General features: G+C 71.6%; 43 protein-coding genes and 4 tRNA genes. 14 read left to right on the top strand and 33 right to left on the bottom strand.

All coding sequences use genetic code 11. From position 1 onward, the window contains the following. Nucleotides 1-125 precede the first annotated feature (125 nt). The 6 genes from ACWGI6_RS03045 to ACWGI6_RS03020 form a co-directional block, all read right to left on the bottom strand. The gene (locus tag ACWGI6_RS03045; RefSeq protein ID WP_453265862.1) at nucleotides 126-992 is read right to left on the bottom strand and encodes a hypothetical protein; all 867 of its coding nucleotides are present in this window, start codon (nucleotides 990-992) and stop codon (nucleotides 126-128) included. 150 nt (nucleotides 993-1,142) lie between these two features. Continuing rightward, nucleotides 1,143-1,859, bottom strand: coding sequence for a 50S ribosomal protein L1 (gene rplA / locus ACWGI6_RS03040; RefSeq protein ID WP_030074759.1), 717 nt, complete (start codon nucleotides 1,857-1,859; stop codon nucleotides 1,143-1,145). Between the two features lie 82 nt (nucleotides 1,860-1,941). Next, complete coding sequence (gene rplK, locus ACWGI6_RS03035) at nucleotides 1,942-2,376, bottom strand: 50S ribosomal protein L11 (RefSeq protein ID WP_384388414.1); 435 nt, start codon at nucleotides 2,374-2,376, stop codon at nucleotides 1,942-1,944. 168 nt (nucleotides 2,377-2,544) lie between these two features. After that, nucleotides 2,545-3,411: a transcription termination/antitermination protein NusG gene (gene nusG / locus ACWGI6_RS03030; RefSeq protein WP_453265861.1), complete on the bottom strand. Its 867-nt coding sequence runs from the start codon at nucleotides 3,409-3,411 to the stop codon at nucleotides 2,545-2,547. Nucleotides 3,412-3,484: 73 nt separating this feature from the next. Continuing rightward, entirely contained in the window at nucleotides 3,485-3,781 is a 297-nt protein-coding gene (gene secE / locus ACWGI6_RS03025; RefSeq protein WP_128507231.1) for a preprotein translocase subunit SecE, read from the bottom strand. Nucleotides 3,782-3,888: 107 nt separating this feature from the next. After that, nucleotides 3,889-3,961: transfer RNA gene (locus tag ACWGI6_RS03020), tRNA-Trp, on the bottom strand. A 183-nt stretch (nucleotides 3,962-4,144) separates the two neighbouring features. Between ACWGI6_RS03020 and ACWGI6_RS03015 the strand changes: the two genes are divergently transcribed. Both ACWGI6_RS03015 and ACWGI6_RS03010 read left to right on the top strand, forming a co-directional pair. Next, the gene (locus ACWGI6_RS03015; protein ID WP_453265860.1) at nucleotides 4,145-5,380 is read left to right on the top strand and encodes a pyridoxal phosphate-dependent aminotransferase; all 1,236 of its coding nucleotides are present in this window, start codon (nucleotides 4,145-4,147) and stop codon (nucleotides 5,378-5,380) included. A gap of 140 nt (nucleotides 5,381-5,520) precedes the next feature. Beyond that, nucleotides 5,521-6,564 (top strand): adenosine deaminase, encoded by a 1,044-nt coding sequence (locus ACWGI6_RS03010; protein ID WP_453265859.1) that lies wholly within the window; start codon nucleotides 5,521-5,523, stop codon nucleotides 6,562-6,564. 5 nt (nucleotides 6,565-6,569) lie between these two features. Here the strand turns inward: ACWGI6_RS03010 and ACWGI6_RS03005 are convergent, their stop codons facing one another. The 6 genes from ACWGI6_RS03005 to ACWGI6_RS02980 form a co-directional block, all read right to left on the bottom strand. Continuing rightward, nucleotides 6,570-7,625 carry a UDP-N-acetylmuramate dehydrogenase gene (locus ACWGI6_RS03005; RefSeq protein WP_453265858.1) on the bottom strand — a complete coding sequence of 352 codons (1,056 nt, stop codon included), beginning with the start codon at nucleotides 7,623-7,625 and terminating at the stop codon, nucleotides 6,570-6,572. Between the two features lie 61 nt (nucleotides 7,626-7,686). Then, the gene (locus tag ACWGI6_RS03000; RefSeq protein WP_453265857.1) at nucleotides 7,687-8,121 is read right to left on the bottom strand and encodes a MaoC family dehydratase; all 435 of its coding nucleotides are present in this window, start codon (nucleotides 8,119-8,121) and stop codon (nucleotides 7,687-7,689) included. A 1-nt stretch (nucleotide 8,122) separates the two neighbouring features. After that, nucleotides 8,123-8,575 carry an FAS1-like dehydratase domain-containing protein gene (locus ACWGI6_RS02995; RefSeq protein ID WP_453265856.1) on the bottom strand — a complete coding sequence of 151 codons (453 nt, stop codon included), beginning with the start codon at nucleotides 8,573-8,575 and terminating at the stop codon, nucleotides 8,123-8,125. A gap of 84 nt (nucleotides 8,576-8,659) precedes the next feature. Further along, the gene (gene rpmG, locus ACWGI6_RS02990; RefSeq protein WP_030986111.1) at nucleotides 8,660-8,824 is read right to left on the bottom strand and encodes a 50S ribosomal protein L33; all 165 of its coding nucleotides are present in this window, start codon (nucleotides 8,822-8,824) and stop codon (nucleotides 8,660-8,662) included. An 89-nt stretch (nucleotides 8,825-8,913) separates the two neighbouring features. Further along, nucleotides 8,914-8,986 (bottom strand) — tRNA-Met (locus ACWGI6_RS02985). Between the two features lie 47 nt (nucleotides 8,987-9,033). Next, nucleotides 9,034-9,106, bottom strand: a tRNA-Thr gene (locus ACWGI6_RS02980). A 182-nt stretch (nucleotides 9,107-9,288) separates the two neighbouring features. Between ACWGI6_RS02980 and ACWGI6_RS02975 the strand changes: the two genes are divergently transcribed. Continuing rightward, nucleotides 9,289-10,551, top strand: a complete 1,263-nt coding sequence (locus ACWGI6_RS02975) for an amidohydrolase family protein (RefSeq protein WP_453265855.1) — start codon at nucleotides 9,289-9,291, stop codon at nucleotides 10,549-10,551. A gap of 76 nt (nucleotides 10,552-10,627) precedes the next feature. After that, nucleotides 10,628-11,299, top strand: coding sequence for an NAD(P)H-binding protein (locus ACWGI6_RS02970; RefSeq protein ID WP_453265854.1), 672 nt, complete (start codon nucleotides 10,628-10,630; stop codon nucleotides 11,297-11,299). Nucleotides 11,300-11,548: 249 nt separating this feature from the next. On the opposite strand, the gene ACWGI6_RS02965 is transcribed toward ACWGI6_RS02970, so the two are convergent. Further along, a tRNA-Tyr gene (locus tag ACWGI6_RS02965) sits at nucleotides 11,549-11,630 on the bottom strand. A gap of 189 nt (nucleotides 11,631-11,819) precedes the next feature. Between ACWGI6_RS02965 and ACWGI6_RS02960 the strand changes: the two genes are divergently transcribed. Continuing rightward, nucleotides 11,820-12,308, top strand: a complete 489-nt coding sequence (locus ACWGI6_RS02960) for a YajQ family cyclic di-GMP-binding protein (protein ID WP_127151683.1) — start codon at nucleotides 11,820-11,822, stop codon at nucleotides 12,306-12,308. A gap of 258 nt (nucleotides 12,309-12,566) precedes the next feature. On the opposite strand, the gene ACWGI6_RS02955 is transcribed toward ACWGI6_RS02960, so the two are convergent. The 14 genes from ACWGI6_RS02955 to ACWGI6_RS02890 all read right to left on the bottom strand — a co-directional run bounded on the left by ACWGI6_RS02955 (nucleotide 12,567) and on the right by ACWGI6_RS02890 (nucleotide 27,825). After that, nucleotides 12,567-12,959 carry a YccF domain-containing protein gene (locus ACWGI6_RS02955; protein ID WP_453265853.1) on the bottom strand — a complete coding sequence of 131 codons (393 nt, stop codon included), beginning with the start codon at nucleotides 12,957-12,959 and terminating at the stop codon, nucleotides 12,567-12,569. A 123-nt stretch (nucleotides 12,960-13,082) separates the two neighbouring features. Continuing rightward, on the bottom strand, nucleotides 13,083-13,943 hold the full coding sequence (gene htpX / locus ACWGI6_RS02950; RefSeq protein ID WP_453265852.1) for a zinc metalloprotease HtpX: 861 nt from the start codon (nucleotides 13,941-13,943) through the stop codon (nucleotides 13,083-13,085). Nucleotides 13,944-14,232: 289 nt separating this feature from the next. Continuing rightward, entirely contained in the window at nucleotides 14,233-15,777 is a 1,545-nt protein-coding gene (locus ACWGI6_RS02945; RefSeq protein ID WP_453265851.1) for an NADH-quinone oxidoreductase subunit N, read from the bottom strand. Next, nucleotides 15,777-17,420 carry a complex I subunit 4 family protein gene (locus tag ACWGI6_RS02940; protein WP_453265850.1) on the bottom strand — a complete coding sequence of 548 codons (1,644 nt, stop codon included), beginning with the start codon at nucleotides 17,418-17,420 and terminating at the stop codon, nucleotides 15,777-15,779. The genes ACWGI6_RS02945 and ACWGI6_RS02940 overlap by 1 nt, the downstream gene beginning before the upstream one ends. 99 nt (nucleotides 17,421-17,519) lie before the next feature. Then, entirely contained in the window at nucleotides 17,520-19,517 is a 1,998-nt protein-coding gene (locus tag ACWGI6_RS02935) for an NADH-quinone oxidoreductase subunit 5 family protein (RefSeq protein WP_453265849.1), read from the bottom strand. Continuing rightward, the gene (nuoK, locus tag ACWGI6_RS02930; RefSeq protein WP_393906406.1) at nucleotides 19,514-19,876 is read right to left on the bottom strand and encodes an NADH-quinone oxidoreductase subunit NuoK; all 363 of its coding nucleotides are present in this window, start codon (nucleotides 19,874-19,876) and stop codon (nucleotides 19,514-19,516) included. The genes ACWGI6_RS02935 and nuoK overlap by 4 nt, the downstream gene beginning before the upstream one ends. After that, nucleotides 19,876-20,493 carry an NADH-quinone oxidoreductase subunit J family protein gene (locus tag ACWGI6_RS02925; RefSeq protein WP_453265848.1) on the bottom strand — a complete coding sequence of 206 codons (618 nt, stop codon included), beginning with the start codon at nucleotides 20,491-20,493 and terminating at the stop codon, nucleotides 19,876-19,878. Before ACWGI6_RS02925 ends, nuoK begins: the two co-directional genes overlap by 1 nt. After that, complete coding sequence (locus tag ACWGI6_RS02920) at nucleotides 20,490-21,092, bottom strand: NuoI/complex I 23 kDa subunit family protein (RefSeq protein WP_453265847.1); 603 nt, start codon at nucleotides 21,090-21,092, stop codon at nucleotides 20,490-20,492. Before ACWGI6_RS02920 ends, ACWGI6_RS02925 begins: the two co-directional genes overlap by 4 nt. After that, complete coding sequence (locus tag ACWGI6_RS02915; RefSeq protein WP_393906409.1) at nucleotides 21,089-22,057, bottom strand: complex I subunit 1/NuoH family protein; 969 nt, start codon at nucleotides 22,055-22,057, stop codon at nucleotides 21,089-21,091. Before ACWGI6_RS02915 ends, ACWGI6_RS02920 begins: the two co-directional genes overlap by 4 nt. Then, nucleotides 22,054-23,556 carry an NADH-quinone oxidoreductase subunit C gene (locus tag ACWGI6_RS02910; protein ID WP_453265846.1) on the bottom strand — a complete coding sequence of 501 codons (1,503 nt, stop codon included), beginning with the start codon at nucleotides 23,554-23,556 and terminating at the stop codon, nucleotides 22,054-22,056. Before ACWGI6_RS02910 ends, ACWGI6_RS02915 begins: the two co-directional genes overlap by 4 nt. Next, complete coding sequence (locus ACWGI6_RS02905) at nucleotides 23,553-24,215, bottom strand: NADH-quinone oxidoreductase subunit B (RefSeq protein WP_453265845.1); 663 nt, start codon at nucleotides 24,213-24,215, stop codon at nucleotides 23,553-23,555. Before ACWGI6_RS02905 ends, ACWGI6_RS02910 begins: the two co-directional genes overlap by 4 nt. Beyond that, a complete protein-coding gene (locus ACWGI6_RS02900) occupies nucleotides 24,206-24,607 on the bottom strand; it encodes an NADH-quinone oxidoreductase subunit A (protein WP_393906412.1) in 402 nt (133 codons plus the stop codon). Before ACWGI6_RS02900 ends, ACWGI6_RS02905 begins: the two co-directional genes overlap by 10 nt. Nucleotides 24,608-24,847: 240 nt before the next feature. Beyond that, complete coding sequence (locus ACWGI6_RS02895) at nucleotides 24,848-26,623, bottom strand: hypothetical protein (protein WP_453265844.1); 1,776 nt, start codon at nucleotides 26,621-26,623, stop codon at nucleotides 24,848-24,850. Between the two features lie 119 nt (nucleotides 26,624-26,742). Further along, on the bottom strand, nucleotides 26,743-27,825 hold the full coding sequence (locus tag ACWGI6_RS02890) for a secretion protein snm4 (protein WP_453265843.1): 1,083 nt from the start codon (nucleotides 27,823-27,825) through the stop codon (nucleotides 26,743-26,745). Nucleotides 27,826-28,240: 415 nt separating this feature from the next. Here ACWGI6_RS02890 and ACWGI6_RS02885 point away from each other — a divergent pair, with 415 nt between their 5' ends. From ACWGI6_RS02885 to rarD, 7 genes are all read left to right on the top strand, one after another. Further along, nucleotides 28,241-29,548, top strand: coding sequence for a sensor histidine kinase (locus ACWGI6_RS02885; RefSeq protein ID WP_453265842.1), 1,308 nt, complete (start codon nucleotides 28,241-28,243; stop codon nucleotides 29,546-29,548). A 222-nt stretch (nucleotides 29,549-29,770) separates the two neighbouring features. After that, the gene (locus tag ACWGI6_RS02880) at nucleotides 29,771-31,084 is read left to right on the top strand and encodes a sensor histidine kinase (protein ID WP_453265841.1); all 1,314 of its coding nucleotides are present in this window, start codon (nucleotides 29,771-29,773) and stop codon (nucleotides 31,082-31,084) included. Between the two features lie 255 nt (nucleotides 31,085-31,339). Beyond that, the gene (locus ACWGI6_RS02875; protein WP_393906526.1) at nucleotides 31,340-31,999 is read left to right on the top strand and encodes a LuxR C-terminal-related transcriptional regulator; all 660 of its coding nucleotides are present in this window, start codon (nucleotides 31,340-31,342) and stop codon (nucleotides 31,997-31,999) included. 297 nt (nucleotides 32,000-32,296) lie between these two features. Beyond that, a complete protein-coding gene (locus ACWGI6_RS02870) occupies nucleotides 32,297-34,249 on the top strand; it encodes a 2-oxoacid:acceptor oxidoreductase subunit alpha (RefSeq protein WP_453265840.1) in 1,953 nt (650 codons plus the stop codon). Continuing rightward, nucleotides 34,242-35,336: a 2-oxoacid:ferredoxin oxidoreductase subunit beta gene (locus ACWGI6_RS02865; RefSeq protein WP_453265839.1), complete on the top strand. Its 1,095-nt coding sequence runs from the start codon at nucleotides 34,242-34,244 to the stop codon at nucleotides 35,334-35,336. Before ACWGI6_RS02870 ends, ACWGI6_RS02865 begins: the two co-directional genes overlap by 8 nt. A 318-nt stretch (nucleotides 35,337-35,654) precedes the next feature. Then, a complete protein-coding gene (locus ACWGI6_RS02860) occupies nucleotides 35,655-36,521 on the top strand; it encodes an SDR family oxidoreductase (protein ID WP_453265838.1) in 867 nt (288 codons plus the stop codon). A gap of 192 nt (nucleotides 36,522-36,713) precedes the next feature. Next, complete coding sequence (gene rarD / locus ACWGI6_RS02855) at nucleotides 36,714-37,745, top strand: EamA family transporter RarD (RefSeq protein ID WP_453265837.1); 1,032 nt, start codon at nucleotides 36,714-36,716, stop codon at nucleotides 37,743-37,745. Here rarD and ACWGI6_RS02850 read toward each other — a convergent pair. The 6 genes from ACWGI6_RS02850 to ACWGI6_RS02825 all read right to left on the bottom strand — a co-directional run bounded on the left by ACWGI6_RS02850 (nucleotide 37,735) and on the right by ACWGI6_RS02825 (nucleotide 45,263). Next, nucleotides 37,735-38,607: an ABC transporter permease gene (locus ACWGI6_RS02850; RefSeq protein WP_453265836.1), complete on the bottom strand. Its 873-nt coding sequence runs from the start codon at nucleotides 38,605-38,607 to the stop codon at nucleotides 37,735-37,737. The genes rarD and ACWGI6_RS02850 overlap by 11 nt on opposite strands. Next, nucleotides 38,594-39,652, bottom strand: a complete 1,059-nt coding sequence (locus ACWGI6_RS02845; protein WP_453265835.1) for an ATP-binding cassette domain-containing protein — start codon at nucleotides 39,650-39,652, stop codon at nucleotides 38,594-38,596. The genes ACWGI6_RS02850 and ACWGI6_RS02845 overlap by 14 nt, the downstream gene beginning before the upstream one ends. A 94-nt stretch (nucleotides 39,653-39,746) precedes the next feature. Then, nucleotides 39,747-41,030 (bottom strand): LolA family protein, encoded by a 1,284-nt coding sequence (locus ACWGI6_RS02840; protein ID WP_453265834.1) that lies wholly within the window; start codon nucleotides 41,028-41,030, stop codon nucleotides 39,747-39,749. A 271-nt stretch (nucleotides 41,031-41,301) separates the two neighbouring features. After that, on the bottom strand, nucleotides 41,302-42,315 hold the full coding sequence (locus ACWGI6_RS02835; protein ID WP_453265833.1) for a polyprenyl synthetase family protein: 1,014 nt from the start codon (nucleotides 42,313-42,315) through the stop codon (nucleotides 41,302-41,304). Between the two features lie 468 nt (nucleotides 42,316-42,783). Further along, a complete protein-coding gene (locus ACWGI6_RS02830; RefSeq protein ID WP_453265832.1) occupies nucleotides 42,784-43,986 on the bottom strand; it encodes an FAD-dependent oxidoreductase in 1,203 nt (400 codons plus the stop codon). Beyond that, a complete protein-coding gene (locus ACWGI6_RS02825; RefSeq protein ID WP_453265831.1) occupies nucleotides 43,983-45,263 on the bottom strand; it encodes a carboxylate--amine ligase in 1,281 nt (426 codons plus the stop codon). The genes ACWGI6_RS02830 and ACWGI6_RS02825 overlap by 4 nt, the downstream gene beginning before the upstream one ends. Nucleotides 45,264-45,547: 284 nt before the next feature. On the opposite strand from ACWGI6_RS02825, the gene fahA reads away from it, so the two are divergent. Together fahA and ACWGI6_RS02815 are read left to right on the top strand one after the other, a co-directional pair. Continuing rightward, nucleotides 45,548-46,750 (top strand): fumarylacetoacetase, encoded by a 1,203-nt coding sequence (gene fahA, locus ACWGI6_RS02820; protein ID WP_453265830.1) that lies wholly within the window; start codon nucleotides 45,548-45,550, stop codon nucleotides 46,748-46,750. Continuing rightward, the gene (locus ACWGI6_RS02815; RefSeq protein WP_453265829.1) at nucleotides 46,747-47,400 is read left to right on the top strand and encodes a GOLPH3/VPS74 family protein; all 654 of its coding nucleotides are present in this window, start codon (nucleotides 46,747-46,749) and stop codon (nucleotides 47,398-47,400) included. Before fahA ends, ACWGI6_RS02815 begins: the two co-directional genes overlap by 4 nt. Nucleotides 47,401-47,571: the final 171 nt, after the last annotated feature.

The raw sequence follows: 47,571 nt of genomic DNA, 5'->3' as shown, positions 1-47,571 counted from the left end.
ACCAAACACCTGGTTTTTGGGCATTACGAAAATAAACGGGGCCTGGTGGACGTCACCGAATAGGGGGGGGGGGGGGCCGACCCCCACCCCCCCCGCCCACGCCGTCATCTGTGCGCGGCTACCGGTCAGGCGCCGGGCGCGGTCGCCGTCTGGCCCGCCGGCGGCGGGGCCACGTCGACCTTGGTGCCGTAGTCCGTGTAGAGCGCGGTGGAGTCGCTGGGCTGCTTGCCGCCGAGCTTCTCCCTCTTCTTGACCAGCAGGTTGTTCGAGTCGATCCAGACGTCGAGCTGCTCGCTCTTCGCGCCGCCCTTCGCGAACTGCTTGCGGATCATGTCGCGGAGGTCCTTGCCGAGCTTGCCGCTCAGCTGGTCCAGCGTGATGGTGCCGGTGTAGTGCGTCGCCTGGACGCCGTTGACGTTCTCCTTGCCGACGGCCTTGGCCGAGCCGGAGGCGGCCAGCAGCTCGATCGGCTGGCTCGGGTTGGCGTTCTGCAGCGCTTCCTGGAACAGGGTGCCCGAGCCACCCAGCTTCTTCGAGAGGAGGGAGTACGAGTACTTCGTCCAGGGCTTGCCGCCGCCACCCGGCATGGCGGCGCCCATGTTCATGTACACGGCGTCCGCGGTGTAGATGGCCTTGATCGGCTTACCGGGGCTCCCCCCGGCGTCCATGGTGTTCGCCACGTTCATCCGCATGCCCTGCGTCCAGTCCAGCCCGCCCTTGGTGGACTGCTTCACCTGCTTGCCGGCGAGGGCCGTGGTCGTGGAGCCGTCGATCTTCGCGGTCTTCTTGCCCTCGGTCGCCTGCTGGGCCGCCTTCAGCGCGTCCGCCGGGTTCTGCGCCGGGTCCTGCTTCCCGCCCGCATCGCTGCTCCCGCCGCTGCTGCTGCTCCCGCCGCCGGACGCCTTGCCGCCGTCGTTGTTGTTGCAGGCGCTCAGACCGCCCACCAGAATCACGGCACCCGCCACGGCGGCGGCTATACGCGTGCTACGCACTTGAGGCTCCCCCTTAAATCATTTCTACGGACCTCGGGGGCGACTGTAGTGCAGACCACTGACCGCACATGTGTCAGGCCCCGTCCCTCCACAGGGGAGAAACGGGGCCTGACGCATGAATCACGCGCTACGAGGCGTCGATCAGGGAGATCAGACGGCCTCGTCCTCGACGAGGAGGTTGCGGGTGCGGTTGGCGTCCAGCGGGATGCCGGGGCCCATCGTGGTGGTGATGGTCGCCTTCTTGATGTAGCGGCCCTTGGCGGCGGACGGCTTGAGGCGGTTGATCTCCTCGAGCGCCGCGGCGTAGTTCTCCACCAGCTTGGTCTCGTCGAAGGAGACCTTGCCGATGATGAAGTGGAGGTTCGCGTGCTTGTCCACGCGGAACTCGATCTTGCCGCCCTTGATGTCGGTGACAGCCTTGGCGACATCCGGGGTGACGGTGCCGGTCTTCGGGTTCGGCATCAGACCACGCGGACCGAGCACGCGGCCGAGGCGGCCGACCTTGCCCATGAGGTCCGGGGTGGCGACGACGGCGTCGAAGTCCAGACGGCCCTTGGAGACCTCGTCGATCAGTTCGTCCGAGCCGACGATGTCGGCGCCGGCGGCTTCCGCGGCCGCAGCACGGTCACCGGTCGCGAAGACCAGGACCCGGGCGGTCTTACCGGTGCCGTGCGGGAGGTTCACGGTGCCACGGACCATCTGGTCGGCCTTGCGCGGGTCGACACCCAGACGCATGGCGACCTCGACGGTCGCGTCGAACTTGACGGACGTGGTGTCCTTGGCGAGACGGACGGCCTCGAGCGGGGCGTACACGCGCTCCCGGTCGATCTTCGCGTCCGCGGTGCGAAGAGTCTTGCTGCGCTTCACTTCTGCTCCTGATGCAGTGGGTGGAGTCGTGGTGCGGACCAGCGCCTGGTCCTGCCACGGGTGGTGCCAGAGGGGCTGAGGATCAGCCCTCGACCGTGATGCCCATGGAACGGGCGGTGCCGGCGATGATCTTCTCGGCGGCGTCCAGGTCGTTGGCGTTCAGGTCGGGCATCTTGGTGGTGGCGATGTCGCGGACCTGGTCGCGGCTGATCTTGGCGACCTTGGTCTTGTGCGGCTCGCCGGAGCCCTTGTCCACGCCCGCGGCCTTCAGGATGAGCTTCGCGGCCGGCGGGGTCTTGGTGATGAAGGTGAAGGAACGGTCCTCGTAGACCGTGATCTCCACCGGCACGACCATGCCACGCTGCGACTCGGTCGCGGCGTTGTAGGCCTTGCAGAACTCCATGATGTTGACGCCGTGCTGACCCAGCGCGGGGCCGACCGGCGGAGCCGGGTTTGCGGCGCCGGCGCTGATCTGGAGCTTGATAAGCCCCGTGACCTTCTTCTTCTTGGGAGGCATGCTCTCTCCGGGTCCTAGTGAGAGGTTTTTCGCCGAGCCATCCGGTCATCCGGATGGAGGCATACCGCACCACGATAACGGGTATCGTCGCGCGGCCAAAAACCGAGCAGGTCAGACCGGCTGTGAGCCCGTCTGACCTGGTCGGTTTGGCTGGTGGTCCGGAAGAACCTAGTTCTTCTGGATCTGGTCGAAGCTGAGCTCGACCGGGGTCTCGCGGCCGAAGATCTCGACGAGGCCCTTGACCTTCTTCGAGTCGGCGTTGATCTCGTTGATCGTCGCCTGCAGCGTCGCGAACGGACCGTCGGTGACGGTGACGGAGTCGCCCACCTCGAAGTCCAGCACCTGGACCTCGACCTTGCGGGACGGCGCCGGCTTGCCCTCGGCCGCGGCGGCCTCCTTGGCGGCCTTCTCCTCGGCCTCCGGGGCGAGCATCTTGACGATCTCGTCCAGCGTCAGCGGGTAGGGGTCGTAGGCGTTGCCGACGAAGCCGGTGACACCGGGGGTGTTGCGGACGACGCCCCAGGACTCGTTCGTCAGATCCATGCGCACGAGCACATAGCCCGGGAGCTTGTTCTGGCGGATGGTCTTGCGCTCGCCGTTCTTGATCTGCGCGACCTCTTCCTGCGGCACCTCGGCCTGGAAGATGAAGTCCTCGACGTTCAGCGAGACGGCGCGCTGCTCAAGGTTGGTCTTCACGCGGTTCTCGTAGCCCGCGTAGGTGTGGATGACGTACCACTCGCCGGGGAGGCCGCGGAGTTCGTCGCGGAGGGCGGTCACCGGGTCGACCGGCTCCGGCTCCTCGTCCTCGGCGACCTCGGCCGTGGCCTCGGCATCCTCTTCGACGTGCACCGCGGCCGTCTCGGCGGGCTCGCCGGCGGCAGCGTCCTCGGCGTCGAGCTCGTCGACCTCGTCGACGGCCTCGACGATCTCAAGCGCGGTGTCGTCGCCCTCGACCTCGGCCGAGGCCGCCGCGTCAACGTCGGCCGCTGCCGTCTCGGCGGAGTCGGCGGCGTCGTTCAGGTTCGGGTCAGACACGGTGGCTGCTTCTTCCTGGCTTCAAGGGGTTGAACATGCGAAAGGGGCGCCCGCTGAGGCGCCCTCCGCGGGATCAGCCGAAGACGTACCCGACGACTCGGTTGATTCCCAAGTCAATCACGGTTACGAGACCGATGATGATGACAACAAAGACGATCACCACGCTGGTGTACGTCGACAACTGGCTACGCGAGGGCCATACGACCTTGCGGAGTTCCGCCACAACCTGGCGGTAGAAGAGCGCGAGCCGGGCGAAGGGGCCCTTCTTGCCGCGCTTGCCGCCGCGGCGGGGCTTCTTCTGGGATTCCGCGGTCTCGTCCTCGGAACGACCGCGCTCAGGCATGTCGATGGAGCCCAGGGCGTCCGTCACTCGTCCTCACCTGAATCCGGGTCGTGGCCGTGCCGCGCCCGGTTGAGCCGCACGGCGGTGCATTTCATACGTACGCGTGCACGCACTGCGGTGGAGAGTGCGTGTAGCAGGGCCGGAGGGACTTGAACCCCCAACCGCTGGTTTTGGAGACCAGTGCTCTACCAATTGAGCTACGACCCTTTGTGGTTCCCCCAACCTACCGCATGCGGTCGACTGCACTAAGTGCGTGCGCCGCGGCGACCTGTTGGGAGCCAACGGTCAGCGAGTGTACGTGGTTCGGAGCCGGGCGTCGAACAGGATCCTCCCGGGTGGTGCCCGCAAACCCGTGTGCCGGGCTCGTCAGAGGTCTGCAACGATGCATATATGAGCGCTGCAACCCCTTCCGCATCGTCCCCCACCGACCGCCGGGTCTCGGCCCGGGTCGGTTCGATCTCCGAGTCAGCGACCCTCGCCGTGGACGCCAAGGCGAAGGCCCTCAAGGCCGCCGGGCGCCCGGTGATCGGCTTCGGCGCCGGTGAGCCCGACTTCCCCACGCCCGACTACATCGTCGAGGCGGCGATCGAGGCCTGCCGCAACCCGAAGTACCACCGCTACACCCCGGCCGGCGGCCTCCCCGAGCTGAAGACCGCGATCGCCGCGAAGACGCTGCGCGACTCCGGCTACGAGATCGAGGCCGCGAACGTCCTGGTGACGAACGGCGGCAAGCAGGCCATCTACGAGGCGTTCGCGGCGATCCTCGACCCGGGTGACGAGGTCATCGTCCCGGCCCCGTACTGGACCACCTACCCCGAGTCGATCCGGCTCGCGGGCGGTGTGCCGGTCGATGTGGTCGCCGACGAGACCACCGGCTACCGCGTGAACGTCGAGCAGCTGGAGGCGGCCCGTACGGACCGCACCAAGGTGCTGCTCTTCGTGTCGCCGTCGAACCCGACCGGTGCGGTCTACACCCGCGAGCAGGTCGAGGCGGTCGGCCGCTGGGCCGCCGAGCACGGCCTGTGGGTGCTGACCGACGAGATCTACGAGCACCTGGTCTACGGCGATGCCGAGTTCTCGTCGCTGCCGGTGGTCGTGCCCGAGCTGCGCGACAAGTGCATCGTCGTCAACGGCGTGGCGAAGACGTACGCGATGACCGGCTGGCGGGTGGGCTGGGCGATCGGCCCCAAGGACGTCATCAAGGCCGCCGCGAACCTCCAGTCGCACGCCACGTCCAACGTGTCCAACGTCTCGCAGGCCGCGGCCATCGCGGCGGTCTCCGGCGATCTGACGGCCGTCGAGGAGATGAAGGTCGCCTTCGACCGGCGCCGCAAGACGATCGTGCGGATGCTCAACGAGATCGACGGCGTGCTGTGCCCGGAGCCGGAGGGCGCGTTCTACGCGTACCCGTCGGTCAAGGAGATCCTCGGCAAGGAGATCCGCGGCAAGCGCCCGCAGAGCAGCGTCGAGCTGGCCGAGCTGATCCTGGAGGAGGCGGAGGTCGCCGTCGTCCCGGGTGAGGCCTTCGGCACCCCCGGCTACCTGCGGCTTTCGTACGCGCTGGGCGATGAGGACCTGGTCGAGGGCGTGTCGCGCATCCAGAAGCTGCTGGCCGAGGCCAAGTGATCGATGCCACCTGCGGAGCGCCGTAGGTGGTCGCGCAGCGGGCGTCCGGAGCCTTCCGGGCGCCCGCTCGCGCGTTCCCCCGGACACCCCTTCGGGAAAGGGCCTACCCGCGTGCCGCCCGGATGCGGCAAGATCTTGGGATGGAGAGTGTTCGTGCCAGCGGCGGAGCCGCTATTCGAGACCTGCGCCGTTTGCCGAAGGCCCATCTGCACCTGCACTTCACCGGGTCGATGCGGTCCGCGACACTGCTGGAACTGGCCGAGAAGTACGGCGTCCATCTGCCGGAGGCCCTGCGGGGCGGGGAGCCGCCCAAGCTGCGGGCCACGGACGAGCGCGGCTGGTTCCGCTTCCAGCGGCTGTACGACATCGCGCGGTCGTGTCTGCGGGAGCCCGAGGACATCCGGCGGCTGGTCCGCGAGGCCGCCGAGGAGGACGTCCGCGACGGGTCGCGCTGGCTGGAGATCCAGGTCGACCCGACCTCGTACGCACCGCGGCTGGGCGGGCTGATCCCGGCCCTGGAGATCATCCTGGACGCGGTGCACGGCGCCTCCCGTGACACCGGGCTCGGCATCCGCGTCGTGGTCGCCGCGAACCGCATGAAGCACCCCCTGGACGCCCGCACACTGGCGCGTCTCGCGGTGCGCTACGCCGACCAGGGGGTGATCGGTTTCGGACTGTCCAACGACGAACGCCGGGGTTTCGCCCGGGACTTCGACCGCGCCTTCGCCATCGCCCGGGAGGGCGGTCTGCTGGCGGCACCGCACGGCGGTGAGCTGTCGGGGCCGGCGAGCGTCCGGGACTGCCTGGACGATCTGCACGCCGGCCGGGTGGGGCACGGCGTACGGGCCGCGGAGGATCCCGTGCTGCTGCGCCGGCTGGCCTCGCGCGGGGTGACCTGCGAGGTGTGCCCGGCGTCGAACGTGGCGCTGGGGGTCTACGAGAAGCCGGAGGACGTGCCGCTGCGGACGCTCTTCGACGCGGGGGTGCCGATGGCGCTGGGCGCGGACGATCCGCTGCTGTTCGGCGCGCGGCTGGCCGCGCAGTACGAGATCGCCCGCACCGCACACGGCTTCACGGACGCCGAACTGGCCGAACTGGCCCGGCAGTCGATCCGCGGCTCACGCGCCCCGCAGGACGAGCAGCAGCGGCTGCTGGCGGAGATCGACGCCTGGCTGGCCGCGTAGCGCCCCTAGAGGCTGACGCCGACCGTGACCGGCTCGTTGACGAGCGTGACGCCGAAGGCCGCATGGACGCCGTCGCGGACCTCGCGGGCCAGTGCGAGCAGGTCCTCGGTGGTGGCCCTGCCGCGGTTGGTGAGCGCGAGGGTGTGCTTGGTCGAGATGCGGGCCGGGCCGCTGCCGTAGCCCTTGGTGAAGCCGGCGCGGTCGATGAGCCAGGCCGCGGAGGTCTTCACCAGGCCCTCGCCGGCCGGGAAGGCGGGCGGGGCGACATCGGGTCCGAGGCGGTCCTGGACGCGCTGGACGAAGACGGCGTGCTCGGCCTCGGTGAGGATCGGGTTGGTGAAGAAGGAGCCGGCCGACCAGGTGTCGTGGTCCTCGGCGTCCAGCACCATGCCCTTGCCGGCGCGCAGCGCCAGAACGGTCTCCCGGGCGACGGCGGCCGGGACCCGGTCTCCGGCACCGACGCCGAGGGCGCGGGCGGTCTCGGCGTACTTCAGGGGCGCGGAGAGGCCTCCCGCGTCCTCCAGGGCGAAGCGCACCCGCAGCACCACGAACCGGTCCGGGTGCTGCTTGAAGCGGCTGTGACGGTACGAGAAGCCGCACTCCTCGTTGGGGATCGTGACGGTCTCGCCGGTGCGGCGGTCGTAGGCGACGACCTCGGTGATCGTCGCGGAGACCTCCTGGCCGTACGCGCCCACGTTCTGGATCGGGGTGGCGCCCGCCGAGCCGGGGATGCCGGCCAGGCACTCCACACCGGCCAGTCCGGCCTCGACCGTACGGGCGACCGCGTCGGACCAGTTCTCGCCGGCGGCGAGCGTGAGGTCCGTGCCGTCGAGCGCGAAGCCGCGAGTGGCGAGGCGCAGGGCCGTGCCGTCGAAGCCCTTGTCGCCGATGACGAGATTGCTGCCGCCGCCGATGATCAGCAACGGGGTCCCGGCTTCGTCGGCCGCCCGGACCGCCGCGATCACCTCGTCGTCGGTGGTGGCCGTGACGAGGCGGGTTGCCGGGCCGCCGAGGCGGAAGGTGGTCAGCGGGGCGAGGGGGGCGTCGTGGAGTTCCTGCACGCGCCCAAGGGTACGGGGGCGGTCCGGCTGTCCTCGGCCGCCCGCCCCCGGCGGCAGCGGATCAGGCGAGGCGGACCACGGCGCGGGACATGCCCAGCACCTTCTGGCCCGCACTCATCGCGGTGAGGTCGACGCGGACCGTACGGGCGTCGTCGTCCAGCTTGGCGGCGACCTTGGCGCTGACCTCGATCAGTGCACCGGTCTCGTCGTTGGGCACGACGACGGGCTTGGTGAAGCGCACGCCGTACTCAGCGACCGCACCGGGGTCGCCGGCCCAGTCGGTGACCACACGGATCGCCTCGGCCATGGTGAACATGCCGTGGGCGATGACGTCCGGCAGTCCGACCTCCTTGGCGAACTTCTCGTTCCAGTGGATCGGGTTGAAGTCGCCGGAGGCGCCCGCGTACTGGACGAGCGTGGCGCGGCTCACGGGGAAGGCCTGCGCCGGGAGTTCCGTACCGACCTCGACCTCGTCGTAAGAAATCTTGGCGGTCATCTCAGGCCTCCTTCGCGGCGCGGGCCACCAGCTTGGTGAAGGCGGTCACGACATGTTCGCCCGCCTCGTCGTGCACCTCACCGCGGATGTCGATGATGTCGTTGCCCGCCATGGTCCTGATGGCCTCGATGGTGGAGGTGACGCTCAGCCGGTCCCCGCTGCGCACCGGCCGGGTGTAGGCGAACTTCTGGTCGCCGTGCACCACCCGGCTGTAGTCCAGGCCCAGTTGCGGATCCTCGATGACCTGCCCCGCGGCCTTGAAGGTGATCGCAAACACAAAGGTCGGCGGCGCGATCACATCGGAGTGCCCGAGTGCCTTGGCCGCATCGGTGTCCGTGTAAGCGGGGTTGGTGTCACCGATCGCCTCGGCGAATTCGCGGATCTTTTCCCGGCCGACCTCGTACGGGTCGGTGGGCGGGTACGTGCGTCCGACAAAAGACTGGTCGAGCGCCATGGGCTCGCAACCTCCCTGTACTGATGGTGATAACGCCGTGAGGCCGCCCCCACAAATGGGGACGGCCTCACGGACGAGCCTGTGTTATCGCGTCTCGCGGTGCGCGGTGTGCGACTTGCAGCGGGGGCAGTGCTTCTTCATCTCAAGACGGTCCGGGTCATTACGCCGGTTCTTCTTGGTGATGTAGTTCCGCTCCTTGCACTCCACGCAGGCCAGCGTGATCTTCGGGCGGACGTCGGTGGCAGCCACGTGAGTGCTCCTTGGACGGACGGGTGGTCGGATTAACGCATAAAAGAGTAGCCGATCGGAGGACCGACCCCACAATCGGCTACTGTCAGTAGCGGTGACCGGACTTGAACCGGTGACACAGCGATTATGAGCCGCTTGCTCTACCGACTGAGCTACACCGCTGTGATGCAAGAGTCCCCCGCCCGAAGACGAGGTACCTCACACATCAGAGCCCCAATACGGAATCGAACCGTAGACCTTCTCCTTACCATGGAGACGCTCTGCCGACTGAGCTATTGGGGCGAGCGATGAAGACATTACACGGCCCGCCGCCAAACGTGAAATCCGTATCCGGGCCGTGCCTCAACGGCCCCGCGCACCACACCGGTACGACTATTTCGCGCCTGCGCGAAGCTCTCCCAGCAGCGCCCTAGGCTCGGAAGAACGCTGCGTGATCTTGCACGCCGGTGGCTTCGAGGAGCGCGATGTCCGACAGCAGTTCGCCGCAGCCCCAGCCGGGAAAGCCCGGCGGCGCCGGCCACTACGCGAGGTCGGACAGCGGCGCGCTGGTGCTGTGCGGTGCCCGGCTCGCCGACGGCCGGACGGTGGACGTACGGCTCGGCGGCGGACGCATCGAAGCCGTCGGAACGGCCGGCAGCCTCGCCCCGCAGGGTGCCCGCGTCGATCTCGCCGGCTACCTCCTGCTCCCCGCCCCCGTCGAACCGCATGCGCACTGCGACACCGCCCTGACGGCGGACTCCGACGGCCCCGCCTCCGGCTCCCCCGAGGACGTCCAGCGCCGGACGACCGAGGCCGCGCTGCTGCAGCTGGGGCACGGCGCCACCGCTTCCCGCAGTCACGTCCGGATCGGCGACGTACAGGGCCTGCGTTCGCTGGAGGCGGTGCTGCAGGCCCGCAGGTCGCTGCGCGGGCTGGCCGATCTGGCGGCGGTCGCGGTGCCGCGGGTGCTGACCGGGGTGGCCGGTGCGGACGGGCTGGCGATGCTGCGGGATGCCGTGAAGATGGGCGCCTCGGTCATCGGCGGCTGTCCGGATCTCGACCCGGACCCGGCCGGGTATGTCGAGACGGTCCTGGAGCTGGCCGGGGAGCAGGGCTGTCCGGTGGATCTGCACACCGACGGTGACGATCCGGCGCGGCTGGCACGGTTCGCGGCGATGTCCGGCGGGCTGCGGCCGGGCGTCGCCCTCGGGCCGTGCGCCGGGATGGCGCGGATGCCGCGGAGCGTGGCGGCGCGGGTCGCCGAACAGCTGGCGGCCGCCGGGGTCGCCGTCATCTGTCTGCCGCAGGGCGATTGCACGGGGCTGGAGCGGTACGGCTCGCGGGTGTCGCGGCCGGCGCCCGTACGGCTGTTGCGGGCGGCCGGGGTGCGGGTGGCGGCGGGCAGCGGGGCGCTGCGGGACGTGGCGAACCCGGTGGGGCGCGGCGACCCTCTGGAGGCCGCCTATCTCCTGGCCTCCCTGGGGGAGGCCACGCCTGAGGCGGCGTACGAGACGGTGAGTTCGGCGGCGCGGGCGACGCTGGGCCTGCCGGAGGTACGCGTCGAGGCGGGCTTCCCCGCGGAGCTGCTGGCGGTGCGCGGCGAGCGGATCGCCGGGGTGCTCTCGCTGGCCTACAGCCGGATCGTGATCCACCGCGGGCGGGTGGTCGCCCGTACCAGTGCGGTGCGGGAGTACTGCGACTCGGCGGCGGAGGTGGCGCTGGAGCTGCCGCGGCAGTCGCAGCGCTGAGCCACGGCGGCGAGAAGCAACCGGCACCCGGCCGGTCCCGCGCTCTGCCACGGCGCTTCGGCGTACGGTCGGGATCATGCGCATTGTCATCGCAGGTGGACATGGTCAGATCGCGCTGCGGCTGGAGCGGTTGCTCGCCGGGCGCGGGGACGAGGTCGCGGGCATCATCCGCCGGCCGGAACAGGCCGGCGATTTGCTGGCCGCTGGAGCCGAGCCGGTGGTCTGCGACCTGGAGTCGGCGTCGGTGCAGGACGTCGCCCGGCACATGGAGGGCGCCGACGCGGCCGTCTTCGCGGCGGGTGCGGGACCGGGCAGCGGTATCGAACGCAAGGAAACGGTGGATCGCGGCGCGGCGGTGCTCTTCGCGGACGCGGCCGAGGCGGCGGGCGTACGGCGCTTCCTCGTCATCTCCTCCATGGGTGCGGACCGCGAGCCCCCCGAGGGCACCGACCCGGTCTTCGCCGCATATCTGCGGGCCAAAGCCGCAGCGGACGCGGACATCCGCTCCCGCGCCGGCCTGGACTGGACGATCCTGCGGCCCGGCAGGCTGACGAACGACCCCGGAACGGGCCGGGTGACGCTGGCCGAGAAGACCGGTCCCGGTACGGTCCCCCGCGACGATGTCGCGGCCACCCTGATGGCGCTGCTCGATGAACCGGCCACCATCGGCCGGACGTTGGAGCTGATCAGCGGGGATGTGCCGGTGGTGGATGCGGTGCGGGCGGTGTCGGCGGCGCAGCGGGGGTAAGGCGTCCGCCGGGAATGCGAAGGCACCGGGCCCCGGTCCGCCGGTGCGGGCCGGGGCCCGTCGTTCGCTGCTGACCGGCTTCCAGCGTGGGCGTCGGCCTCGGCAGTTGCGGCGCTGCTACGGGACGGTGGGGGCCGTGTGAGGTCGACAACAGGTGAACGGCTGGGTCACTCGGAGCACTCGGAGCACTCGGAAAGGAAACGGCCCCCGATCCGCGTTTCCGCAGATCGGGGGCCGTTTCACCACCTGTGGCGGCGCCAGGATTCGAACCTGGGAAGGCTGAGCCGGCAGATTTACAGTCTGCTCCCTTTGGCCGCTCGGGCACACCGCCAGGGTTTGCTGCCGGGAGACCCGCTGTGCGGCGGTGCTCCGTGGCAACGACGTAAACCATACCCGATGGCCGGGGGTGGTTCGCCACTCGATTCGGGAGCGCTGGATCTTGGCCGGGTGACTAGGCTTGGCAGGCGGCCCGGGAAGGGCCGCGCCCCTGACGGATCTACGTACGAGGAGCCAACTCAACATGGCCGACTCCAGTTTCGACATCGTCTCGAAGGTAGAGCGGCAGGAGGTCGACAACGCCCTCAACCAGGCCGCCAAGGAGATCTCGCAGCGCTACGACTTCAAGGGCGTGGGCGCGTCGATCGAGTGGTCGGGCGAGAAGATCGAGATGCGGGCCAACGCCGAGGAGCGGGTGAAGGCCGTGCTCGACATCTTCCAGTCCAAGCTGGTCAAGCGCGGGATCTCCCTGAAGGCGCTGGACACCGGCGAGCCGCAGGCCTCGGGCAAGGAGTACAAGATCTTCGCCTCGATCGAGGAGGGGATCTCGCAGGACAACGCCAAGAAGGTCGCCAAGATCATCCGTGACGAGGGCCCGAAGGGCGTCAAGGCACAGGTGCAGGGCGACGAGCTGCGGGTCAGCTCGAAGAGCCGGGACGACCTGCAGGCGGTGCAGCAGCTGCTCAAGGGCAAGGACCTGGACTTCGCCCTGCAGTTCGTGAACTACCGCTAGCGGCCCGGCTTTCGGGTGCCACGGGATGGGGCGGCGCGCTTCGGCGTGCCGCCCCACCGGTGTGTCGGGGCGGGGATACCGGAGCGGCCCCATGGAGTGCTTGACCTCAAGTTCGGTTGAGATAGCAGGGGCGTGACATGACGACTTCTCGTGAGGCGCAAGGCCGTTCTGCTGCCGGGCCCGGGGCCGGGTTCCGGCGGTATGTGGCCCCTCGGGGGCTCGTACGGGTCTGAGGACGAGGGGCCGGCGGGCGGGCGGTCAGCGGGCGGCGAAGGGCTCGTCCGTGGGGACGATGTCGCGGCCCAGGGGCATGAGGGAGACCGGGATCATCTTGAAGTTGGCGATGCCGAAGGGGATCCCGATGATCGTCACGCACAGGGCGATGCCCGTGATGATGTGCCCCAGGGCCAGCCACCAGCCCGCGAAGATGATCCAGATGACATTGCCGATCGCCGAGCCGACGCCGGAGTCCTCGCGCACGACGGTCGTACGGCCGAAGGGCCACAGGGCGTAGCCCGCGATCCGGAAGGACGCGATGCCGAAGGGGATCGTGATGATCAGGATGCAGCAGATGATGCCCGCGACGACGTAACCGATCGCCAGCCACAAGCCGCTGAGGACCAGCCAGAGGACGTTAAGGATGAACTTCATGATCAACAGCCTTCCACGGGCACGGCGGAGAATGTATCTGCCGTGCTAGACGCGCTGAGCCCGGTGAATCGTTGCGTTCATGATGCGACGGGCGCCCGATGACGGCCACCGGTCCCCCAGGCGTCAGGGGCGGTGGCCCGCCATCTGTTCGAGGCGGGCGATCCGCTCGCGCATCGGGGGGTGGGTGGAGAACAGCCGGGACAGGCCGTCGCCCCGGAACGGGTTGGCGATCATCATGTGGCCGGCGGTTTCCAGGCGCGGCTCGGGCGGGAGCGGGAGCTGCCGGGTTCCGGCCTCCAGCTTGCGCAGGGCGGCGGCCAGGGCCAGCGGGTCGCCGGTGAGCTGGGCGCCCGCGGCATCCGCCTCGTACTCGCGGGAGCGGCTGACGGCGAGCTGGATGACCGAGGCCGCGACCGGCCCGAGGATCATGATCAGCAGCATGCCGAGGAGGCCGGGGCCCTCGTCGTCGTCGGACCGGCCCAGGGGAATCAGCCAGGCGAAGTTGACGAGGAACATCACGACGGAGGCCAGCGCGCCCGCGACGGAGGAGATCAGGATGTCGCGGTTGTAGACATGGCTGAGCTCATGGCCGATCACGCCGCGCAGCTCGCGTTCGTCGAGCAGCTGGAGGATGCCGTCGGTGCAGCAGACCGCGGCGTTGCGGGGGTTGCGGCCGGTGGCGAAGGCGTTGGGCGCCTGGGTCGGGGAGAGGTACAGGCGCGGCATGGGCTGGCGGGCCGCGGTCGAGAGCTCACGGACCATGCGGTAGAGCTGTGGCGCCTCGAACTCGCTGACCGGGCGGGCGCGCATCGCCCGCAGGGCCAGTTTGTCGCTGTTCCAGTAGGCGTAGGCGTTGGTGCCCAGGGCCACGACGACGGCGATGATCAGGCCCGTACGGCCGAACAGGCTGCCGATGACGATGATGAGGGCGGACAGTCCCCCGAGGAGTACGGCGGTCCTGAGCCCGTTGTGCCGGCGGTGCACGGTACGCCCTCCAAGCGGTGCGGCAGGGGAACCCTGTGCTGCGTTTCTCCACTCTCCAGTGGACCCTTACTCACTGGTCAACGCGAGATGACGGAGCCTGGTTCCCTTGTGCACGGGCGGCGGGCCGGGCGGGGCACACGGCCGCGTCCGGCGGGGCGTACCGCCGTACGGGTGGGGTGGAGACCGGTGGGGCGGTAGGGGCGGCGGTGAGGGTTCGTACGGCGCCGGTCGGCCGTCAGGGCGTGCCGTTCGGATCGCCCCGGGGCCGCGGTGATCCCAGCGGCACGCTCTACAGCAGCGCCCCGGAGGCGAAGCGCAGGACGAGCTGCGGAGCGCCGGAGAGGGCGATGCCGAGGACGGCGGCGAGCGCGATGGCGGTGGCGAGGGGGGCCGGGACCGCGGCGGGGGCCGGGTGCCCCGCGGGCGCGGGCTCGGGGGTCTCGGTGCCCTCTGCTTCCTCGGCACCCCGGAAGAGGACCGTGGTCCACTGCAGGTAGTAGTAGAGCGCGATCACGACATTGACGGCCATGATCACGGCGAGCCAGGCCAGTCCCGCGTCGACCGCCGCGGAGAAGACCGTGACCTTGGCGAACAGGCCGATGATGCCGGGCGGCAGACCGGCGAGGCAGAGCAGGAAGAAGCCGAGAGCGAGCGCGGCCAGGGGGCGGCGGGCGTACAGGCCCCGGTAGTCGGTGAGGCGGTTGTCGGGGCGGGTACGGGCCACCAGGGCCGCCACGGCGAAGGCGCCGAGATTCACGGCGGCGTACATCAGGGCGTAGGCGACGGTGGAGCCGATGGCGTGTGCCGGGTCGTGGGCGTAGCCCGCCGCCGCGATCGGGACCAGCAGGTAGCCGGCCTGGCCCACCGAGGACCAGGCGAGCAGGCGTACGGCGCTGTGCGCGCGGCGGGGGTCCTGCCGCAGGGCCGCAACATTGCCGACGGTCATGGTGAGCGCGGCGAGGACGGCCAGTGCCGGGGCCCAGACGTTCGCGTACGAGGGGAAGCCCCGGACCGTGACGAGGATCAGGCCGGAGAAGCCGACGGCCTTGCCCACCACGGAGAGGTAGCCGGCGATGGGGAGCGGCGCGCCGACGTAGGTGTCCGGCACCCAGAAGTGGAACGGGGCGGCGGCGGTCTTGAAGGCGAAGCCGACAAGGGTGAGTGCGACGCCGGCGCTCGCCAGGGTGGCCAGCCGCGGGTCGGGGAGGTCGGTGAGGGTGTGCGCCACCCGGGAGAGGTGCAGGCTGCCGGTGGCCGCGTACAGGAAGCTCACGCCGAGCAGCATCACGGCGGTGGCGGCCACCGAGGACAGGAAGAATTTGAGGGCGGCCTCGGAGGAGAGCCGGTCGCCGCGCCGCATGCCGACCAGGGCGAAGGCGGGCAGTGAGGCGACTTCGAGGGCGATGACCAGGGTGGTGAGGTCCCTGGAGGCGGGCAGCAGCGCGGCGCCGGACGCCGAGGAGAGCAGCAGGAACCAGTACTCGCCCGCGGGCAGGTCCTGGTCCTTGAGGGTGTCGATGGACAGCAGGGCGGTCAGCAGCGCCCCGCCGAGCACCAGGAACTGGATGACCAGGGCGAACGGGTCGGCCGCATAACTGCACACGTCGGGGTGGGCCGGAAGGCAGAAGGTGCGGCGGTCGCCGTTCAGGAGGGGCAGCAGGGACAGCGCGGCGAGCGCGAGGCCCGCCGTCGCCAGCCACCCCAGCAGCGGCTTGCGGGCCGCCGGGAGGAAGAGGTCGGCGACGAGGACCACCAGGGCGACGGCCGCGGCGATGGTGGGCGGGGCGAGGGCGAGCCAGTCGACGGACTGGACCAGAGAGGTCACCGTGCTCATCACTTACCGCCTCCGAGGAGCTGCTGGACGGCCGGGTCGGTGAGGCCGAGGAGGGCCGCGGGCCACAGTCCGGCGAGGACGGTGAGGACGGCGAGGGGCGTCCAGGCTGCGTACTCGTAGCGCGCGAGGTCGGGGATGACGGGGGCCGGTACGGCCGGGGCCACGGTGACCGCTTCGGCCGCCGTGGCGGTGCCTTCCTCGACCGCGGGGACGGCCTCCACGACCGCCGGGGTGCCGCCCATGCAGACACGGCGGACGACGAGCAGCAGATAGGCGGCGGTCAGCAGGGTGCCGAGGCCGGCCAGCACCATGAACGTCAGGAAGGCGGGGCGGCTGAGGCCGGCGGCGGGCCGGAAGGCGCCGAACATCGCCAGCATCTCGCCCCAGAATCCGGCCAGTCCCGGGATGCCCAGCGAGGCGACGGCCCCGAAGGCGAGCAGGCCGCCGAAGCGGGGGGCCTTGCCGTAGAGGGCGGCGCCGGTGCTGCCCGCAAGGGTGTCGAGGTCGGTGCTGCCGTAGCGGTCCTTGAGCGCGCCGACGAGGAAGAAGAGCAGGCCGGTGATCAGGCCGTGGGCGACGTTGGCGAACAGCGCGCCGTTGACGCCGGTGGGGGTCATGCTGGCGATGCCGAGCAGCACGAAGCCCATGTGGCCGACGGAGCTGTAGGCGATCAGGCGCTTGAGGTCGCCCTTGGCGCCCTTGCGTACGAGGGCGAGGCAGGCGAGCGAGCCGTAGATGATGCCGACGGCGGCCAGCGCGGCGAGGTACGGCGCGAAGGTGTGCATGCCCTCGGGCGTGATGGGCAGCGCGATCCGCACGAACCCGTAGGTGCCCATCTTCAGCAGGACGCCTGCGAGGAGCACCGAGCCGACGGTGGGGGCGGCGGTGTGCGCGTCGGGCAGCCAGCTGTGCAGCGGCCACATCGGGGACTTGACGGCAAGTCCGATGCCGATGGCGAGCAGCGCGAGCAGCTGAACCGTGTGGCTGAGCTGGGCTTTCGGGCCGTTGTCAGTGGCGAGTGCCACCATGTCGAACGTGCCGGATTTCACGCCGATGAGGAGGAGACCGAGCAGCATCACGACGGAGCCGAGCAGCGTGTAGAGGATGAACTTCCAGGCCGCCGCCTGCTTCCCCGCGCCGCCCCAGCGGGCGATGAGGAAGTACATCGGGATGAGGACCATCTCGAAGGCAAGGAAGAACAGCATCAGGTCGAGGACGGCGAAGGTGGCGAGGGTGCCGGCCTCAAGGGTGAGCAGCAGGGCCACAAATGCCTTGGGAGACGGGCCCGTTGGCATGTGGAAGTAGCTGTAGAGCGCGCAGAGGAAGGTCAGCAGCGCGGTCAGCACGACAAGGGGGAGCGAGATGCCGTCGACGCCGAGGTGGATGCGGATGTCCAGCGCCGGGATCCAGCTGATGTCGGTGGTGGCCTGCATACGGGCCGGGTGGTCGTGGTCGAAGCCGACGGCCAGCGCGAGGGCGGCGGCGAGCACGACGCCGGTGGCGGTCACGCCGTGGCGCAGTACGGCCTGGTCGGGGTTGCGGCCCCGGAGGCCGGGGGGCGCCGGGAGCAGGGCGCCGACCGCGCCCAGCAGGGGGAGGACGACGACCGCCGCGAGGAGGTACTGCAGAGCGGTGGGGTTCACGGGTCAGGCCCTCCTCAGGGTTTCGGCTCCGGCGAGCCCGGCCGCGAGGGGTGTCGGCTGGGGGTGCGGGGTGCGTGCACCAGCGGATTGCGGCATCGGTCAGGCTCCCGTGCCCGTAGCGACGAGGACGGCGGCGACGGCCAGGACGAGCGAGCCCGCGAGCAGCGCAGCGAGGTAGGTCTGCACATTCCCGGTCTGGGCGCGGCGGACCGCGGCGCCCAGCAGGCGGGGGGCGGCGCCCGCGCCGCGGACGTAGGTGTCGACGACCTCGCGGTCGAGGAAGCGCACGAGCGAGGCGGCGGCACGTACGGGCCGGACGAAGAGGACGGAGTAGACGGCGTCGAGGTGGAAGCCGACCGCCGCATGGCGGTGCAGCGGGCCCAGCAGGAGGCGTCCGGGGTCGGCCGGGTCCGGGGCGCCGGCGTTGTCGCCGTAGACCGGGGCGTGGGTGTCGATGGCCACTTCCTCGGCGATCGCGGGGCCGGCGTCCGGAGCGGCGACGACCGCGCCGAGGGGGGTACGGGCGGCGAGCGCGGTGGTGTGCCGCCAGGCCGCATAGGTGACCAGGCCGCCGACGAGGGCGATACCGGTGCCCAGGACGGAGGTGGTCAGGGTCGGCGCCAGCGAACGCCCGTCGAACCAGCCGGGCAGGAAGGGGGCGCCGAGGCCGAGCGCGACGGTCGGGACGAAGAGCACCCACAGGACGGCGTTCATGGCGACCGGCTGCGGGCCGTGATCGGCGGCTTCGGCGCCCTTGCCCTTGAAGGCCAGCAGCCACAGGCGGGCGGCGTAGGCCGCGGTGAGGAGGGCGGTGAGCAGTCCGGAGACCAGCACGGTCCAGCCGACCGCGCCGGGGATGCCCCGCGCGTCACCGAGGGCGGCGTGTTCGGCGGCGCCCAGGACGGCTTCCTTGGAGAAGAAACCGGCGAACGGCGGGATCGCGGCGAGGGCGAGCAGCGCGACGGTCACGGTCCAGTAGGCGTCCGGGATGCGCCGGGCCAGACCGCTCATCCGGGACATGGCGGCCAGCGAGTTGGTGCCCGCGGCGTGAATGATCACGCCGGCGCCGAGGAACAGGAGGGCCTTGAACGCGCCGTGTGAGAGGAGGTGGAAGACGGCGGCGCCGCGGTCGCCGACGGCCAGTGCGCCGAGCATGTAGCCGAGCTGGCCGACCGTCGAGTAGGCCAGGACGCGCTTGATGTCGTCCTGGGCCAGCGCGGCCAGCCCGGAGCCGACCATGGTGATCGCGGCCATGACGGCGAGCACGACCAACGCGGCCGCGGAGGCGGCGAAGACGGGGAGGAGACGGGCCACGAGATAGACACCGGCCGCCACCATCGTCGCGGCGTGGATCAGCGCCGAGACGGGCGTCGGGCCGGCCATCGCGTCCGGGAGCCAGGTGTGCAGCGGGAACTGCGCCGACTTGCCCGCGACACCGGCGAGCAGCAGCAGCGCGATCAGCGTCGGGTGGTCGAGGCCGCCGGCGGTGACGGACCCGAGGATGCCGGTGATGCGGAACGTTCCGGCGTCGGCGGCCAGCGCGAAGATGCCGAAGAGGAAGGGGACGTCGCCGAGCTTGGTGACGAGGAAGGCCTTGAGGGAGGCGGCGCGTGCGGCCTCGGTCTCCCAGTAGTGGCCGACGAGGAAGTAGGAGCAGATGCCCATGACTTCCCAGCCGACCAGCAGCACCATCAGGTCGCCGGTGTAGACGACCAGCAGCATCGCGGACGTGAAGAGCGAGACCAGCGCGGCGTAGGAAGGGTAGCGGGGGTCGTCGCGCAGATAGCCGGTGGAGTAGATCTGCACACAGGTCGCCACGACACCGACCAGGACGGCGATCAGCGCGGCGAAGCCGTCGATGTGCAGGGCCAGGTCGATGGGGATCGAGCCGGTGGGGGTGAGCCGGGTGGCGACGTCGGTGGCCGGTCCGCCGTCCTGTCCGATGGCGACGGACACGGTGAGCGCGGCCGCGGCCAGCGTCGGCAGCACGGCCAGCGGCCGGACGAAGCCGGGCGCGCTGCGTCCCACGAGGAGACCGGCGACGGCACCGAGGAAGGGCAGGAGGGGAACGAGAACGGCGGTGGTCGTGAGGGTCACGCGGCGGCCTCCGCCGTGGTGTCCGGCTGCGGGTCCCCGTCCGCGGCGCCCGTCTTCTCGGCGAGGTCGCGGAGCCGGTCGATGTCGGAGCTGCCGCGGTTGCGGTAGACGAGCAGCACGATCGCCAGGCCGATGCCGATCTCGGCGGCGGCGATGGCGATGGTGAAGAGGGTGAGCGCCTGGCCGGTGTGCAGGGTGTCGCGCAGCCAGACGTCGAAGGCGACGAGGTTGAGGTTGACGGCGTTGAGCATCAGCTCGACGGACATCAGCACCAGGACCGCGTTGCGGCGCGCGAGCACGCCGTACAGCCCGGTGCAGAAGAGCAGGACGGCGAGGACGGCCGGGTAGGCGAGATGCATCAGCGCTGCTCCTCTCGTGGGGCGGGGGCACGGGAGGCGCTGTTCTTGAGGCCCGCCGCTGCCGCGGGCACGTCGTCCCCCGTCTTGCGGGACAGCACGATCGCCCCGACGAGCGCGGCCAGCAGCAGCACGGACAGCGCCTCGAAGGGCAGCACCCAGTACTGGAAGAGGCTGCGCCCGGAGACCTCGGTAGAGCCCTGGGCGGCGCCGTCGAGGTTGACCCAGGTGGCGCGGAAGCCGTCCACGACGACCCACACCAGGGCCGCGGCCGAGGCGAGGGCCACCGCGAGCGCGGCCCACCGGTTGCCCGAATCGGCGTCCGGGGAGCGGCCGATGGGCGCCTTGGTGAGCATCAGCCCGAAGAGCAGGAGGACGACGACGGAACCGACGTAGATCAGCACCTGCACCCAGGCGATGAACTCGGCCGTCAGCAGGAGATATTCGACGGCGATCCCGCCGAGGGCGACGACCAGCCAAAGGGCGGCGTGCACCAGCTGCCGGGTGGTGACGGTGATGACGGCCGCGCCGAGGGTGGCGATACCGACGAGGACGAAGGCGATCTCGACACCGGTGGGCGACAGGAAGCCATGGCCGGCTGCGGTGGCGGCGAGCGTCACGTTCCCTCCCCTGGGGTGTCCGGTCGGTTCTGGTCCGCTGTCGGGTCCACGGCCTGGGCCGCCTCGGCTTCGGCCTGCTGCTGGGCGGCGAGCTTGTCCGCCGTCTTACGGGCGGCGGCGAGCTCCTTGGGTTCCTCGGCCGCCGGGTCGAGCGCCGGCGGTTCGGGCACCGTCCACATCCACTCGCGGAGCCTGTCGCGCTCATGGGTCAGATCGCGGATGTCCGTCTCGGCGTACTCGAACTCCGGTGACCAGAAGAGCGCGTCGAAGGGGCACACCTCGATGCAGATCCCGCAGTACATGCACAGCGCGAAGTCGATCGCGAAGCGGTCCAGCACATTGCGGCTGCGCTCCCGGCCCCCGGGGGCGGCCGGCGGCACCGTCTCCTTGTGGGAGTCGATGTAGATGCACCAGTCCGGGCACTCACGGGCGCACAGCATGCAGACCGTGCAGTTCTCCTCGAACAGCCCGATGACGCCACGGGTACGGGGCGGGAGGTCGGGCTGGACGTCCGGGTACTGCGCGGTGACCGATCGTTTCGTCATCGTCCGCAGGGTGACGGCCAGCCCCTTGGCGAGGCCGGAACCGGGGAAGCTCATGACGAGATCACCACCTTGATGACGCCGGTGAGGGCGATCTGGGCGAGCGAGAGCGGGATGAGGACCGTCCAGGCGAGCTTTTGCAGCTGGTCCTCGCGCAGCCGCGGGTAGGTCACCCGCAGCCAGATGACGCCGAAGGCGAGGATCACGGTCTTCAGCAGCGTCCACAGCCAGCCCAGGCCGTCGGCACCGAACGGACCGTGCCAGCCGCCGAGGAAGAGGACGGAGGTCAGCGCGCAGAGGACGACGATGCCGGCGTATTCGGCGAGCAGGAAGAGCGCGAAGCGCAGTCCGGTGTACTCGGTGTACGCACCGAAGATGATCTCCGAGTCGGCGACCGGCATGTCGAACGGCGGCCGCTGCAGCTCGGCGAGCCCCGCGGTGAAGAAGACCACGCCGCCGACGATCTGCCACGGCACCCACCACCAGTGGAAGGCCTCGACGATGCCGGGCAGGGAGAGCGTGCCCGCCGCCATCGCGACGGAGGCCGCGGCGAGCAGCATCGGCAGCTCGTACGCGAGCAGCTGCGCGGCCGTCCGCAGACCGCCGAGCAGCGAGAACTTGTTCGCCGAGGCCCAGCCCGCCATCAGTGAGCCGAGCACGCCGACGCCCATGACGGCGAGGACGAAGAAGATCCCCGCGTCCAGGGCCTGTCCCACGGCATTGTGCGGGCCGACCGGGATGGCGACCAGGACCAGGAGGTACGGCAACAGGGCGACGGCGGGCGCGAGTTGGAAGATCCGCCGGTCGGCGCCGGCCGGAACGATGTCTTCCTTCTGCGCGAACTTCACACCGTCGGCGACGAGTTGCGCCCAGCCGTGGAACCCACCCGCGTACATGGGTCCGAGCCGGCCCTGCATATGGGCCATGACCTTGTGCTCGGTCTGCCCGATGACCAGGGGGAAGACCAGAAAGACGGCGAAGACGGCGAGCAGGCGCAGCGCGGTGTCGAGAGCCTCGCTCATGGGGTGTCGCCTCCTGCCGGGTCGTGAGGGGTGTCCTGTCGGGGCTCGGGAGCGGGGGCGGGGTCCGGCTCGGGGGCGGACTCCGCTGCCGGCTCCGGTGCCGGGCCGGATCGCGGCTTCGGTGCCGGGCCGGCTTGCGGCTTCGGTGCCGCTTCCGGCTTCGCAGCCGCCTCCGGCTTCGGACCCGCTTCCGGCTTCGGCTCCGGTGCGGCCGTGGGCTCCGGCTCCGCCTTGTTCCCGGGCGCTGCGGCCTGCTCGTCCGGTGCCGCCAGCTCGTCCGGCGCGGCCTTCTCCTCCTGGGGCGCTGCCGTCTTCTCCGGCTTCTGCTCCTGGGGCGCTGCCGTCTTCTCCTGCTCGTCGAAGGCCGGACGGGCGTGGTGCCAGGGCGCGTCCGAGGAACGCGGGGCCGCCTCCTTCGAGGGGGCCGCCGCCGGGGCTTCCTCGGCCGGGACCGCCGCCGACGGGGCCTCCTGGGGCGAGGTCGCCTCAGGTGTCCCCTCGGTCGGGGTCGCCCCGGCCGTCTCCTCCGCCGCAGCCGCCTCCGCCGCCCGCCGCTGACCGGCCGAGCCCTCGCTCGCCGAACGCGTACGGCGCGCCGGGCGCTCGGGACGTGCCTCGGCCGCCGGGGTCTCGGTCCCCTCCCCCGCCGTCTGCCGCTGACCGGCCGAACCCTCGCTCGCCGAACGCGTACGCCGGGCCGGACGCTCGCCCGCGGCCGCACCGGCAGCGCCGGCCGCGCGTGCGCCGCCGGCCGCCCGCGCACCCCGCGCCGGACGCGCGGGCGCAGGCGGCAGCTGGCCCTTCAGCGGGCCCCACTCGTTCGGGTCCGGGACGCCCGGGGGCAGCATCTGACGGCGCTTGGGCCCGCCGTGCGCCGCAGCCTCGCCCGGCTCCTTGGCGCCCGGCCATGCCTTGGCGACCCGCGCCGCCAGCACGAAGTCCTTGCGCAGCGGGTGCCCTTCGAAGTTGTCCGGGAGCAGCAGCGGGACGAGGTGCGGATGGCCGGTGAAGTCGACACCGAACATCTCGTGGGTCTCCCGCTCGTGCCAGCCCGCGCCCGCGTACACACCGACGGCGGTGGGCAGCACGGCCGCGTCGTGCGGCACGGTCGTCCGCACGATCAGCCGGTGGACGGTGCCGGGCCGCGCCACATCGGCGAGATGTGCACAGATCCGGAAGCCGGTGCCGGGCTCGTCGACGGCGCTCAGCCAGTCGAAGTAGCTGCAGCCGAGGTCGTCGCGGGCGGCCGTCAGTGCCGTGAGCCAGCCGTCCACAGGGACATCGACGGTCAGCACGTCGTACGCCAGCTCGGCCGCCGCCCCCGTACCGAAGATCTCGCTCGCGGGCCGCGGCAGCCAGCCGACGACCGGCTCGGCGACCGGCTGTTCCGGCTGCTTGGGGGTCTCCGCCTGCTCGGGGGTCTCCGCCTGCTCGGGGGTCTCCGCCTGCGGCTCCGGCTGCGGCTCCGGCTGCTGAGGCTGCTCCGGCTGCTCGCTCATCGGGGCTCCTCCCCCGCCGCCTTCGGCTCATCCGCCGGCTTCGGCGCGGGCGGCGTGACCAGCCCGCTGCGCAGCGCGGCCGCGGACGGCCGGGGCGCGCCGCCCTTCGCGTACCGCTCCCCCAGCGACTCGCGCGCGATCTTCTCCTGAAGCTTGAGGATGCCCTGCAGCAGCGCCTCCGGACGCGGCGGGCAGCCCGGTACGTACACATCCACCGGAATGATCTGGTCCACGCCCTTGGTGACCGAGTACGAGTCCCAGTAGGGGCCGCCGCAGTTGGAGCAGGCCCCGAAGGAGATGACGTACTTCGGCTCCGGCATCTGCTCGTAGAGCCGCTTGACCGCGGGCGCCATCTTGTCGGTGACCGTGCCGGAGACGACCATCAGGTCGGCCTGGCGCGGGCCGGGCGCGAACGGGATCACGCCGAGCCGGATGAAGTCGTGCCGCGCCATGGACGCGGCGATGAACTCGATGGCGCAGCAGGCGAGGCCGAAGTTGAAGACCCAGAGGCTGTAGCGGCGGCCCCAGTTGAGGACCACCTTCATCGGTTCGGGCGCGAGCCGGGCAAGGGTGCCCAGGCGCTGCGGCTCCGGCAGGAACTGCGGGGCAGCGCCCTCGGACGCGGCTGCGGAGCTGGGGGAGGCGGGGGTCACGTCCATTCCAGGACGCCCTTCTTCCATGCGTAGAGCAGGCCGATGGCGAGGAAGCCGAGGAAGATGAACATCTCCACCAGCGTCACACCACCGAAACCAGGGGCGGCGAAGATCGTTGCCCAAGGGAACAGGAAGATCGAGTCGACGGCGAAGATGACGTAGAGGAAGGCGTACACGTAGTAGCGGACCTGGGTGTGCGCCCAGCCCTCGCCGACGGGGTCCACGCCGCACTCATAAGTCAACAGCTTCTCGGGCGTCGGCACCACGGGCCGCAGCAGCCGCCCGGCACCGAAGGCCACGGCGACGAAGAGCACCCCGATCACGCCGATGATCCCGACGACCGAGTAGCCCTGGAAGTAGTCCGCGGCGACGGTGGTCCGTACGGTCGCGTCCAGCACGTCCGCCCCTCGCTCCCTGACTGCGCTTGTTCAACGACTTCGACGATCTGTACGGACCGGAGTCTAGGCCCTGCCCCGGCCGCGGTGAGCAGCCGCATCGTCGCGGACGGTGGGGTTGTCCCTACTTCGCCCTACCTGGGCGGCAGGCAGCGTAGACGGCGGGGCCGGTTGTCTCAGCAGGTGTCTCAAAAAGCGGACGGACGGGCGGTTCCACGGGCGGTCCGGTGACTGTGCGCGCGGTCACCGGGGCGGCCCGCCGTGGGGGTGGACGGGGGCCGGATGGACGGGGGCGAAGTGGCCACCGTCAGGCGTGGGATTCCCAGGGGCGGCGGGAGGTCCGTGGGGCACGGCGTTACCCGGGGCGGCAGGGGCTCCGTACGAAGGGGCTCCGTACGAGGGGGCTCCGTAGGCGGCAGGGGCTCCGTACGGCGTGGGGTCACCCGGGGCCGAGGAGGCTTCGTAGGGCGTGGGACGGGCCGGCCCTGACGGGTAGGGGGCCGCGTATGGCATGGAAGGGCCTGGGGCGGAGGGGTGGGCGTCCGGCCCTGGCCGGTCGCTGCCGGGGGTCGCCGGTGTGCTCCGGTCCGTACGCTGCCGGCCCGGTCCGCGGGAGACGGCCCGGTTCATCGCCTCGGCCGCGATCCGCGCCGCCGCCTGCAGCGTCCGCTCGCCGAGCAGCTCCGTGCGGATCGCACCGCCCGCCGCGAGATGGCGGTCGTACGGAAGCGGGAGCACCGTCGCGCCGCCGATGCTCAGATGCTCGGTGGCCTTGCGCAGCTCCAGTCCGGAATCGGGGGACCCATGGCTGAGGACCACCACCGTCGTCGGCAGCATGCCGGGGTGGAGCCCACCGACCCAGTCCAGTACCGAGCGGGTGGCCGTCACCCCCTCCGGGGTGGCCGGGGATACCAGCACCCGCGCCTGCGTCGTCACCAGCGCGGTACGCGCGACCTCGGCAGGCAGCGTCTCGCAGTCCACGACGGTGGTGGCGAAGTACCGGCGCAGGGACGTCATCACCACCCGGTAGGTGTCGATGTCCAGCCTCGTCCCGATGGCGCCCTGGCTGCCGGGCAGCAGCCAGCCGCCTCCGGGGAACGGAATCAGATAGCCCGTCAGGTCCGTGATCAGCATCGACGGATCCACTATCTGCGCCAGGTCGGTGCCCGACCAGCGCACCTCCCGCGCACCCAGCCGGTGCGGCAGTGTGCCGAGCGCCGGATCGGCCTCGATCGCCAGCACCGGATCGGCGCGGTAGTGGGCATAGGTGAGGGCCAGCAGTGCGGCGACGGTGGACTTGCCCGCACCGCCCCGGATGCTCGTCACGGAGATCTGCCGGCCGGTCGCCACCGGCTGCTGGATGGCGTACGCGGTCTCTGTGAGGGCGGCGGTCTCCGCGGCGGGCGACGACGCGATCGCCCGCCGGACGGCCCGCCCCGCGCGCTGCGCGACGGACTCCCCGTGCCGCGGCTTGGACCGCAGGGCGTCCAGCTCGGGCGGCATCAGCGGTACCGAGACGGGAGTGGGGCCGGACCTGCGCACGGGGGTGGGCGTGTGCACGGAGGCGGAAGGAACCGCGGCGGTGGACGGGGGCGGCGTGGTGTGGGGGGCCGGTGCGGTGTAGGAGGCCGACGGCGGGGCCGGTTCCGGTACGGGCTGCGGCTGCGGCTGCGGAACGGCAGTGGGCAGGGAGCCGGGAGCGGCCAGGGAGCCGGGTGCGGCATGGGCGGCCGGCACGCCGTCCCGTAGGGCAGCGGTGTCCGGTGCCGGCGGCGGAGCGGAGGGCAGCGGCGGGACCACCGCACCGCCGGTGCCCGGCATGGCGGAGGGCGCGGGCATCGGTGCGGGCGCTACGGGCGCGGCAGCGGCATCCGGAACGGTCGACTCCGTCCGCACCGTCAGCGGGGTGTCCCATACGGTCGCCTCCGAGGGAGCGGGCGTGGCCGGCGCGCTCCCGGGGGCGGGCGTGGCAGAGCCGCTCGCCGTGCCGCCCGTTCCCGCGGACGTTCCTGGGGTCATCGCGGCTCCGCCGAGGTCGTGCGGCAGATCGTGCTGCCGGTCTCCCGGCACAGGTCCACCCGGCCCGCTCGGTCCCTTGGATCCCTCTGCTGACATGGTCCCGTGGCCGCCTTTCCAGTTCAGAACGTGTGCAGCAGCCGGCTGTAGACCCCGAACGCCCCGAGGGCGACCGGGATCAGCGCCACCACGCTGACCGACTCGACGAGGTTCATCAGCCGGCGCAGCCGGACCTGAAGGTGCTCCGGCACACGCACCGCGAGCACCACCAGCGGCAGCACCGCCAGTACGCACAGCACAGCGAGCGCGCCCGAGGGATCGTCCGCGTCCGCCGCCCACCGCAGCACCGGATTCACCCCCACCGCCGCACCGGCCGCCAGCAGGGCGACGACCTCGACCGTCAGGGGATAGGCACGTGCGCGCGAAAGCATCACCACGCACAGAAGGACCGCGGCGGCGACCGACCAGCCGTCCCCCGGGCCCGCGGCGAGCACGCCCGCCGCGCCCGCGGAGGCCGCCATGGCGACAGTGGCCGGCGCGAGACCACGATGTGTCGCGCCGAGGGCGGTCACGACCTGGTGCCGGCTCACCGGGGTGCCGCCGGACCGCTGGTCGTCGAGCCGGGTCAACCCGGCCGCCGTCAACGCCAGTCGGGGCAGCTGGCCCAGCACCAGCACCGACACCACGCCGAGCGCGACTCCCGTACGGGCCGGGCTGGTCAGCGCCAGCCCGGCCTCCCAGGCTCCCACCGCGAGCGCCACCGTCGCCGCGGCGACGAGTCCGCCGCGCCCCAGCTCCGTGCAGACCCCGAGCAGCGCGAGCGCGACCGCGACGGTCAGCCCCACGGCAGCCAGCCGCACCGTGCCGGTCGAGGCGGCCTGCCAGGACGTGAGCACGCCGAGCGCGCCGCCCCATACGAGCAGTGCGGCGCCCAGGGAACGCCGTCCGAGCCATCCGCCGGCGACTCCACCGGCCGCGGCGAGCACCGCGGCGACACCGGTCCAGAGCGCGGCCCGGCCCGCCCCGTACCCACTCGCCGCCACGGCCCCGGCGACCAGCGCCAACAGCACGCTCGCCGCGCCGGCCGTCCACGTCCGGCTCCGCCGGCCCCAGCGCCGACTGCGTATTGCCAGATCGTCGGGGACCTCGTCCATGGAGCCCCGCACGGCCGGCGCCGAATCCATCCCCGAACTCACACTCACCATGCCGCCGCGGCCCCTGCGTTGCTGCCAGTTGGACTTGCTCCGGGATGCCACGAACCGTCGGCCGGCTTGCCCGTGAGGAACGACCGCTCCGCACGACCGGCACGCACCACGGCTGCCGGGGAGCTGCTCCCGAAGAATTTGCCCAGATTCTCATCCGGACCCCGCAGCGTCCGCCGCCGCCCGGGCATCCACGCCTCCCGCGGCCTGCTGCTGCGCGCGGAAACGGACTCCGGCACCTGGCTGTCGTCATCCCGCGCCATCGCCCGCTCCCCCTCACGTTTCCTCGCGCGACACGATACGGCCCCCCTCCGACACGGTGTCCAGCACGGCCGACGGCGGCTGGTGGGGAAAACCCCACCCCCATCACCCCAGCCACCCCATGGCACGCGGAGCGGCGGCCGGGCAGGCTGGGCGCATGACGGAGAGTTCCCGGCCCGGTGCCGATGCTGCTGATGACGCCTTTGACGGTGTCTCACCGCCCCCCAGAGGGCCGCTCAGCGGCACGACGTGGCGGGAGATCGCGTACCTGCTGTCCAATTTCCCGTTGGACGTCGTCGGGTTCGTGGTGCTGGTGGTCTGGCTGACCCTCGGGATCGGGCTGGCCGTCACCGTGATCGGGCTGCCGCTGCTGGCGAGCGGCCTGGTGGTGTGCCGGAAGTACGGGAAGCTGGAACGGGCGCGAGCGCGGGTGCTGCTCGGAGTGCGGGTGCCCGAACCGAGTCCGCTGCGGGCCCGGGAGCGGGGTTTCCTGCCCTGGCTGTGGACGTGCCTGAAGGACCCGGTCGCCTGGCGGCATGCGTTGTTCGCGTTCATCCGGCTGCCCTGGGCCGTGTTCACCTTCACGGTCACTCTGGTCTCGCTCTTCGTGGCGTGGCCGGCGCTGCCGTGGCTGGCGCGCTGGCTGACGGACGTGGACCGGGCGATGGTGCGCGGCCTGCTCTCGCCCTCCGACGAGCTGGAGCGGCGGATCGCCGAGCTGGAGTCGGACCGGGTGACGGTCACCGACACCGCGGCCGCCGATCTGCGGCGCATCGAACGCGACCTGCACGACGGCGCGCAGGCCCGGCTCGTGGCGCTCGCCATGGGGCTCGGCCTGGCGAAGGAGAAACTGCTGGAGGGCCAGTCCGACGCAAGCGTGGCGGCGATGGTCGACGAGGCGCACGGCGAGGTGAAGCTGGCGCTGCAGGAGCTGCGGGATCTGGCCCGGGGCATCCATCCGGCGATCCTCACCGACCGGGGGCTGGGCCCCGCCCTGGCCTCGCTGGCCGGGCGCTGCACGGTACCCGCCACCACGGTCGTGGACCTGGACGAGCGGCCCGCGCCCGCCATCGAGGGCATCGCCTATTTCACGGTCTCCGAACTGCTGCAGAACATCTCCAAGCACAGTGCGGCGCGGCAGGCGTCCGTCGAGGTGTGGCGGGTCGAGGGGGGTGGGCCCGCAGAGCGCACGGACCAGGGCGGTGGTGGGCGATGGGCGGGCGGCCGGCTGCTGATCCAGGTGACCGACGACGGGAAGGGCGGGGCGCGGCTGGACGGCGGCAGCGGGATGGCCGGGCTCGCCGAGCGACTGGGGTCGGTGGACGGGCTGTTCGTGCTGGATTCGCCGGTGGGCGGGCCCACGCGGGTGACGGCGGAGCTGCCGTGGCGGGCGCGGACGGCATCGGGAGCGGGGGCGCAGGCGGCATCGAGGGCGACGTCGAAGGCCGGGGCGGAGGGACGCTGACGGGCCGTCCGACCGGGCCGTTTGCCGCCCGGCCGGGGGAGGGTGGTGGCGGCCTCAGGTCCGGGGGTGGGGAAAACCCCAGGCGAAGACTGCGAAGTCCCTCATGGTGCGGGGGACGCCGGCCGCGGACCCTTGTCGTAGCGGAAAGAGCCGCACGGCTGCAGTTCGGGCAGCGGCTCCGACAGGGCAAGGACCGCATCCGGCAGAACGGACGACGAGACGATGGAAATCGCATACGCACCGCATCCCCGCGGCTCCCGTGTGCCCGAGGGGCTGCGCGCCCCGTTCTCCGGGCGCACCTGGCGGGAGTTCCTGTACCTCCTCCTCAGCCTCCCTCTGTCCATCGTGATGTTCACCTACGCGACGGTGGTGATCTCGCTGGGCGCCGGCTTGCTGGTCACGTTCCTCGGCATCCCGGTGCTGGCGGGCGGTCTGGCCGGCGTCCGTGCGCTGGGCGGCCTGGAGCGTGCGCGGGCCCGCACACTGCTGAGGCTGGACGTCGACGATCCGGAGCCCGTCCGGCCCGCCAAGCCGAGCCTGATGGGGTGGGTCGGGGCCGTACTGAAGAGCGGGGCGTCCTGGCGGCACCTTCTCTATTCCCTGCTGCACTTCCCGTGGGCGCTCTTCTCCTTCATCTTCTCGGTGACGTTCTGGACGCTCGGCTGGGGGCTGCTGACCTATCCGCTGTGGCGGTGGACGTTCCCCGCGTACGTCGGCCGGTCGGGCATCCAGCTGTGGGGTGACGGCCGCGGCAACGGCGCCTATCTCGACACCCCGGCGGAGACCGCGGTCACCTGCGGGGTCGGGCTGCTGTTGGTGCTGGCCGGACCGTGGGTGATCCACGGGCTGACGCAGATGGACCGGGTCATGGTCCATGGCCTGCTGGGACCCTCCGCCCTCGCCACCCGGGTCTCCCAGCTGGAGTCGGACCGCGGGGTGGCGGTGGACACCGCGGCGGCCGATCTGCGGCGCATCGAGCGTGATCTGCACGACGGCGCGCAGGCCCGGCTGGTATCGCTCGCCATGGACCTGGGCCTGGCCAGGTCGAAGCTGGCGGAGGATCCGGAGGCCGCCGCGAAGATGGTGGACGAGGCGCACGGCGAGGTGAAGATCGCGCTCCAGGAGCTGCGCGATCTGGCCCGCGGGATCCACCCGGCGATCCTCACGGACCGGGGTCTCGGCCCGGCGCTGTCGGCCCTGTCCGCGCGGTGCACGGTTCCGGTGACCGTGACCGTGGACCTGGATCACCGGCCGGCCGCCGCGATCGAGGGCATCGCGTACTTCACCGCCTCCGAGCTGCTGCAGAACGTCTCCGCACATGCCCAGGCCACCAGCGCGACGCTGGACGTCTGGCACGCCGCGGACCGGATCATGGTCCTGGTCACGGACAACGGCAGGGGCGGCGCGCACACCGGGTCCGGCACCGGCCTGGCCGGCCTCGCCGAGCGGCTGGATTCCGTCGACGGCCTGCTGATAGTGGACTCCCCCGCCGGCGGCCCGACCTGCATCACCGCAGAACTGCCGTGGCGGGGGTGACGACGGAGCTGCCGTGCGGGGGTGCCACGGCCCGCCTCGACCGGGCACGGCCCGCCTCGACCGTGCGGCACCCGGAGACGCGCCACGAGCACCACTCGCCCCGTCCCGTCCGGCCGCCGTCTCGCCCGCCTCCCGCCCGTTTCTTCGCCCCTGATCCCCTCATCCACCTCGCGGTCGTCCGGATGCTGGGATGCTGGAGGCCGACAGGGGTGGGATGCGATGAGGCATGGGGGAGTCTGAGCCGTGGAGGACAAGGTGCGGGTGGTCATCGCCGAGGACTCGGTGCTGCTCCGTGAGGGCCTGACCCGGCTGCTCACCGACCGGGGGCACGAGGTCGTGGCGGGTGTGGGGGACGCCGAGGCGCTGATCAAGACGATCGGGGAGCTGGCGGACGAGGGGGCGCTGCCGGATGTGGTGGTGGCGGACGTACGGATGCCGCCGACGCACACCGACGAAGGGGTCCGGGCCGCCATCCGGCTGCGCCGGGACCACCCGGGCCTCGGGGTGCTGGTGCTCTCGCAGTACGTCGAGGAGCAGTACGCGACGGAGCTGCTGGCCGGGTCGAGCCGGGGCATCGGCTATCTGCTCAAGGACCGGGTGGCCGAGGTGCGGGAGTTCGTCGACGCGGTGGTCCGGGTCGCCGGGGGCGGGACCGCGCTGGACCCGGAGGTGGTGGCGCAGCTGCTGGGCCGCAGCCGTAAGCAGGATGTGCTGGCCCATCTGACGCCCCGGGAGCGGGAGGTGCTGGGGCTGATGGCCGAGGGCCGGACGAACTCCGCGATCGCCCGGCAGCTGGTGGTCAGCGACGGTGCGGTCGAGAAGCACGTCAGCAACATCTTCCTGAAACTGGGCCTGTCGCAGAGTGACGGGGATCACCGCAGGGTGCTCGCAGTGCTCACCTACCTCAGCTCCTAACCACCTGACACCCTGTCAGATGGGTGGCCCGAGGCGTTTTCCACCGGGGTCCAGGACTTTGGCCGTAGAACCAATGGAGGAGTCCGGAGCGTCATGAATGAGGGGGCACCGGGGGTGGTGATTTCATGACAAAACACACCAGATCGGTGTCTCATGCTGCCGTCCAGCATGCGAGCGCCCCAGGGAAGGCCACCCTTACCCACGTACGATGGTTATGGGACAACCGGTCAGTACGACACACGTCCCGAGCCCTGCCTCCGGCGGGGACGCCGCACCCCTCGAGGGAGGTCCGAAGCAGTGACCAGCCAGGTCAGTAGCACAGCCGAGCAGACCGACGCAGCGCTTGTCGGGGATGAGCGCGCTTCCGGTGACGGCGGCGAAGGCAAAGAAGTCCGACGCCTCGACCGGGTGATCATCCGGTTTGCCGGTGACTCCGGTGACGGTATGCAGCTCACCGGTGACCGGTTCACGTCGGAGACCGCGTCGTTCGGTAACGACCTGTCGACGCTGCCGAACTTCCCCGCCGAGATCCGTGCGCCTGCCGGAACCCTGCCGGGTGTCTCCAGCTTCCAGCTGCACTTCGCCGACCATGACATCCTCACGCCCGGTGACGCGCCGAATGTGCTGGTGGCGATGAACCCGGCCGCGTTGAAGGCGAACCTCGCGGATGTGCCGCGGGGCGCGGACATCATCGTCAACACCGACGAGTTCACCAAGCGTCCGATGGCGAAGGTGGGATATGCGACCAGTCCGCTGGAGGACGGGTCGCTGGAGGCCTACAACGTCCACCCGGTGCCGCTGACGACGCTGACGATCGAGGCGCTCAAGGAGTTCGGGCTCTCCCGCAAGGAGGCCGAGCGCAGCAAGAACATGTTCGCGCTGGGGCTGCTGTCGTGGATGTACCACCGGCCGACCGAGGGCACCGAGAAGTTCCTGCGGGCGAAGTTCGCGAAGAAGCCGGAGATCGCGGAGGCGAATGTCACGGCGTTCCGGGCGGGCTGGAACTTCGGGGAGACGACGGAGGATTTCGCCGTCTCCTACGAGGTCGCGCCGGCGACCAAGGCCTTCCCGACCGGCACCTACCGCAATATCTCCGGGAACCTGGCGCTCTCCTACGGGCTGATCGCGGCCGGCCGGCAGGCGGATCTGCCGCTGTATCTCGGCTCGTATCCGATCACCCCGGCCTCCGACATCCTGCATGAGCTGTCCAAGCACAAGAACTTCGGTGTGCGCACGTTCCAGGCGGAGGACGAGATCGCCGGGATCGGCGCGGCGCTGGGCGCCGCGTTCGGTGGTGCGCTGGCGGTGACGACCACGTCGGGGCCCGGTGTGGCGCTGAAGTCGGAGACGATCGGTCTGGCGGTCAGCCTGGAGCTGCCGCTGCTGATCGTGGACATCCAGCGCGGCGGGCCGTCGACGGGCCTGCCGACGAAGACCGAGCAGGCGGACCTGCTGCAGGCGATGTACGGGCGCAACGGTGAGGCACCGGTGCCGATCGTGGCGCCCAAGACACCGGCCGACTGCTTCGACGCGGCGCTGGAAGCGGCCCGGATCGCGCTCACGTACCGCACCCCGGTCTTCCTGCTCTCCGACGGGTATCTGGCCAACGGCTCCGAGCCGTGGCGGATCCCCGACGTCGACGAACTGCCGGATCTGCGGACCCAGTTCGCCTCGGGACCCAATCATCAGCAGGCGGACGGCACCGAGGTGTTCTGGCCGTACAAGCGCGATGAGCAGACGCTGGCCCGTCCCTGGGCGGTGCCGGGCACGCCGGGCCTGGAGCACCGTATCGGCGGTATCGAGAAGCAGGACGGCACGGGCAACATCTCCTACGACCCGGCCAACCACGACTTCATGGTGCGCACCCGCCAGGCGAAGGTCGACGGCGTCGACGTCCCGGACATCGAGGTCGACGACCCCGCCGACGACAGCGGCCGGGGCGCCGGCACCCTGGTGCTGGGCTGGGGGTCGACCTACGGGCCGATCACCGCGGCGGTACGGCGCGTACGGGGCGCCGGGGAGCGCATCGCTCAGGCTCATCTGCGCCACCTGAACCCCTTCCCGGGGAATCTCGGCGAGGTCCTGGCGCGTTACGAGAAGGTGATCGTGCCGGAGATGAACCTCGGACAGCTCGCCACTCTGCTGCGTGCCAGGTATCTCGTCGACGCACAGTCGCACACCCAGGTCAGCGGAATGCCGTTCAAGGCCGAGCAGCTCGCGGAGGTCTTTAAGGAGGCCATCAATGACTGAGACGATCGCGGAGGGGTCCTCGCAGATCGAGGCGCTCTCCCTGGTGCCCAAGGCCGACGCCAAGCAGTCCATGAAGGACTTCAAGTCCGACCAGGAAGTGCGCTGGTGCCCCGGCTGCGGTGACTACGCCGTCCTTGCCGCCGTGCAGGGCTTCATGCCCGAGCTCGGCCTGGCCAAGGAGAACATCGTCTTCGTCTCCGGCATCGGCTGCTCGTCCCGCTTCCCGTACTACATGAACACCTACGGGATGCACTCCATCCACGGCCGCGCCCCCGCCATCGCCACCGGCCTGGCCTCCTCGCGGCGGGACCTGTCCGTGTGGGTCGTCACCGGCGACGGCGACGCGCTCTCCATCGGCGGCAACCACCTCATCCACGCCCTGCGGCGCAACGTCAACCTCAAGATCCTGCTGTTCAACAACCGGATCTACGGTCTGACCAAGGGGCAGTACAGCCCCACCTCCGAGGTCGGCAAGATCACCAAGTCGACGCCGATGGGCTCGCTGGACGCACCGTTCAACCCGGTCTCGCTGGCGCTCGGCGCCGAGGCCTCCTTCGTCGCGCGCACGGTCGACTCCGACCGCAAGCACCTCACCTCGGTGCTGCGCGAGGCCGCCGCCCATCCCGGGACGGCGCTGGTGGAGATCTACCAGAACTGCAACATCTTCAACGACGGCGCCTTCGAGGTCCTCAAGGACAAGGAGAAGGCCGAGGAGGCCGTCATCCGCCTGGAGCACGGGCAGCCGATCCGCTTCGGCGCCCTGGCCCCCGACGGCTTCGGCTCCAAGGGCGTGGTCCGCGACCCGGCCACCGGCGACCTCCGGGTCATCGACGTACGGGAGGAGGGCACGGGAGGTGTGCTGGTGCACGACGCGCACAACCCCTCGCCCACGACGGCCTTCGCCCTCTCCCGGCTCGCCGACCCCGACACGCTCCACCACACCCCCATCGGGGTCCTGCGCAGCGTCGACCGGCCGGTCTACGACACCCTGATGTCCGACCAGCTCGACGACGCCATCGAGCAGAAGGGCAAGGGCGACCTCGGCGCCCTGCTGGCCGGCAACGACACCTGGACGGTCGTCGGCTGACGGCCCGAAGGGTGTCCACCACACTTCCGAGCGCGTAGCCGCCTCGCGGGTACGCCCTGGGAGTGCGCCGGACCGCTCGCGGGTGCCCGTACGGAACGCCTCAGGGCGTTCCGTACGGGCACCCGTTTGCGTTTCCGGCGCCCCCGCGGTCCGCTCCGGCCGCGCGCCATCGGCGTACCGGCTGGGCACCATGGGCGTACCGGCCGCGCGCCACCGGCGTCCCCGGGATCCCCCGTGTGCATCCGTCGGGGCGCGTCCCTTCTGCGCGCCCGGTGCGGGTGCCATGCTGGCGGCTTCCCAACCGCCAGGGGGTAGGACATGAGCATCGTCGTCACCGGTGCCACCGGGGCACTCGGCCGGCTCGTCATCGAGGAGCTGCTGAGGCGCACCGCACCGGGCGATCTCGTCGCGCTCGCCCGTGACCGCGCCAAGGCCGCCGGCCTCGCGGCCCGCGGTGTCGAGATCAAGATCGCGGACTACGGCCGGCCCGAGACGCTCCAGGGAGTCTTCGCGGCCGGCGACCGGGTGCTGCTCATCTCCGGGAACGAGGCGGGACGGCGCCTCACCCAGCACCGCGCCGTCATCGACGCCGCGCGGGAGGCGGGCGTCGGGCTGCTGGCGTACACCAGCGTGCTGGGCGGGCCGACCGCCACCTTCTCCATCGCCGAGGAGCACATCGCCACCGAGCAGGCGCTGCTCGCGTCCGGGGTGCCGTACTGCCTGCTGCGCAACGGCTGGTACCACGAGAACTACACCGGTGCGCTGGCCGGCATCCTGAAGACCGGCGCCGTCGTCGGCAGCGCCGGCGACGGCCGGGTGGCCACCGCCGCGCGCCGGGACTACGCCGAGGCGGCCGCCGTCGTCCTCACCGGCAGCGGCCAGGAGAACACGGTGTACGAGCTGAGCGGCGACACCGCCTGGACGATGGCCGAGTACGCGGCCGAGGTGTCCCGGCAGACCGGCCGGACGATCCCGTACCAGGACCTGCCGCAGGAGCGGTATGTGGCGCTGATGGTCGAGGCGGGGGCAGCGGCGCTGGGCGCGCAGATGGTCGCCGAGGCGGACGCGGGGATCGCCCGCGGCGAACTCGCCGCGACGCCCGGCGAGCTGTCCCGGCTGCTCGGCCGCCCGACCACTCCGATCGCCGAGGCGATCGCGGAGGCGCTGAAGGAACTCCCCGTCTGAAACGGCCTGCCGGTCCGCAGCGGCTCCCGTACTCCCGCTGAGCGGGCCTTCGGTTCGCCCATGTCCCCCGGCCCGGCCGGCCCGCACCCCACTTGGCCGGCCTGTCATGACCGTATGCCAAGACAGGCATGACAGCAGGGCCGGGCGGCGCTACTTTCACAGAGGCGGCGAAGCACCCTCAGGAGGTCCCCCTTGCAGCCTCGAAACGATCAGCGTGTCGGACTCGCCTACGGTCTCGCCGCCTACACCATGTGGGGCCTGCTGCCGCTCTACTGGCATCTGCTGGACGCCGCCTCGCCGTCCGAGATCCTGGCCCATCGCATGATGTGGTCGCTGCCCGTCGCCGTCGTCATCCTGGCCGTGCTGCGCCGTTGGTCGTGGATCGGCCCGTTGCTACGGCAGCCCAAGAGGCTCGGGCTGATCCTGATCTGCGCCCTGGTCATCTCGGTGAACTGGTTTCTCTACATCTGGGCGGTCAACGCCGGGCACGTCCTGGAGGCCTCGCTCGGCTACTTCATCAATCCGCTGGTCAGCATCGCCTTCGGCGTGCTGGTGCTGCGCGAGCGGCTGCGGCCGCTGCAGTGGACGGCGGTGGGGATCGGCCTCCTCGCCGTCGTCGTGATGACCGCCGCCTACGGCAAGGTGCCCTGGATCGCGCTCGGGCTGGCCTTCTCGTTCGCGACGTACGGGCTGGCCAAAAAGGGCATCAAGCTCGACGGGATCGAGGGCTTCAGCGCCGAGACGGCCCTGCAGGCGCTGCCCGCGCTGGGCTTCGTGGTCTTCCTCGGACTGCACGGCGAGTCCAGCTTCACCACCGGCGGGGTGGGCCAGGCTCTGCTGCTGTCGGGCTGCGGAATCGCGACGGCGGTGCCGCTGATCTGCTTCGGCGCCTCGGCGATGCGGCTGCCGCTGACGACGATCGGGATGATGCAGTATCTGGCGCCGACCTTTCAGTTCCTGCTGGGGCTCACCGTCTTCCACGAGCGGATGCCGCCGGAGCGCTGGGCCGGGTTCGCTCTGGTGTGGGCGGCCCTGGCGGTACTGACCTGGGATGCGCTGCGGACGGCACGGCGGGCGCGGGCGGCGCTGGCCGACGCCGCGGCCCGTGCGGGCGAGGCGGCCGCGGCCGGGGCCGTGCAGGGGACGGAAGCGGACCGGGCAGCGGCGGCGGCGCAGAACCCCGGCGCACCGGCCGCGACGCCGCCTCCCGGCATCACACCGTGATGTCCCGGGTGGTGAAGCGCGCCCAGGCGGCCGAGCCGAACACCAGGGCGTACAGCGCCTGCAGGCCGATGTTCTTCTGCAGCTGGTCCCAGTAGACGGGGTCGCGGAGCAGGTCCGCGAACGACAGCCAGTAGTGCGGGAAGAGATAGGGCTGGATGGCGTGCAGCTGCGGGAGGGTGTCCAGGATCTGCACGGTGATCAGCAGACCGACCGTGGTCGCCATGGCCGCGATACCGCTGGTGGTGAGCGCCGAGATGAACAGGCCGACGGCGGCCACCCCGATGAGGGACAGCGCGACCGCGACCGCGATGGCCAGTGCCCGCAACAGCCCCTCGCCGAAGGACACGGACGTACCCGAGAGCAGGGTGACATCGCCCAGGGGGAAGAGCAGTGCGCCGGTCGCCAGCGCGGACAGCGCCACGACCAGGGTGCCCACCAGACAGAACGTCAGGGTCGTGGCGTATTTGACCAGCAGCAGGCGGGTGCGGCCCGCGGGCGCCACCAGGAGATAGCGCAGCGTCCCGCCGTGCGCCTCACCGGCGAGGGAGTCACCCGCGATCACGCCGATGGACATCGGCAGAAAGAACGGCAGCGTCACCGCGAGCGAGGTGAAGACCAGGAAGAGGCCGTTGTTGGTGATCTGGGAGATGAACGCCGGGCCGCCCGGGCCGCCACCGCCGCCCGGCCCGCCGTCGCCCGTCTCGATCTTGACGGCGACGCCGACCAGGACCGGTACGCCCGCGAGCACCGCCAGCAGCGCGAGAGTGCGCCAGCGCCGGAACGTCGTCACGATCTCGCTGCGCAGCAGACCCAGCGACCACAGCGGTCGGGGCGTGCGCGACGCCGCTTCAGCCTGCGACATCGAAGCCCTCCCCGGTCAGTTGCACGAAGACGTCCTCCAGCGAGGCGCGGTCCGTACCGAAGCCGCGGACGCGTACACCTGCGTGCACCAGCGCGGCGTTGAGATCCGCCAGGTCCGGCGGGTCCCCGCCCTCCGGACTGCCCATGGGCGCCTCCGCGTCCGGGAGTTCACCCGTCACCCGGTCGTCGGTGACCTGGAGGCCGGTCAGGCCGCGCTCCTTGAGGACCCGGACCGCGTCGGCCGTGTCGGGGGTGGTCACCGTCAGCCGCCCGTTGCCGCGCGAGTCGAGGACCGTGGCGGAGAGAGCGGCGACCGTGCCCTGGGTGATCAGCCGGCCGCGGGCCATCACCGCGGCATGGGTGCAGACCTGCTCGATCTCGTCGAGGAGATGGGAGGAGAGAAAGACGGTGGTGCCGTCCGCCGCCAGTTCGCGGATCAGGGCGCGGATCTCCCGCATGCCCTGCGGGTCCAGGCCGTTGGTCGGCTCGTCGAGGACCAGCAGTTCACGGGGCTGGAGCAGGGCCGCGGCCAGGCCGAGGCGCTGCTTCATGCCGAGGGAGTAGGCGCGCGCCTTCTTGCCGGCCGCGGCGGCCAGGCCCACCCGCTCCAGTGCATGGCCGACCCGCCCGGCACGGGTACGGGGATCGGCGAGCGGGTCGGCGGCGTCGAACCGCCGGAGGTTGTCCCGGCCGCTGAGGAAGCCGTAGAGCGCCGGTCCCTCGATGAGGGCCCCGACCTTGGGGAGCACCCGGCGGCCCGCGGCGGGCATCGGCTGCCCGAGCACCCGGGCGCTGCCGGCGCTCGCTTCGATCAGGCCCATCAGCATGCGGATGGTGGTGGTCTTGCCGGAGCCGTTGGGGCCGAGGAAGCCGAAGACGCTGCCGCGCGGTACGGCCAGATCGAGACCGTCGACGGCGAGCTGGCCGCCGCGGTAGGCCTTGGTCAGCCCCCGCGTCTCGATCGCCGGGTCCCCGGCCGTCCGGGAGCCGGGCCCGCCGTCGGGCGGACGGGCGCCCTCGGACCCTGAGGCGGGCGGCTGTGGCATCGGCTCCCCCAACGTCGTACGGATGGGTTCACGGGCCGCGCCGTGCCACCCGCAAAGGGGTGGCACGGCGGTCCCGCGCTGCTGCGGTGGCCCGTTACTTGGCGGCGTTGGCCGCGTCGATCAGGGCCTGCTTGTCGACGGCGCCGACGTAGACCGTGCCGTGGTCCGTGACCAGGGCGTTGACCAGGCGAGTGCTGAAGACCCGGCCGGAGCCGAAGGAGCCGTTCACCTTCTCGCCGATGCTGTCCAGGAACTTGCCGGCGTCGCCGCCGGCACCCTGGTCCTTGCCGGCGCCCTGGTCCTTGCCGGCGGGCAGGCCGGAGCCGTCGCCCTTGATCGTGGCGATGGACGTCCAGCCCTTGCCGAGGACGTTCAGCCCGCCCATGTCCTTCTTGACGTCCTGCACGTCCTTGTGGGACCGGATGCCCTTGCCGTGCTCGCGCTGCGCCGTCGCCCGCGCCTTGTCGCCCTCGACGACCTTGGCGCCCTTGGGCGGGGTGAAGGAGAACGTGCTCGCGGCGGGCTTGGCGAAGTCGACGTTGGTGTAGCCGACGTCGATGGCGGCCGCGCCACCGCTCTTGGGGGTCAGGGTGAACTTCAGCGGCACGCCGTTGTCGGCGTCCACCGCGACCCGGATCGAGCCGACCGTCGAGGCGGCCTGCTTGGGCTTGATCAGCAGCTGGTAGGCGTCCCGCCCGGCGACCTTGGCGGTGCCGTCGACGGTGACCGAGGTCGTGTCACCGGCCGCCTTCAGGGCCTGCTTCGCGAGGTCCTGCGGGGTGGCGTTCTTCAGGCCCTCGGGGAGGCCCTCGGCCGTCCGGTGCTGCTTGCCGTGCCGGCCGGCGGCGGGCGCGGTGCTGTGCAGCGCGGTGTTGCTGCCGCTGTCGTAGGCCCAGAGCTCGTTGCCGTTGTGGACCAGGCTGTACTCGGCGGCCTTGTCGACGATCGACACCCGCTGCTTCTCGGGGCCGTCGGCCGCGACGCGCAGCGTGTGCGCGCCGGACGCCAGCTCCATCAGCTTGTTCTGGGGCGCTGCGGAGGCACCGTCCTCGCCCTTCCCTGCGCCCTGGCCACCGCCGAAGCCGCCCGCTCCGCCACCGGCGCCGGGCAGGGACGGCAGACCGAGGTCCGTGGTGACCCGGACCGTCCCGGAGAGCTGCTGGACATCCGACTTGGCGACCTTGGCTATCAGGTCCTGTGCCGAGATTTTCGGCAGGTCCGGAGAACCGGAGCCGGCGAACGCCGGGACCAGCCCGATCGTGGCCGCCGCCACCCCCGCCACCGCGACGGGTACGGCGTACCGCACCGCCTTACGGCGCCCCGGGGAGCGCTCCCCGTCCCATCCTTCGGTGCCCTGTGTCGGTTCGTTCCGTGGCATCTGCCCTACCTCCGTCGTATGCGGCGGTTGCTGCGCTGTCCACTCGTCCACCCCTGGGGCTCATGGTGGCCCCTCCGCCGCGCTCTGGTGTTTCCATCTCACCAAATCGCCTCGCGGATAACGTCACCCGGCGGGAGCAACTCGTCCTACTGCTGAGGTATGACGCACGGTCACCCGAGGGCGGAATCCGTACAACGGGAGTCTGATCTTTCCCTAGGGGATCCGGGGGCGGGCTCTAGGGGTTGAGGGGGACGGGCTCCGGAGGCAGACCTCAGCCCGCCCGGTGCACCACCGCGTCGCAGAGCCCCTCGAGCGCCAACTTGGCCGTGCAGGACGGCAGCGGCGCCAGCATCGCGCGGGCCTCCTGTGCATAGCGCACGGTGTCGCGGCGGGCCTCTTCGAGCGCAGGGTGGGCGCGCAGGCCGGCCAGTGCCTCGGCGTGCCGGGCGTCGTCGGTGAGGTCGCCCGCCAGCAGCTCGCACAGCGCACGGTCCTCGGGCGTACCGGAGTCGCTCTCGGCGCGCGCCCGCAGATGCAGCACGGGCAGCGTCGGAATGCCCTCGCGCAGGTCCGTGCCGGGGGTCTTGCCCGATTCATGCGAGTCGCTGGCGATGTCCAGCACGTCGTCGGCCAGCTGGAAGGCGGTGCCCAGCCGCTCGCCGTACTGGGTGAGGATGTTGACCGTCGACTCCTCGGCGCCCGACATCATCGCGCCGAACCGGCAGGCGACGGCGATCAGCGAGCCGGTCTTGCCGGCGAGCACGTCCAGATAGTGGTCGATGGGGTTGCGGCCGTCGCGCGGGCCCGCGGTCTCCAGGATCTGGCCGGTCACCAGGCGTTCGAACGCCTCGGCCTGGATGCGGACCGCCTCCGGCCCGAGGTCGGCGAGGATGTGCGAGGCGCGGGCGAACAGGAAGTCGCCGGTCAGCACCGCGACGGAGTTGCCCCAGCGGGCGTTGGCGCTGGCCACACCGCGGCGCACATCGGCCTCGTCCATCACGTCGTCGTGATACAGCGTCGCCAGATGCGTCAGCTCCACGACGACCGCGGAGGGCACCACGCCCGGGCTGTAGGGGTCACCGAATTGGGCGGCCAGCGATACCAGCAGCGGCCTGAACCGCTTACCGCCCGCGCGCACGAGGTGCTGCGCGGATTCGGTGATGAACGGCACGTCGCTCTTGGTGGCCTCCAGCAGGCCCTCCTCGACAGCCGCCAACCCGGCCTGGACATCGGCCTCAAGAGCCTGGTCCCGCACGCTCAGCCCGAAGGGCCCGACGACGGTCACGAGGGGTACTCCTGTCTGCTGACGATCAAACTGAATGTCGATCTGTCGCTGTCTCCACCGTTGGCCAGCGTATCCGGTCGCAGTTCGATCACCGTGAGCGCCCGCCCCCCGACCCACCCGCGAAGGACAGCGACCCCGCCGCAGGTTCTGGATCACCTGTTGACGCGAGTGTGACGCGGGAGCATGGGGTCCGGCAACGACAAGAGTATTTCTGGCCGTCTTGTTGTCCGGCAAGGCCGACCGCCCGGCCCGTGCACGGCACACCGGGGCCCGGCCCGGAGCACCGACGCCCGGCACGGAGCACCGTGGCCCGGCCCCGGCTCACCCCCGCCCACGGCCGCTCGCCCCCGCGGCCCGCCGAGGGGACGTACGGCGTGCCGCCCCTCCGAATTCACCGCAGCACAGGATGACTTCCCGCACGCGGGCGGGACCACGGGCCCCACAAGAAGCAGCGGGCCCCGCCCGGCCTCACCGGTAGGCCCGCGCCACCGCCCGTGCCAGCCGCGGCGAGGCGAACTCCGTGCCGCACACGAAGCGCATCACCGGCCCGAACGAGGCGGCAGCCGGCAACCCCGTGAAGTACAGCCCCGGTACGGACGAGCGGAAGCCGGCGTCCAGCAGCGGCCCGCCGGCCCGCGTCACGATCCCGGTGCGCAGCCCCTGGCCCAGGAAGTCCAGTGCCGCCAGATCCATCCGGTAGCCCGTCGCGGCCAGCACATGGTCGGCGGCGAGCTCCCCGCCCTGCCCGTCGGCGCCGCGCAGCGCCAGCACGGGGCGGCCGTCACGGACCGTCGCCCGTACGATCCGCCGCCCCTGCGTCACCTGCACCCGGCCGGTGAAACGGTCCCGCAGCCACCACGCACCCAGCGGGCCGAGCACCCGCCGCACCAGATACCGCCGGGCGGGCACCGGCAGCCGGCGAAAGGCACCGGCGTAATGCGTCAGCGCATACAGCGACCAGGCGTTGCCGAACGGCGACGGCGGCCGCAGACGGGGCTGGCGGTCCGGCGGCGCGCCGAAGCCCACCGCGGCGGGGCCGCGCGCCACCACCCGTACGGACGCCGCGCCCGCCTCGGCGAGCAGCACCGCGCTCTCCAGCGCCGACTGCCCGGCGCCGATCACGACCACCTCCCGGCCGGCCAGCGCGGACAGATCGTGGTGCTGCGAACTGTGCGAGACCGGCCCCGTGGCGGACGGCCCGTCCGGGATCGCGGCGGCCAGCTCCGGCGGCAGCTGCGCCAGCCCGCTCAGGCCGGTGGCGACGACCACGGCCCGCGCAGCGACCTGTTCCCCGCTGTCCAGCTTCAGCTCGAAGCCGTCGCCCCGCCGGTCGACCGAGACCACCCTGACCTGCTCCAGATCGGGTACCAGCCGCTGCTGCACCCACTGTCCGTACCGGATGAACACCTCGACGGGGAGGATGTCCCAGTCCGAGGCGTAGGGCCCCTCCCCCGTCTCCGCGCAGAAGTCGCCGAGGGTGTGGCCGGGCTGCGGGGCGTCGATGCTGGAGGCCACCGGCGTCGACTTGAGCAGCATGCCCGCGGGCATCTGCGTGCGCCAGCTCGCCATCGGCTGCCCGAAGACCCGCACCGGCAGGCCGCGCCCCCGTAGATGCGCGGCCGTCGACACGCCGTACGGACCGGCCCCGATGACCGCTACCGGAGTGCTCACTTCGGTCCCTCCCCTTGCCTGAGTGGTGCCTCGGTACCCGCCCGGCGGCCCGCCCGCCGCAGCTGCATCAGATGCCTGGCGCCCGGCCCGACGGACCGCGCGAGCATCGTGAAGAACGGCAGCGGGTCATCGCCCGCGAACCACGCCAGCTCGGTGCCGGAGGCCCGCGCCGGAGTGTGCGGGGAGCGGGAGCCGCCGCGCCGGTATGCGAGCAGTGCGGGCAGATCGACGTTCTCGACGACGAAGCGGCGCCCGGCCCGCTGCGCGCCCCCGGGGACGGTGCGCCCGGTGAGGTCCAGGTGCTGGGCGCGTACGACATCCACCCCGGCCGCGTTCTCGAAGAGCCGGAACTGGGCGCCCATCCGGGGATTGAAGTCCAGCAGTTTGTACCGGCCGTCGCGGCGGTCGAACCGCCAGTCCAGATCGGCGATGCCGGTGAACCCGATGCGGTGGATGAACTCTTCCGTCATCGTGGCGAGTTCCGGGTTGTCGACGACGTACGCACAGGCCGTCATGCCGGCGTGCGGCGGCCAGGAGCGCACCTTGACGCCGGTGAACAACGCCAGCGGCGCACCGTCCGCGCCGCAGCAGGCGTGCACGATCCAGTCCTCGGCCTGCTCCCGCGGCAGATACTCCTGGAGGATCACGCCCGGCCGCGGGCCCCAGTCACGGGCCAGATCCAGCAACTGTTCCGGCCCTCCTATCCGGGTCGTACCGCCGACGGCCGGCCTCTTGCGCCGTACGAACGCCTCGCGGTTCTTGGCCACCACCGGGAAGCGCGCCCGCCCGGCGTACGCCTCGATGTCCGCGTACGAGCCGGGGAAAACGGCGGCCGGCGAGGGCACCCCGTGCGCGACGCACAGCTCGTGCAGGCCCTGCTTGCTGGCCAGCCGGCGCGGCAGACCGGGAGCGACCCGGGGAAAGAGGAACGACCCGGCGAGCGCCTCGGCATGCTCGGCTATCAGTACGGCCGCCTCTTCGTCGGTGGGGAGCAGCAGCGTCGGCCGGCCGATCCGCCGGCCGATCCGCAGCAGCCCCGTCACCAGCCGGTCCGGCTCCTCCCGCCCGGTGGTCGGCCAGACGAAGCGGCCACGGAGGTAGCGGGAGAGGGCCGCCGGTGTGAAGCGGTCCTCCGTCACGGCGTACATGGGCACACCGAGCCGCCCCAGGCTGCGGATCGCCCCCACACCGCCGTGGTGCAGGGGGTAAGCCCCGATCTTCACGATCAGTGCCGGAACGCTCCGGTCGACCGCGAGCCGTGCGCCACTGCGAGCCACGTGTCCCCCCAACGGAACGTCCCACCCCGGCCCGTGCCAGGAAAGGAAGCTAGGCCCGAATTGCGTAGTGCAGCAAGGCTTTTCCGGACATTGCCGATGCTTGGGGGCGCATCACACGGCGCACCCGCCGTCCGAATTCGTACGCCTCCACGTCCTCACGCCCCATGACCGTCCCGCCCGTCCCCGCCCGGCCGTACGCTGATCGTCGGCACCGCCGGCCCGCGGGCCACCAGGCCCGGCCGGCCCGGTCGCCCACCGGCGACGACGAACGCGAGGAGCTGTCCATGCCCGAGCAGAGCCCGTTCGACCTGGCGGAAGGCGATCCCTTCGGCCCGCACAACCTGCCCTACGGCGTCTTCAGCACCGCCGACGCGCCCGGTCAGCGCCGCATCTGCGTCCGCTACGGCACCCAGGTCCTCGATCTGAGCGCACTGCCGAGCGCGCTGCCCGCCGCCATCCATCCGCACGCCGAGCTGCTCGCGGCCCCGACCCTCAACCCGCTGCTGGCCGCCGGCCGCCCCGTCTGGCAGCAGATCCGGGCTGCCGTCCGCAGCGCCGTGACCGACCCGGCGCACCGCGACGAGGTGGCGCCGCTGCTCCATCCGCTCGCCGAGGTCACGCTGCACCTCCCCTTCGAGGTCGCCGACTACGTCGACTTCTACGCCAGCGAGCACCACGCCACCAACGTCGGCCGGATCTTCCGCCCGGACGCCGCGGCGCTGACCCCCAACTGGAAGCATCTGCCGATCGGTTACCACGGCCGGGCGGGCACCGTCGTCGTCAGCGACACCCCGGTCGTACGGCCCCACGGCCAGCGCAAGGCCCCCGCGGACGACGCGCCCACCTTCGGCCCCTCCCTCCGCCTCGACATCGAGGCCGAGGTCGGCTTTGTCGTCGGTACGCCCTCCACGCTGCACGAACCCGTCGGGCTGGACGCCTTCCGCGACCATGTCTTCGGCGTCTGCCTCCTCAACGACTGGTCCGCACGCGACATCCAGGCCTGGGAGTACGTGCCGCTCGGCCCCTTCCTGGGCAAGTCCTTCGCCACCTCCGTCTCCGCCTGGATCACCCCGCTCGACGCCCTCGACGAGGCCCGTACGCCGCCGCCCGCCCGGGACGTCCCGCTGCTGCCCTACCTCGACGACGCGGGCGCGGAGCCGGGCGGGATCGACATCCGCATCGAGGTGCGCATCAACGGCAAGACCGTCTCCCGGCCGCCGTTCTCCACCATGTACTGGACGGCCGCCCAGCAGCTCGCCCATATGACCGTCAACGGCGCCTCGCTCCGCAGCGGCGACCTGTTCGCCTCCGGCACCGTCTCCGGGCCCGACCCCGACCAGCTCGGCTGTCTGCTCGAACTCACCCAGGGCAAGGGCCCCTACCTCCAGGACGGCGACGAGGTCACCCTCACCGCCTGGGCACCCGGCCCCGAGGGCGCCCGGATCGGCCTGGGCGAGGTCACCGGCCGCATCCTGCCCGCGGTATGACCGGCGCACCGCTCACCCTGCCGGAGGAACTGCTGCTGCTCGCCCTCGACCCGGTACGCGGCCGGTCGCTGAACCACACCAAGTACCTGCGCTACGGGCTGGCCGGCGCGGCGCTGGCCGACCTGGAGGTGGCCGGGCGGATCGCCGTCGAGGGCCGCGACCGGATCACGGTGACCAACCCGCTGCCGCTGGGCGATCCGGTGCTGGACGGCGCGCTGGCGGCGCTGCCCGACCCGGCCAAGCAGCGCAGGGGCGTCAAGGCGCAGCGCTGGGTGCGCAGCGCCGGGCGGCCGGTCCAGGAGCTGTGTCTGCGCCGGCTGGAGGAGCGGGGCGCGCTGCGCAGGGAGACCCGGCGGGCCCTGGGGCTCTTCCCGTACGAGCGCTTCCCGGCCGGGGCGGTGGACCTCATCGGCCCGGCCCGGGAACGCTTCGCCGCGGCGCTCGGCGCCGGATTCCCGGACCGCCGCAGCCGGCTGATCGCCGCGCTGACCTCGGCGACCGACCTGGACCGCAAACTCCTGCTGAGCCGCGAGTACCGCCCCGTACGGCGCGAGATGAAGCGGCTGGCGCGGGAGATCTGGACGGCCGATGCGGTGCAGCGCGCGGTACGGCGGGACAAGGAGGCGGCGTCGAATGCGGCTTCCGGCTGAGCGGGACCGGAATGCCGTGCTTGCACCTGCCCGTCCCCTTCTGTGCGCCCCTACGTCACAGCCCCACACCAAGTCCGTACCGGCGTTGCCGCAATCCGGGCCGCGGCCCGGACCGCCGTCCGGTGCCGCTGCTAGCCTCACGTGTCCCTGACCCACAACGGAGGAGACGTA

It is taken from the genome of Streptomyces sp. NPDC054786, from assembly GCF_053611685.1.
Note: the sequence above shows the minus strand (reverse complement) of the source record. Positions and strands in the feature narration are given on the sequence as shown.

Coding starts and splice junctions, on each gene's coding strand:
- rplK (WP_384388414.1), bottom strand. CDS start 2,376: ATGCCTCCCAAGAAGAAGAAGGTCACGGGGCTTATCAAGCTCCAGATC.
- ACWGI6_RS03015 (WP_453265860.1), top strand. CDS start 4,145: ATGAGCGCTGCAACCCCTTCCGCATCGTCCCCCACCGACCGCCGGGTC.
- ACWGI6_RS03010 (WP_453265859.1), top strand. CDS start 5,521: ATGGAGAGTGTTCGTGCCAGCGGCGGAGCCGCTATTCGAGACCTGCGC.
- ACWGI6_RS03000 (WP_453265857.1), bottom strand. CDS start 8,121: ATGACCGCCAAGATTTCTTACGACGAGGTCGAGGTCGGTACGGAACTC.
- ACWGI6_RS02995 (WP_453265856.1), bottom strand. CDS start 8,575: ATGGCGCTCGACCAGTCTTTTGTCGGACGCACGTACCCGCCCACCGAC.
- ACWGI6_RS02975 (WP_453265855.1), top strand. CDS start 9,289: ATGTCCGACAGCAGTTCGCCGCAGCCCCAGCCGGGAAAGCCCGGCGGC.
- ACWGI6_RS02970 (WP_453265854.1), top strand. CDS start 10,628: ATGCGCATTGTCATCGCAGGTGGACATGGTCAGATCGCGCTGCGGCTG.
- ACWGI6_RS02960 (WP_127151683.1), top strand. CDS start 11,820: ATGGCCGACTCCAGTTTCGACATCGTCTCGAAGGTAGAGCGGCAGGAG.
- ACWGI6_RS02955 (WP_453265853.1), bottom strand. CDS start 12,959: ATGAAGTTCATCCTTAACGTCCTCTGGCTGGTCCTCAGCGGCTTGTGG.
- ACWGI6_RS02945 (WP_453265851.1), bottom strand. CDS start 15,777: ATGAGCACGGTGACCTCTCTGGTCCAGTCCGTCGACTGGCTCGCCCTC.
- nuoK (WP_393906406.1), bottom strand. CDS start 19,876: ATGCATCTCGCCTACCCGGCCGTCCTCGCCGTCCTGCTCTTCTGCACC.
- ACWGI6_RS02920 (WP_453265847.1), bottom strand. CDS start 21,092: ATGAGCTTCCCCGGTTCCGGCCTCGCCAAGGGGCTGGCCGTCACCCTG.
- ACWGI6_RS02915 (WP_393906409.1), bottom strand. CDS start 22,057: ATGAGCGAGGCTCTCGACACCGCGCTGCGCCTGCTCGCCGTCTTCGCC.
- ACWGI6_RS02910 (WP_453265846.1), bottom strand. CDS start 23,556: ATGAGCGAGCAGCCGGAGCAGCCTCAGCAGCCGGAGCCGCAGCCGGAG.
- ACWGI6_RS02905 (WP_453265845.1), bottom strand. CDS start 24,215: ATGGACGTGACCCCCGCCTCCCCCAGCTCCGCAGCCGCGTCCGAGGGC.
- ACWGI6_RS02895 (WP_453265844.1), bottom strand. CDS start 26,623: ATGACCCCAGGAACGTCCGCGGGAACGGGCGGCACGGCGAGCGGCTCT.
- ACWGI6_RS02890 (WP_453265843.1), bottom strand. CDS start 27,825: ATGGTGAGTGTGAGTTCGGGGATGGATTCGGCGCCGGCCGTGCGGGGC.
- ACWGI6_RS02885 (WP_453265842.1), top strand. CDS start 28,241: ATGACGGAGAGTTCCCGGCCCGGTGCCGATGCTGCTGATGACGCCTTT.
- ACWGI6_RS02880 (WP_453265841.1), top strand. CDS start 29,771: ATGGAAATCGCATACGCACCGCATCCCCGCGGCTCCCGTGTGCCCGAG.
- ACWGI6_RS02865 (WP_453265839.1), top strand. CDS start 34,242: ATGACTGAGACGATCGCGGAGGGGTCCTCGCAGATCGAGGCGCTCTCC.
- ACWGI6_RS02860 (WP_453265838.1), top strand. CDS start 35,655: ATGAGCATCGTCGTCACCGGTGCCACCGGGGCACTCGGCCGGCTCGTC.
- ACWGI6_RS02850 (WP_453265836.1), bottom strand. CDS start 38,607: ATGTCGCAGGCTGAAGCGGCGTCGCGCACGCCCCGACCGCTGTGGTCG.
- ACWGI6_RS02845 (WP_453265835.1), bottom strand. CDS start 39,652: ATGCCACAGCCGCCCGCCTCAGGGTCCGAGGGCGCCCGTCCGCCCGAC.
- ACWGI6_RS02840 (WP_453265834.1), bottom strand. CDS start 41,030: ATGCCACGGAACGAACCGACACAGGGCACCGAAGGATGGGACGGGGAG.
- fahA (WP_453265830.1), top strand. CDS start 45,548: ATGCCCGAGCAGAGCCCGTTCGACCTGGCGGAAGGCGATCCCTTCGGC.
- ACWGI6_RS02815 (WP_453265829.1), top strand. CDS start 46,747: ATGACCGGCGCACCGCTCACCCTGCCGGAGGAACTGCTGCTGCTCGCC.